This is a genomic window from Kitasatospora sp. NPDC098652, assembly GCF_044760155.1.
In the GTDB taxonomy this organism is placed as follows: domain Bacteria; phylum Actinomycetota; class Actinomycetes; order Streptomycetales; family Streptomycetaceae; genus Kitasatospora.
On sequence record NZ_JBIWAQ010000001.1, the window covers coordinates 115,344 to 171,219 of the forward strand.

At 73.2% G+C, this 55,876-nt stretch carries 52 protein-coding genes and 1 riboswitch (2 of these 53 only partly in view); of the genes, 24 read left to right on the forward strand and 28 right to left on the reverse strand.

The window, feature by feature from the left end; all coding sequences use genetic code 11:
- On the forward strand, positions 1-464 hold the 3' portion of the coding sequence (locus tag ACIQWA_RS00450; RefSeq protein WP_402476252.1) for a hypothetical protein. 673 nt of this gene lie to the left of the window's left edge; only the last 464 of its 1,137 coding nucleotides appear in the window; its start codon lies beyond the left edge, outside the window; the stop codon is at positions 462-464.
- A 72-nt stretch (positions 465-536) separates the two neighbouring features.
- On the opposite strand, the gene ACIQWA_RS00455 is transcribed toward ACIQWA_RS00450, so the two are convergent.
- Positions 537-1,580 (reverse strand): GlxA family transcriptional regulator, encoded by a 1,044-nt coding sequence (locus ACIQWA_RS00455; RefSeq protein WP_402476254.1) that lies wholly within the window; start codon positions 1,578-1,580, stop codon positions 537-539.
- A gap of 137 nt (positions 1,581-1,717) precedes the next feature.
- On the opposite strand from ACIQWA_RS00455, the gene ACIQWA_RS00460 reads away from it, so the two are divergent.
- Positions 1,718-2,641, forward strand: a complete 924-nt coding sequence (locus tag ACIQWA_RS00460; RefSeq protein WP_402476257.1) for an NADP-dependent oxidoreductase — start codon at positions 1,718-1,720, stop codon at positions 2,639-2,641.
- 74 nt (positions 2,642-2,715) lie between these two features.
- Here the strand turns inward: ACIQWA_RS00460 and ACIQWA_RS00465 are convergent, their stop codons facing one another.
- A complete protein-coding gene (locus ACIQWA_RS00465; RefSeq protein WP_360235931.1) occupies positions 2,716-3,075 on the reverse strand; it encodes a nuclear transport factor 2 family protein in 360 nt (119 codons plus the stop codon).
- A gap of 53 nt (positions 3,076-3,128) precedes the next feature.
- Entirely contained in the window at positions 3,129-3,749 is a 621-nt protein-coding gene (locus ACIQWA_RS00470; protein ID WP_402476260.1) for a TMEM175 family protein, read from the reverse strand.
- A gap of 162 nt (positions 3,750-3,911) precedes the next feature.
- Between ACIQWA_RS00470 and ACIQWA_RS00475 the strand changes: the two genes are divergently transcribed.
- Both ACIQWA_RS00475 and ACIQWA_RS00480 read left to right on the forward strand, forming a co-directional pair.
- Positions 3,912-4,115 carry a CsbD family protein gene (locus ACIQWA_RS00475; protein WP_402476263.1) on the forward strand — a complete coding sequence of 68 codons (204 nt, stop codon included), beginning with the start codon at positions 3,912-3,914 and terminating at the stop codon, positions 4,113-4,115.
- 69 nt (positions 4,116-4,184) lie between these two features.
- Positions 4,185-4,346: a hypothetical protein gene (locus tag ACIQWA_RS00480; protein ID WP_360235922.1), complete on the forward strand. Its 162-nt coding sequence runs from the start codon at positions 4,185-4,187 to the stop codon at positions 4,344-4,346.
- A 193-nt stretch (positions 4,347-4,539) separates the two neighbouring features.
- Here ACIQWA_RS00480 and metE read toward each other — a convergent pair whose 3' ends face one another.
- The gene (metE, locus tag ACIQWA_RS00485; RefSeq protein WP_402476267.1) at positions 4,540-6,855 is read right to left on the reverse strand and encodes a 5-methyltetrahydropteroyltriglutamate--homocysteine S-methyltransferase; all 2,316 of its coding nucleotides are present in this window, start codon (positions 6,853-6,855) and stop codon (positions 4,540-4,542) included.
- Positions 6,856-7,032: 177 nt separating this feature from the next.
- A riboswitch (cobalamin riboswitch) is annotated at positions 7,033-7,202 on the reverse strand.
- Between the two features lie 234 nt (positions 7,203-7,436).
- Here metE and ACIQWA_RS00490 point away from each other — a divergent pair.
- The gene (locus tag ACIQWA_RS00490; protein WP_402476269.1) at positions 7,437-8,969 is read left to right on the forward strand and encodes a threonine/serine exporter ThrE family protein; all 1,533 of its coding nucleotides are present in this window, start codon (positions 7,437-7,439) and stop codon (positions 8,967-8,969) included.
- A gap of 232 nt (positions 8,970-9,201) precedes the next feature.
- On the opposite strand, the gene ACIQWA_RS00495 is transcribed toward ACIQWA_RS00490, so the two are convergent.
- Together ACIQWA_RS00495 and ACIQWA_RS00500 are read right to left on the reverse strand one after the other, a co-directional pair.
- A complete protein-coding gene (locus tag ACIQWA_RS00495) occupies positions 9,202-9,711 on the reverse strand; it encodes a hypothetical protein (protein WP_402476272.1) in 510 nt (169 codons plus the stop codon).
- A gap of 192 nt (positions 9,712-9,903) precedes the next feature.
- Positions 9,904-10,104, reverse strand: a complete 201-nt coding sequence (locus ACIQWA_RS00500) for a hypothetical protein (RefSeq protein ID WP_402476274.1) — start codon at positions 10,102-10,104, stop codon at positions 9,904-9,906.
- A gap of 75 nt (positions 10,105-10,179) precedes the next feature.
- Here ACIQWA_RS00500 and ACIQWA_RS00505 point away from each other — a divergent pair, with 75 nt between their 5' ends.
- A complete protein-coding gene (locus tag ACIQWA_RS00505) occupies positions 10,180-11,229 on the forward strand; it encodes a hypothetical protein (RefSeq protein WP_402476276.1) in 1,050 nt (349 codons plus the stop codon).
- Positions 11,230-11,428: 199 nt separating this feature from the next.
- Here ACIQWA_RS00505 and ACIQWA_RS00510 read toward each other — a convergent pair whose 3' ends face one another.
- A complete protein-coding gene (locus ACIQWA_RS00510) occupies positions 11,429-11,842 on the reverse strand; it encodes a cupin domain-containing protein (RefSeq protein ID WP_402476279.1) in 414 nt (137 codons plus the stop codon).
- A complete protein-coding gene (locus tag ACIQWA_RS00515; protein ID WP_402476281.1) occupies positions 11,839-13,335 on the reverse strand; it encodes an MFS transporter in 1,497 nt (498 codons plus the stop codon). Before ACIQWA_RS00515 ends, ACIQWA_RS00510 begins: the two co-directional genes overlap by 4 nt.
- A gap of 106 nt (positions 13,336-13,441) precedes the next feature.
- Between ACIQWA_RS00515 and ACIQWA_RS00520 the strand changes: the two genes are divergently transcribed.
- The gene (locus ACIQWA_RS00520; RefSeq protein WP_402476284.1) at positions 13,442-14,113 is read left to right on the forward strand and encodes a TetR/AcrR family transcriptional regulator; all 672 of its coding nucleotides are present in this window, start codon (positions 13,442-13,444) and stop codon (positions 14,111-14,113) included.
- A 92-nt stretch (positions 14,114-14,205) separates the two neighbouring features.
- Here the strand turns inward: ACIQWA_RS00520 and ACIQWA_RS00525 are convergent, their stop codons facing one another.
- Entirely contained in the window at positions 14,206-14,739 is a 534-nt protein-coding gene (locus tag ACIQWA_RS00525; protein ID WP_402476286.1) for a carboxymuconolactone decarboxylase family protein, read from the reverse strand.
- Positions 14,740-15,212: 473 nt separating this feature from the next.
- Here ACIQWA_RS00525 and ACIQWA_RS00530 point away from each other — a divergent pair, with 473 nt between their 5' ends.
- Entirely contained in the window at positions 15,213-16,112 is a 900-nt protein-coding gene (locus ACIQWA_RS00530) for a universal stress protein (protein ID WP_402476289.1), read from the forward strand.
- 73 nt (positions 16,113-16,185) lie between these two features.
- Here ACIQWA_RS00530 and ACIQWA_RS00535 read toward each other — a convergent pair whose 3' ends face one another.
- From ACIQWA_RS00535 to ACIQWA_RS00555, 5 genes are all read right to left on the reverse strand, one after another.
- Positions 16,186-16,647 carry an NUDIX domain-containing protein gene (locus ACIQWA_RS00535; protein ID WP_402476291.1) on the reverse strand — a complete coding sequence of 154 codons (462 nt, stop codon included), beginning with the start codon at positions 16,645-16,647 and terminating at the stop codon, positions 16,186-16,188.
- Positions 16,640-17,281, reverse strand: coding sequence for a dTMP kinase (locus ACIQWA_RS00540; RefSeq protein ID WP_402476292.1), 642 nt, complete (start codon positions 17,279-17,281; stop codon positions 16,640-16,642). Before ACIQWA_RS00540 ends, ACIQWA_RS00535 begins: the two co-directional genes overlap by 8 nt.
- Positions 17,278-18,786, reverse strand: coding sequence for a B12-binding domain-containing radical SAM protein (locus ACIQWA_RS00545; RefSeq protein ID WP_402476294.1), 1,509 nt, complete (start codon positions 18,784-18,786; stop codon positions 17,278-17,280). Before ACIQWA_RS00545 ends, ACIQWA_RS00540 begins: the two co-directional genes overlap by 4 nt.
- On the reverse strand, positions 18,740-19,597 hold the full coding sequence (locus tag ACIQWA_RS00550; protein ID WP_402476297.1) for a hypothetical protein: 858 nt from the start codon (positions 19,595-19,597) through the stop codon (positions 18,740-18,742). Before ACIQWA_RS00550 ends, ACIQWA_RS00545 begins: the two co-directional genes overlap by 47 nt.
- A gap of 650 nt (positions 19,598-20,247) precedes the next feature.
- A complete protein-coding gene (locus ACIQWA_RS00555) occupies positions 20,248-20,820 on the reverse strand; it encodes an ATP-binding protein (RefSeq protein WP_402476298.1) in 573 nt (190 codons plus the stop codon).
- 183 nt (positions 20,821-21,003) lie between these two features.
- Here ACIQWA_RS00555 and ACIQWA_RS00560 point away from each other — a divergent pair, with 183 nt between their 5' ends.
- Together ACIQWA_RS00560 and ACIQWA_RS00565 are read left to right on the forward strand one after the other, a co-directional pair.
- Positions 21,004-22,380 carry a Tat pathway signal protein gene (locus ACIQWA_RS00560; protein WP_402476300.1) on the forward strand — a complete coding sequence of 459 codons (1,377 nt, stop codon included), beginning with the start codon at positions 21,004-21,006 and terminating at the stop codon, positions 22,378-22,380.
- 42 nt (positions 22,381-22,422) lie between these two features.
- Positions 22,423-22,911, forward strand: coding sequence for a TrmO family methyltransferase (locus ACIQWA_RS00565; protein WP_402476302.1), 489 nt, complete (start codon positions 22,423-22,425; stop codon positions 22,909-22,911).
- Positions 22,912-23,059: 148 nt separating this feature from the next.
- Here the strand turns inward: ACIQWA_RS00565 and ACIQWA_RS00570 are convergent, their stop codons facing one another.
- The 4 genes from ACIQWA_RS00570 to ACIQWA_RS00585 form a co-directional block, all read right to left on the reverse strand.
- Positions 23,060-23,170: an SIP domain-containing protein gene (locus ACIQWA_RS00570; protein ID WP_402476305.1), complete on the reverse strand. Its 111-nt coding sequence runs from the start codon at positions 23,168-23,170 to the stop codon at positions 23,060-23,062.
- An 18-nt stretch (positions 23,171-23,188) separates the two neighbouring features.
- A complete protein-coding gene (locus ACIQWA_RS00575; RefSeq protein ID WP_402476307.1) occupies positions 23,189-24,361 on the reverse strand; it encodes a copper resistance D family protein in 1,173 nt (390 codons plus the stop codon).
- A 79-nt stretch (positions 24,362-24,440) separates the two neighbouring features.
- Positions 24,441-24,893, reverse strand: coding sequence for a MarR family transcriptional regulator (locus ACIQWA_RS00580; protein WP_360235853.1), 453 nt, complete (start codon positions 24,891-24,893; stop codon positions 24,441-24,443).
- Positions 24,893-26,368, reverse strand: coding sequence for an MFS transporter (locus tag ACIQWA_RS00585; protein ID WP_402476310.1), 1,476 nt, complete (start codon positions 26,366-26,368; stop codon positions 24,893-24,895). The genes ACIQWA_RS00580 and ACIQWA_RS00585 overlap by 1 nt, the downstream gene beginning before the upstream one ends.
- A 186-nt stretch (positions 26,369-26,554) precedes the next feature.
- Between ACIQWA_RS00585 and ACIQWA_RS00590 the strand changes: the two genes are divergently transcribed.
- Positions 26,555-26,782, forward strand: a complete 228-nt coding sequence (locus ACIQWA_RS00590; protein WP_402476313.1) for a hypothetical protein — start codon at positions 26,555-26,557, stop codon at positions 26,780-26,782.
- 235 nt (positions 26,783-27,017) lie between these two features.
- Here the strand turns inward: ACIQWA_RS00590 and ACIQWA_RS00595 are convergent, their stop codons facing one another.
- The gene (locus ACIQWA_RS00595) at positions 27,018-27,587 is read right to left on the reverse strand and encodes a WHG domain-containing protein (RefSeq protein WP_360235826.1); all 570 of its coding nucleotides are present in this window, start codon (positions 27,585-27,587) and stop codon (positions 27,018-27,020) included.
- Positions 27,588-27,658: 71 nt separating this feature from the next.
- Here ACIQWA_RS00595 and ACIQWA_RS00600 point away from each other — a divergent pair, with 71 nt between their 5' ends.
- The 3 genes from ACIQWA_RS00600 to ACIQWA_RS00610 are packed head-to-tail and all read left to right on the forward strand — an operon-like array spanning position 27,659 to position 30,612.
- On the forward strand, positions 27,659-28,144 hold the full coding sequence (locus ACIQWA_RS00600) for an FBP domain-containing protein (RefSeq protein WP_402476315.1): 486 nt from the start codon (positions 27,659-27,661) through the stop codon (positions 28,142-28,144).
- Positions 28,141-28,578 (forward strand): hypothetical protein, encoded by a 438-nt coding sequence (locus ACIQWA_RS00605; RefSeq protein ID WP_402476317.1) that lies wholly within the window; start codon positions 28,141-28,143, stop codon positions 28,576-28,578. Before ACIQWA_RS00600 ends, ACIQWA_RS00605 begins: the two co-directional genes overlap by 4 nt.
- 27 nt (positions 28,579-28,605) lie before the next feature.
- Positions 28,606-30,612 (forward strand): SMI1/KNR4 family protein, encoded by a 2,007-nt coding sequence (locus ACIQWA_RS00610; RefSeq protein WP_402476320.1) that lies wholly within the window; start codon positions 28,606-28,608, stop codon positions 30,610-30,612.
- Positions 30,613-30,627: 15 nt separating this feature from the next.
- On the opposite strand, the gene ACIQWA_RS00615 is transcribed toward ACIQWA_RS00610, so the two are convergent.
- Complete coding sequence (locus ACIQWA_RS00615) at positions 30,628-31,548, reverse strand: alpha/beta hydrolase (RefSeq protein WP_402476321.1); 921 nt, start codon at positions 31,546-31,548, stop codon at positions 30,628-30,630.
- A gap of 351 nt (positions 31,549-31,899) precedes the next feature.
- Here ACIQWA_RS00615 and ACIQWA_RS00620 point away from each other — a divergent pair, with 351 nt between their 5' ends.
- Positions 31,900-33,426 (forward strand): FMN-binding glutamate synthase family protein, encoded by a 1,527-nt coding sequence (locus ACIQWA_RS00620; protein ID WP_402476322.1) that lies wholly within the window; start codon positions 31,900-31,902, stop codon positions 33,424-33,426.
- 141 nt (positions 33,427-33,567) lie between these two features.
- On the opposite strand, the gene galT is transcribed toward ACIQWA_RS00620, so the two are convergent.
- A complete protein-coding gene (galT, locus tag ACIQWA_RS00625; protein ID WP_402476324.1) occupies positions 33,568-34,671 on the reverse strand; it encodes a galactose-1-phosphate uridylyltransferase in 1,104 nt (367 codons plus the stop codon).
- Positions 34,672-34,925: 254 nt separating this feature from the next.
- Here galT and galK point away from each other — a divergent pair, with 254 nt between their 5' ends.
- Positions 34,926-36,068, forward strand: a complete 1,143-nt coding sequence (gene galK / locus ACIQWA_RS00630) for a galactokinase (RefSeq protein WP_402476325.1) — start codon at positions 34,926-34,928, stop codon at positions 36,066-36,068.
- Between the two features lie 49 nt (positions 36,069-36,117).
- Here galK and ACIQWA_RS00635 read toward each other — a convergent pair whose 3' ends face one another.
- The 4 genes from ACIQWA_RS00635 to ACIQWA_RS00650 all read right to left on the reverse strand — a co-directional run bounded on the left by ACIQWA_RS00635 (position 36,118) and on the right by ACIQWA_RS00650 (position 41,287).
- The gene (locus ACIQWA_RS00635; protein ID WP_402476328.1) at positions 36,118-36,924 is read right to left on the reverse strand and encodes a DeoR/GlpR family DNA-binding transcription regulator; all 807 of its coding nucleotides are present in this window, start codon (positions 36,922-36,924) and stop codon (positions 36,118-36,120) included.
- A gap of 463 nt (positions 36,925-37,387) precedes the next feature.
- On the reverse strand, positions 37,388-38,428 hold the full coding sequence (locus ACIQWA_RS00640) for an ABC transporter permease (RefSeq protein ID WP_360235799.1): 1,041 nt from the start codon (positions 38,426-38,428) through the stop codon (positions 37,388-37,390).
- Entirely contained in the window at positions 38,425-40,221 is a 1,797-nt protein-coding gene (locus ACIQWA_RS00645) for a sugar ABC transporter ATP-binding protein (RefSeq protein ID WP_402476331.1), read from the reverse strand. The genes ACIQWA_RS00640 and ACIQWA_RS00645 overlap by 4 nt, the downstream gene beginning before the upstream one ends.
- A 16-nt stretch (positions 40,222-40,237) precedes the next feature.
- A complete protein-coding gene (locus ACIQWA_RS00650; protein ID WP_402476334.1) occupies positions 40,238-41,287 on the reverse strand; it encodes a substrate-binding domain-containing protein in 1,050 nt (349 codons plus the stop codon).
- A 607-nt stretch (positions 41,288-41,894) separates the two neighbouring features.
- On the opposite strand from ACIQWA_RS00650, the gene ACIQWA_RS00655 reads away from it, so the two are divergent.
- Both ACIQWA_RS00655 and ACIQWA_RS00660 read left to right on the forward strand, forming a co-directional pair.
- Entirely contained in the window at positions 41,895-44,342 is a 2,448-nt protein-coding gene (locus tag ACIQWA_RS00655) for a ricin-type beta-trefoil lectin domain protein (protein ID WP_402476335.1), read from the forward strand.
- A gap of 319 nt (positions 44,343-44,661) precedes the next feature.
- The gene (locus ACIQWA_RS00660; protein WP_402476337.1) at positions 44,662-46,836 is read left to right on the forward strand and encodes an NEW3 domain-containing protein; all 2,175 of its coding nucleotides are present in this window, start codon (positions 44,662-44,664) and stop codon (positions 46,834-46,836) included.
- Between the two features lie 141 nt (positions 46,837-46,977).
- On the opposite strand, the gene ACIQWA_RS00665 is transcribed toward ACIQWA_RS00660, so the two are convergent.
- The gene (locus tag ACIQWA_RS00665) at positions 46,978-47,643 is read right to left on the reverse strand and encodes a TetR-like C-terminal domain-containing protein (protein ID WP_402476339.1); all 666 of its coding nucleotides are present in this window, start codon (positions 47,641-47,643) and stop codon (positions 46,978-46,980) included.
- Positions 47,644-47,755: 112 nt separating this feature from the next.
- Here ACIQWA_RS00665 and ACIQWA_RS00670 point away from each other — a divergent pair, with 112 nt between their 5' ends.
- A complete protein-coding gene (locus ACIQWA_RS00670; protein WP_402476342.1) occupies positions 47,756-48,982 on the forward strand; it encodes an alpha/beta hydrolase family protein in 1,227 nt (408 codons plus the stop codon).
- 11 nt (positions 48,983-48,993) lie between these two features.
- Positions 48,994-50,235, forward strand: a complete 1,242-nt coding sequence (locus ACIQWA_RS00675; RefSeq protein WP_402476345.1) for an erythromycin esterase family protein — start codon at positions 48,994-48,996, stop codon at positions 50,233-50,235.
- Positions 50,236-50,293: 58 nt separating this feature from the next.
- On the opposite strand, the gene ACIQWA_RS00680 is transcribed toward ACIQWA_RS00675, so the two are convergent.
- On the reverse strand, positions 50,294-51,055 hold the full coding sequence (locus tag ACIQWA_RS00680; protein ID WP_402476346.1) for a hypothetical protein: 762 nt from the start codon (positions 51,053-51,055) through the stop codon (positions 50,294-50,296).
- Positions 51,056-51,118: 63 nt separating this feature from the next.
- Positions 51,119-51,802 carry a suppressor of fused domain protein gene (locus tag ACIQWA_RS00685; protein WP_402476348.1) on the reverse strand — a complete coding sequence of 228 codons (684 nt, stop codon included), beginning with the start codon at positions 51,800-51,802 and terminating at the stop codon, positions 51,119-51,121.
- Between the two features lie 174 nt (positions 51,803-51,976).
- Between ACIQWA_RS00685 and ACIQWA_RS00690 the strand changes: the two genes are divergently transcribed.
- The 4 genes from ACIQWA_RS00690 to ACIQWA_RS00705 form a co-directional block, all read left to right on the forward strand.
- Entirely contained in the window at positions 51,977-53,218 is a 1,242-nt protein-coding gene (locus tag ACIQWA_RS00690) for a helix-turn-helix domain-containing protein (RefSeq protein ID WP_402476351.1), read from the forward strand.
- A 208-nt stretch (positions 53,219-53,426) separates the two neighbouring features.
- A complete protein-coding gene (locus ACIQWA_RS00695) occupies positions 53,427-53,789 on the forward strand; it encodes a hypothetical protein (RefSeq protein ID WP_402476353.1) in 363 nt (120 codons plus the stop codon).
- Positions 53,720-54,058, forward strand: coding sequence for an FtsX-like permease family protein (locus ACIQWA_RS00700; RefSeq protein ID WP_402476356.1), 339 nt, complete (start codon positions 53,720-53,722; stop codon positions 54,056-54,058). Before ACIQWA_RS00695 ends, ACIQWA_RS00700 begins: the two co-directional genes overlap by 70 nt.
- A gap of 444 nt (positions 54,059-54,502) precedes the next feature.
- Positions 54,503-55,876, forward strand: the 5' portion of a protein-coding gene (locus ACIQWA_RS00705) for a phenylacetate--CoA ligase family protein (RefSeq protein WP_402476359.1). It continues 96 nt past the right edge of the window; 1,374 of the gene's 1,470 nt are visible here — the first part of the coding sequence; it begins with the start codon at positions 54,503-54,505; its stop codon lies off the right edge, out of view.

Consider the following 55,876-nt stretch of genomic DNA (forward strand, 5'->3'; position numbering starts at 1 on the left):
GACAGTCCGCCCTCCCCAGCGGCTGGGTGATCACCGCCATCCAGACCAACTCCGCGGCCTGCGGCACCTACGGGACGTACACCATCGTCCAGTTGTCGAACCAGAGCAGCATCCAGGCCTGTGGGAACTCGCCCGTTCCCACCGGGTGGGTGATCACCGCGATGCAGAACGGCGCCGGGTGCGGCAACTACCCGCTGTACTCCCTGTTGAAGGTCACCACCCAGACCACCCTCCAGGACTGCGCGCAGTCAGCCGTCCCGGCGGGCTGGGTGATCACCGCGATCCAGAGCAACTCCTCGCTCTGCGGCAGCTACGGGACGTACACCATCGTCAAGGTCACCGACCAGACCAGCATGCAGGTCTGCGGGCCGTCCACCATCCCGGCCGGCTGGGTCGTCAGCAGGCAGGGCTCCGGCGCCCAGTGCGGCGTCTACGTCGTCTACACCATCACCAAGTCGGCCTGATCCTGGCGCAGTTCGGCCTCCCGGCTGCCCCGACCGCCCCCGCCCCCGGCCGGACGGGGCCGGCCCGGGCGGTCACCTGAGCGCGGCCACCCGGTCGTCCGTGCCGAAGGTGCGGCGGTAGGAGGCGGGTGAGATGCCGAAGGCCGCCCGCATGTGGGCGCGCAGGGAGTTCGCGGTGCCGAAGCCCGCCCGGTGGGCGACCAGGTCGATGGACAGGTCCGTGGTCTCCAGGAGCTGTTTGGCCAGTTCGAGCCGCTGGGCGGTGAGCCACTGGACCGGGGTCATGCCGACCTCGTCGCGGAAGCGCCGGGTGAAGGAGCGCAGGCTCATCCGGGCGTGCTCGGCGAGCCTGGTGAGGGGCAGCGGTTCGTGGAGGTGGGCGAGCGCCCAGGCCCGGGTGGCGGTGGTGCCCGCGATGGTGGGGTCGGGGACGGGACGGTCGATGTACTGGGCCTGCCCGCCGTCCCGCCAGGGCGGCACGACGCACATCCGGGCGACCCGGTTGGCGGTGGCCGCGCCGTGGTCGCGGCGGATCAGGTGCAGGCAGAGGTCGACGCCCGCGGCCACCCCGGCGGAGGTGAGCACATCGCCGTCGTCGACGAAGAGCACCTCCTCGTCGACCTTGACCGCGGGGTAGGCCCGGCGGAACTCGGGGGCGAGGTTCCAGTGGGTGGTGGCCGGCCGGCCGTCGAGCAGTCCGGCCGCGGCGAGCACGTAGGAGCCCGAGCAGATCGACACCAGCCGGGTGCCGGGGCGGATGCGGGCGACGGCCGCGGTGACCTCGGGCGGCAGCGGGCCGCCGCCGGCCAGCTCGGGCATCGCATGGGTGGGCGGGATGACCACGGTGTCCGCCGCGGCCAGGGCCTCGGGGCCGGCGGCCGGCTGCACGGTGAAACCCGCGTCGCTGAGGACGGCGGCCCCGTCGGCGGTGCAGACCGTGACCTCGTAGAGTCGGCGACCCTCGGCGTCCTCCGCGCTGCCGAACACCCGGGACGGGATGCCCAGCTCGAACGGCGGGACCCCGGGCAGGGCCAGCACCGCGACCCGGTGCGGATCGGGCGCCATCGGCGCCGGGTTCGAGCAGTTCCGCGGTGCCTCCGGCCGGATCCTTGCCATGGCCAGATCCTGTCACATAGTGGCCGGACGGCCAACCCCGCGCCGGCTCCGGACACGGGATGGTTGACCTCGTTGCGCCGGGCAGACCCGGCGGTGGAACGGATCGACCGGATCCGACGAGAGCAAGGCGTACGGACATGCGTGCAGTCGTGGTGGAGCAGTGGGGCGGCCCGGAGCAGCTGGTGGAGCGGGAGCTGGCGCGGCCCGAGCCCGGGATGAACGAGGTCCTGGTGAAGGTGCACGCGGCCGGGGTGAACCCGGTGGACTGGAAGACCAGGGCCAGCGGGGCGCTCATCGAGTGGGGCGAGGTGCCGGTGGTCGGCTGGGACGTCTCCGGCACGGTGGAGGCCGTCGGCCCCGGGGTGAGCAACCACCGCCCCGGCGACGAGGTCTACGGGATGCCGCTGTTCCCGCGCCAGGCGGGCGGGTACGCCGAGTACGTCGTCGCCCCGGCCCGGCACCTCGTTCCGAAGCCGGCCGGACTGACGCACGTGGAGGCGGCGGCGCTGCCGCTGGCCGGGCTGACCGCCTGGCAGGCCCTGGTCGACGCCGCCGACGTGCGTCCCGGCGAGCGGGTGCTGGTGCACGCGGCGGCCGGTGGCGTCGGCCACCTGGCGGTCCAGATCGCGAAGGCGCGCGGCGCGTACGTCATCGGCACGGCCAGCGCGGGCAAGCACGACCTGCTGCGCGAACTGGGTGCGGACGAGGTGGTCGACTACCGTGCGGTCCGCTTCGAGGAGGCCGTGTCCGAGGTGGACGTGGTGCTCGACGGGCTCGGCGGCGAGACCGCCGAGCGTTCCCTGCAGGTGCTGCGTCCCGGCGGCCGGCTGATCACCCTGCCCGGCCCGGGCGACGTCCCGGCGGCGCGGGACGGCGTCAGCGCGAGCTGGGTCCTGGTCGAGCCCGACCACCTGGGCCTGCGCGAGCTCACCGCCCTGGCCGAGCGGGGCGCGCTGCGGCCCGTGGTCGAGGCCGTCCTCCCGCTCGACCAGGCGGCGAAGGCCCATGAGCTCGGCGAGCAGGGCCGCACCACCGGCAAGATCGTCCTGACCGTCGTCTGACGGCCCTCGGCCTCGGCGGCTTCGTGGCGGACGGCCTCCAGGCCGGTCTCGGCGCCAGGCAGGCCGGTCGAGCGCTACGCCTCCGGCCCGTACGCGCCGAGGCCCTGGCAGACCAGGCCGTCGCGGAAGGTGAGCACCTCCGCGACGGCCCGGCCGCGCTCGTTGCGGTAGTTGATGACGAGGGTGTCCACGGAGGCCCGGACGTCCTCGACGGTGAAGTGCAGGTCGGGCAGGTGCTGGAGGCCCTTCGACCAGTAGACGCGCAGGGCCTCCTTGCCGCGCACCTCGCCGGACGGGTCGCCGATCAGCTCGACGATCCGGGGCGAGGCGAAGACGACGTCCTCGGTGAAGTGGGCGAGGATGCGCTCCAGGTCGTGGGAGTTCCAGGCGGCGGCCCAGTCCTGGGCGAAGCGGGTGGCGAAGTCGTGGTCCATGGCCCGGAGGCTACGACAACCGGCCCTCCCCCGCCCGCCGTTCCGCGATTCGGTCACGCCCCCTGGGCCAGCAGCGGCACCCGTACCTGGTTGAACCCGTAGTAGACGGCCAGCAGTCCGTGGACGGCGAGGGCCGCCGGGGCGGAGAGAAAGGCCAGCGCGACGGTGAGCGGGTAGACCACCAGCCCCAGTTCGAACCGCCACCGGGCCGCCCGGGCGGCCGGCACGTCCACCCGCTCGTCGAAGCACCGGCCGGTGCGCGTGACGTGGTTCCAGAAGGCGGAGAACAGCGCCGACTGGCCGACCATCACCGCGCCGTACACGGCCGCCGCGACGTTCGCCGCCGAGCCGTTGCGCAGGTTCTGCGCGACCACGGCGGTCGGGAACGGCAGCACCGAGATCAGCATGAGCAGCAGCAGGTTGAGGAACATCAGGGTGCGGTCGACCCGCGCGAGGTGGACGAACAGGGTGTGGTGGTTCACCCAGACCACGCCGATCACCAGGAAACTCACCACGTACGCGAAGTACGACGGCCACTGCGCCCCGAGCGCCCGCCACAGCTCCGCCGCCCCGTGCGCCTGAGGGATCTTGATCTCCAGCACCAGCAGGGTGATCGCGATCGCGAACACCCCGTCGCTGAACGCCTCGATCCGGCCCGTGTCCCTGGTCTCCACCGGCAGAGCATCTCAGCCGGGCGGCCGCACCGCGCCGCGCAACGCGCCAGGACACCGATCCGCCCCGGTGCATGGAAGGGCGATTACGGGGCAAACGCAGACGAACAGGCGGTGGCACCACGCCACCGACGGACGACGGACCACGGACCACGGGAGGACCGCATGGGCAGCCTGTCGAACAAGGCGCAGGAACTGGCCGGGAAGGCCAAGGAGAAGGCCGGGGACGCGATCGGCGACCAGAAGCTCAAGGGCGAGGGCCAGGCCGATCAGGTCGAGTCGAAGGTCAAGCAGGCCGCGGACGACGTCAAGGACGCCGCGCGCGGCGCCGCCGACCGGGTCGAGGGCGCCCTCGGGCGCGACCGCTGACGGCGGCACCCGACGGCGGACACGAGCCTGACAGGCGGACACGAAGAGACGAAGGGGAAGGGGAACGACATGGCACTGCTCCTGTTCATCCTGCTCATCGCGGTGGTGTTCGGCTTCGTGGGTGTCCTGGTGAAGGGGCTGCTGTGGCTGCTCCTGATCGGGATCGTCCTCTTCGTGGGCGGCCTGGTGTTCGGCGGCCTGCGACTCGGCAGCCGCCGGGCCGGGAGGTAGCACGGGCCGACCGGGGCGAGGCCGGGACCGGGGCCGGGACCGGGGCCGGGGCCAGGGTCGACCGGTCGGCCCCGGCCCGCCGCCGCCGCCGGAAGTCCTGACCCTGAATCACCGACCCCAGGCGCGACACCGCCCCCGCGCGGGGGCGGGCCCGGCAGTCGTGCGCCGGGCCCGCCCCCCCGAACTCTCGTGGTCAGCCCGTGAGTTCGGCCCGCAGGCGGCGGGCGGCGCCGACCAGGCTCTCCAGCGAGGCGCGGGTCTCGGGCCAGCCGCGGGTCTTGAGGCCGCAGTCGGGGTTGACCCAGAGCCGCTCGGCCGGGATCGCCGCGAGACCGGCCCGGAGCAGCTCGACGGCCTCCTCGGTGCTCGGCACGCGCGGGGAGTGGATGTCCCAGACGCCCGGGCCGACCTCGCGCGGGTACCCGGCGGCGGCCAGCTCCCCGGCGACCTCCATGTGCGAGCGGGCGGCCTCCAGGGAGATGACGTCGGCGTCGAGGTCGTCGATCGCGGTCATGATCGCGCCGAACTCGGCGTAGCACATGTGGGTGTGCACCTGGGTGTCGGCGCGCACGCCCGAGGTGGCCAGCCGGAAGGCCTCGGTGGCCCAGTCCAGGTAGGCCGGGCGGCCGGCGGCGCGCAGCGGCAGGGTCTCGCGCAGGGCCGGTTCGTCGACCTGGACGACGGCGGCGCCGGCCGCCTCCAGGTCGGTGACCTCGTCGCGCAGGGCGAGGGCGACCTGCCGGGCGGTCTCGGCGAGCGGCTGGTCGTCGCGGACGAAGGACCAGGCGAGCATGGTGACCGGGCCGGTCAGCATGCCCTTGACCGGACGGTCGGTCAGGTCCTGGGCGTAGCGGAACCAGTCGACCGTCATCGGGTGCGGGCGGGAGATGTCCCCGGCCAGCACCGGCGGCCGGACGTAGCGGGTGCCGTAGGACTGCACCCAGCCGTGCCGGGTGGCCAGGTAGCCGGTGAGCTGCTCGGCGAAGTACTGGACCATGTCGTTGCGCTCGGGCTCGCCGTGCACCAGGACGTCCAGCCCGGCCTTCTCCTGGTAGGCGATGACCTCGCGGACCTCCGCCGCCATCCGCTCCCGGTACGCGGCGGCGTCGATCCGCCCGGCGGTCAGGTCGGCGCGGGCGACGCGCAGTTCGGTGGTCTGCGGGAAGGAGCCGATGGTGGTGGTCGGCAGCAGCGGCAGTGCGAGCCGGGCCCGCTGGGCCTCGGCCCGTACGGGGTAGGGCTGGGCGCGCCGGGCGTCGCCCGGGGTGACGGCCGCGGTGCGGGCGCGGACGGCCGGGTCCCGGGTGATCGGCGAGGTGGCGCGGGAGGCCAGGTCGGCGCGGTTGGCGGCGAGTTCGGCGGTGATCGCGCCGGTGCCCTCGCGCAGGGCGCGGGCCAGCAGGGCGGCCTCGGTGGCCTTCTGCTTGGCGAAGGCCAGCCAGCGGGCGATCTGCGGGTCGATGTCGCGTTCGAGGGTGGCGTCGATCGGCACGTGCAGCAGCGAGCAGGACGGCGCGACGTCGACCCGGTCGGCGAGCCCGAGCAGGGTGGCCAGGGTGGCCAGCGAAGCGCCCAGGTCGTTGATCCAGATGTTGCGCCCGTCGATCACCCCGGCGACCAGGCGCTTGCCGGGCAGCCCGCCGACGGCGGCGAGGTCCTCCAGGTTGGCGGCGGCCGGCCCGGTGAAGTCCAGCGCCAGGCCCTCCACCGGGGCCTTGGCCAGCACCGCCAGGGCGTCGCCGAGGCGGTCGAAGTAGCTCGCCACCAGCAGCTTCGGCCGGTCGGTCCGCGCGCCCAGCTCACGGTAGGCCCGGGCGGCCGCGTTCAGCTCGGCCGGGGTCCGGTCCTGGACGAGCGCGGGCTCGTCCAACTGCACCCACTGCGCGCCCGCGGCCCGGAGTGCCGTGAGCAGCTCCTCGTAGACGGGCAGCAGCCGGTCCAGCAGGGTGATCGGCTGGAAGTCGGGGGCCACCCCGGGCGCCGGCTTGGCGAGCAGCAGGTAAGTGACCGGCCCGACCAGCACCGGACGGGCGTCATGGCCGAGCGCGAGGGCCTCCTCGAACTCGGCCACGGCCTTGGCCGGGTTCGCGGCGAAGGCGGTGTCCGGTCCCAACTCCGGGACGAGGTAGTGGTAGTTGGTGTCGAACCATTTGGTCATCTCCAGCGGAGCGACGTCCTGGTTGCCGCGCGCCATGGCGAAGTAGCCGTCCAGCGGGTCGGCGTCGACCGCCTCCCGGTGCCGCGGCGGGATCGCGCCGACCGCCACGGTGGTGTCCAGCACGTGGTCGTAGAGCGAGAAGTCGCCGGTCGGGACCTCCTCGATGCCGGAGTCGGCGAGCTGCTGCCAGTTCCCCCGGCGCAGGTCGGCGGCGGTGGCCAGCAGTGCCTCGGCGGTGACGGCGCCCTTCCAGTAGCCCTCGATCGCCTTCTTCAACTCCCGGCCCCGGCCCTGCCGGGGGTAGCCGTGGGCGGTGGCGAGGGTCGCCGCGGCTGCGGACTTCGTGGTCAAGGGACTCTCCTTCGCGAGTCTGATTCCTCAAGTGCCCGGCGACGGGGGCGAGGACGCGAAGGGACGACAGACCGGGCGACCGCCCGCACACGGGTACGGCTCCGCCTGGTGTGGTCGCCGACCCGCCCTCGAGGTCACCGGATGGCCGGGCGCGAACGGTCGCGCCCGGGCAGTGGCAGGTCTTCGGACTCGCGGGCCCGCCCGTCCTCGTCGAGGACCGGCACCTACTGGCCGTCGCTTCCCAGACCCGACCCGGGCCCAGTGCGTATGACGGCGGTCGTTCCCACTCACCGCTGCGGGGCAGTCCCGGACTGGCCTGTTGAAAGGCGTCACCGGGTTCCCTCTTACGACGCCCCGCCTGGCGGACGGGGCGAACCAGCTGCACCTGTCACCCTACGTCCGGCCCGCCGGTTTCCGGCCGGAGAACCGCGCAATCGTCCGCATGATGAGACGGCGCCGGCCGCCGAGCGGGGCGCGCGGATCATTCCGCACTCCGGGTGCGACGTTCACGAAGTGGTGACGATGGGTAGTCGAAGGAGTGCCGAGAGCAGCCGAGTTGGGGGGTGGTCCAGGGAGCGACGATGCGGGAACACGAGGAGAGCGGTGCGCGGGCCGGGACGGCCGGGCCGGACGGTTCGCGGGTGCCGTCGCAGGGCGGACCGGGCGCGGCCGAGGAGGCCGATCCCGGCTCCGGAAGACCGCCCCGGGCGGTGGGTGGCGCGGTCCGCTGGCCGGAGCAGATGCTGCCGCTGCTGCGTTCCCCGAACTCCGCCCACCCGGCGGCCGGGCACGGCGAGGAGGAGGACGAGGGTGCGGCCGAGCCGGGGCCCGCCGCGGTCGCCGCCGTGCTCGGACTGGCGCTGCTGGTGGGCGAGTTGATGCTGATCTGTGGCGAGGGCGCCGAGGACGTCGAGGCGGCGATGCTCGCCGTGGCGCGCACCTACCGGGTCCGCCCCTGCGACCCCCAGGTCGCCTTCACCCGGGTCGCGATCTCCTACCGGCCCGGCCACGGCGACCCGCCGGTGACGGCCGAACGCTTCGTCCGCCGCCCCACCGGGGACTACTCCGGGCTGGCCGCGCTGTTCCGGCTGGTCACCGAGATCACCGCGGGCGGTCTCGCCGTGGACGACGCCCACCGGCGGCTGCGCGCCGTGCGCCGGCACTGCCGCCACTACCCGGCCTGGGTCCTGGTCCTCTCCTCCGGCCTGCTGGCCGGCGCCGCCACCCTGCTGGTCGGCGGCCGGGCCGACGCCCGGGCCTGGCTGGTGTTCGTGAGCGCCGTGGTCACCACGGTGGTGGGCGGCGTGCTGGCCGACCGGGTCGAACGGCACGACCTGCCGGAGTTCTACCGGATCGCGGCGGCCGCGACCCCGGCCGCGGTGGTCGGCATCCTGATGTCCTTCAACCAGCTGCAGCTGCGCGGCTCGGTGGTGATCACCGGCGGACTGTACGCGCTGCTGCCCGGCTGGCCGATGGTCGCGGCCGTGCAGGACGGCCTCGCGGGCTTCTACCTCACCGCCGCCGCACGGCTGTTGGAGGTGCTGTACCTACTGGCGGGCGTGGTCGTCGGGGTGATGACCGTGCTCTACATCGGGGTCAACAACGGCGCGGACCTGGCGGCCGAGAGCGGCCCGGCCGCCACCTCCAACCCGCCGCTGCAACTCGCGGCCGCCGTCCTGCTCGCGCTGACCTTCGCGGTGCTGCTCAACACCGAGCCGACCACCCTGCCGGCCGTCCTGGTCAACAGCGCGGCGGGCTGGACCACGTACTCCGTGCTGGCCGACGCCGGCACGGAGCCGATCGTGGCCACCGGCCTGGCCGCCGTCCTGGTCGGCCTGTCCGGCCAGCTGATGGCCCGTTACCGGGGCGGCTCGGTGCTGCCGTACGTCACCGCGGCCCTGGGGTCGCTGCTGCCCGGGTCGCTGCTGTACTTCGGGCTGCTCGCCTTCGTCCGCGGCGAACCGGAGGCCGGCCTCGGCCGCCTCGGGCACGCCACCGCCACGGCGTTGTCCCTGGCCATCGGCGTCAACCTGGGCCGGGAGGCGGCCCGGCTGTTCCTCCCGGCGCGGCCGTCCGCCCCGGCCGTCCGGCACCGGGGCCGCCACCGGCGCTGAGGCACCTCGCCGGGCCGGCGCCAGCCGCTTCGCGGGCCGCCGTGCAGGCCGCACAGAGTGAGTTGATCATTCACCGGTACCTGGACACCCTTGGCTGATCACGGAGGGACCGGACCTGTCGGCGGCCGGGTGCGGGCCGGCAGGCAGCCGGCCCGGGCAGCCGGCCCGTGCCGCTGCGGCCGCAGCCGACCACCCTGGTCGGCCGGAGTTCACCGCCGCCACCGGGGCACCGTCAACGGCGCGCGCCGGGACCGGCGCCGAGGCGGCCGAGCATCGCCATCACCATGATCCGCATCTGCTTGTCGTTCGTCACCGCGCAGTGGGCGTCGACACCCCGCTCGTCCGGTTCCTCGTTCGGGTCGACCAGGCCCAGCCGGATCAGGTCGACGGCGTACTCCCGGCACTGGGCGTAGCTCTCGGTGGCACTCACCGCCTCGACGTGGTCGATCCGGGTCGGATCCCCGGCGCGCAGCAGCGCCGGGGTCGGTACCGGCCCCAGCACCTCCTCGAGCCACTCCGAGACCGTCTCCCGGGAACTGCCCCGCTCCAGCTCCGAAGCGGACGCGGCGGTGAGTGCCAGGTGGACGAGGAGCAACCCGAACCATCTGGCGACCTCGGCCGGAGGAGTGTCCCCACCATCCGGCGGCATCACGGCCCGGTACAGCCCGGCCAGATCATCGGTACTCGCGGCGGCGATGACGGCCTTCACGGCGCTGCCGAGCGCAGCCTCGTCGGTGCTCACGTCAGTGGTCCTCCCCACAATCGGCAGCCGCCAACTTACCGCCTCCACCGGGGAATCGGCACGACTCGACGATCGTTCACCCCCGGGCCGGACACACGTGCGAGGAGGGGCGGAAGCGAGGCCGGGAGCCGCAGTCACATCCCCGACGTCCTGGCGCTGACCCGGTCGGGTTGATGGCTGATGGCTGGTCACCTACTGCAGCCACTCGGTGTACCACGTGCGAAAGCAGGGGCTCACTGGGACGAAGCCGCCCCAGTCCGGGTCGATCTGCCAGACCTCGCCCTCTCGTGGGCCGTTCAAGACCAGCCTGAGGTAGCTGCCGCAGCCCTCTTCGGCCAGCATGAGCGTGCCCCCGGTCAGCTCACCGGTCGATGCGCCGATCCGGCCGCGCACACGGCTCCGCACCCGAACTGTACGATCTTCACCGAACGCACACCTGTGCGAAGAAGTTCGTGGAGAAGCAGGTTCATGTCCCACCCCTTCGTCATCGTCCCCCTCCTCATCCTCCTCATCAGACTGGGCCTCTGGCTGAACAAGCGCCGCAAGGCCGCCAGGGGGCTCGACGCGGCCGCAGCGGGTCTGGTGCCGCGCGCGGAGCTGGTCGAAGTGGGCGACGCACCCGCTGACCCTGCCGCGCGAGCGGCGCTGGACGCGGCCAAGGCCGGGGACTGGCGTCCGGCCGACGCCTACCTCTCGGACGGCGATGTCGACTGGAGCACCCGCTACTCCCGGATGAACCCGTTCGGCGCCCTCGCGGCCACCGACGACGGCTGGCTCCGGAAGTGGCGCGAAGAGCAGCCGGACAGCCCCCAGGCCGCCCAGGTGCACACCGATGCGCTGGTCAAGCGGGCGTGGCAGATCCGCACCGCGAAGTACGCCTCGCAGGTGACCCGCGAGCAGGCCATGGGCTTCCACCAGGTGCTGCAGGAGGCCGAGGAGGTGTCGTACGAGGCGGTCCGGCTCGCCCAGCCCGGGGACCCGAACGCCTGGGTGGTGCAGCAGCCGATCGCGATGGGCCAGGGCTGGTCGCACGAGCGCTACCGCGCACTGTGGGCGGAGATCGTGGCCCGCGAGCCCCACCACCTCGGCGCGCACGTCTCCGCACTGCAGTACTGGTGCGAGAAGTGGCTGGGCAGCAACGAGTTGATGCACGAGTTCGCCGACAAGGCGATCGCCGGCGCGCCGGCCGGCAGCCTGCTGACGGCGCTCAAGCTGCGGGCGTACTGGGAGCAGATCCTGCGCGACAAGTCCGCCTCCTCGCTCTACCGTTCCCCCGCCTACACGGCCGCCGTGGACGCGGCCCTGCTCGACCTGGCGGCCGCCGATCCCGCCCACCCCGGCATCGTCGCGGCACGCGGCTGGACCGCCCACGCCCTGATCGAGAACGGCCGCCCGGCGCAGGCCCTGGACCTCTTCCGCGGGATGGGCCGGGAGATCGCCGGCCCGTGGCTGTACTACGGGAACCCGGCCGCCGTCTTCGACTCCGCCCGCACCAAGGCCGCCCGCGCTGCGGCCTGACCCCTCCTGACCTGACCCGACCCGATCCGACCTGACATGACCTGACCTGACCTGACCTGACCTGACCGCCGCAGGCTTCCACGCGACGGCCCTCCGCCCGACAGGCGGAGGGCCGTCGCCGCCTTCCGGCAACTTCTCCCGGATCGGGCCGGGCGGCCACCCGCTCGGCCCACCCGGCCCGGCCGCCTCGGCCCGGCGGTCAGTCCTCGGCACCCCGCCGCTCCAGCCGGGTCCCGGCCCGCAGGGTGATCGACATCAGGTCGCTGGGACCGTCGAGTTCGAGCCGGTGCCAGCGGCCGCGCGGGACGATCACGGCGCTCCCGGCCGCCAGCCGCACCGACTCCTCTGCCGCACCGGGCTCGACCGGACGGAAGAAGACCCGGGCGCCGCCGGCCAGGCAGCACACCGCCTCCTCCGCCTCCGGGTGCATCTCCCAGTGGTCGGCGTGCACATCGGCGTCGGTCTCCACATGGAAGGCCGCGGCCTGCCAGGCGCCCTCGGCACCGGCACCGCCGCCGGTCATCCGCCGTTCGGCGGCCCGCAGTTCGCCGTCGGGGCGGAAGTGCAGCGCCGAGGCGAACAGGTCGACGACGGCGATCGGAGTGGTGGTCATGAGGAGGTTCCTTCCAGTTGGAGGTCTTCTTGGCGTTCTCCGGCGGCGAGCGGACGCCCCTCGGGCGTGCCGGGCCGCCGCCGGGGCAGGACGGTGACGGCGACGACCGCCGCCAGCGCGAACAGCACGGCACCGGCGGCCAGCCCGAGCGCGTACCCGGCGTCCAAGGCGGCCGGCCCGGCGCCCGGCCCGGTGGTCGCCCCGGTACTCGATCCGGTGACCGAGCCGGTGCGGTGGGCGGCGAGGGTGGCCAGGGCCGCCAGCCCGACGCAGCCGCCGAGTTGGCGCGAGCTGTTGAGCAGCCCGGAGGCGGCCCCGGCCTCGCGGGGTGCGACACCGGTGGTCGCGGCGGCGGCGACGGGGGCCAGCACCAGCCCGGTACCGACGCTGGTGACCAGGGACGGGCCCAGGACGTCGCCGAGGAACCCACCGTCCGGACTGATCAGCGCGAACCAGCCCAGCCCGACGGCGGCCAGTACGGCCCCGGGCACCAGGGCCACCCGCGGGCCGCGGTGCGCGGTGATCCGGGTCGCGACCAGCGAGCCCACCACCAGCCCCGCCGAGAACGGCAGGAACGCGGCCCCGGTGGCGGCAGCGCCCAGCCCGAGCACCTGCTGGAGGTGGAGCGAGACGAAGTAGAAGGCCGCGAACTGCCCGGCGGCAGCCAGGAACACCAGCACGTTCGCCCCGGCGACCCACCGGCTGCGCAGCAACCCGATCCGCAACAGCGGCGCCGGAGAACGGAGTTCGGCCGCCACGAAGGCGACCAGCAGCGCAGCCGCAGCGCCCAGCGTCGCCAGGGTGGCCGGGGAGCCCCACCCTCGGCTCTCGGTCCGGACGACGCCGAACACCAGCAACCCGACGCCCCCGGTGGACAGCACCGCGCCGAGCACGTCCAGCCGTTCCCGCCGTACGGGCTGCGCCCCGGCCCCGATCCCCTCGGGGAGCAGCGCGAGCGCCGTCGCCACGATCGGCAGGTTGACCAGCATGACCCAGCGCCAGCCGGCGTACTCGGTCAGCACCCCGCCGGCCAGCACGCCCAGCGCGCCCCCGGCGGCGTTGGCGGCGCTCCACACCCCGAGGGCGCGCACTCGCCGGGGGCCCTCGGGGAAGGCGGTGGTGAGCATCGCCAGCGCGGCCGGGGCGGCCGCCGCGGCGCCCACGCCCTGCCCGGCACGGGCGGCGACCAGCTGCCAGGGATGCTGGGCCAGCCCGCCCGCGAGCGAGCAGAGCCCGAAGACGGCCAGGCCCAGCATCAGCAACCGCCGCCGCCCGTACAGGTCGCAGGCGCGGCCGCCGAGCAGCAGCAGCCCGCCGAAGGTGAGCGCGTAGACGTGGATGACCCAGGAGAGGTCGAGCGGGGCGAAGCCCAGGGCGTCGCGGATCGCGGGCAGCGCGACGTTGACCACCGACAGGTCGAGGGCGAGGACGAACTGGGCGACGGTGACCGCCGCGAGCACCAGGCCGGGGCGGCCTCGCGAGTTTTTATACATGTAAGGAAAGTACCCTCGGAAGCTCAGCGCTGTCGAGCCGCCCAGGACCGGCGAGGCACGACGGGCCCCCCGGACGAGGCATGACGAGACGAGGCATGATGAGGGGATGCAGCAGCCCTCCCCCACCCCCCGCAAGGCCACCGGCCGCCCTCCCCGCATCTCCCAGGAGGAGGTCGTCGAGGCGGCCCGCCGGATCGTGGCCGAGGAGGGCGTCGAGCGACTGACCATGCGCCGGCTGGCCACCGACATCGGCAGCACCCCGATGGCGCTCTACCACCACGTGCGCAACAAGGAGGAGTTGCTCGTCCTGCTGCTCGACGACTACGCCGCCCGCACCCTCCACCCGGTCGAGCTCCCGGCGGACCCGCGCGAACGCGTCCTCACCGCGGCCGCCGCGATCCACGATGCGCTCGCCGCCTGCCCCTGGATCGTCGAAGTCCTGGCCGCCGACGACCTGTTCTCCACTCACGCCCTCTGGTTCGTCGAGCAGATCGTCGACGGACTGGTCGACTGCGGCCTGCCCCCGGAACGCGCCGTCCAGGGTTACCGCGCGATCTGGTACTACACCGCCGGGGAGATCGTGGTCCGTACCACCGCTGCCAGGCGCCGCACCGACGACGACCGCCCCACCTACCGGGAGCAGGTCTTCGCCGGCCTCGACCCGGCCGTCCACCCCCGACTGGCCCAGGTCGCCGACCGCTGGGAGACCCTCACCGCCCAGGACAGCTACCGCGACGGACTGCGCTCCCTGGTCTCCGGCCTCCTCGCCACAGGCTGAATCCTCGCCACCCGCTGAGACCTTGCCACCCGCTGAAACGCGGGACCGGCCCGCCGGGCGAAACGCCCGAGGGGCCGGTCCCGGGCCGGAGTTCAGGACCAGGGGTCGGTGAACGCCCTCCCGGGGACGGGCTTGGCGATCAGCGCGATCGCCGTGAAGAAGTTCACCTGTCCGATCGCCAGCATCAGCGTGACCAGCGCCTTCTCGTCGTAGTGCGCGGCGACCTCGGCGTACAGCTCGTCCGACACCCGCTCGCCGTCCGGGTTGGGCTGCAGCACGGCGTCCACCAGCGCGAGGGCCGCCCGCTCGGCCGCGGTCAGGTACGGCGAGTCCTGCCAGGTGGACACCGAGGTGATCCGCTCCTCCGACTCACCGGCCTTGCGCAGGAAGCCGGTGTGCAGGACGGTCAGGTAGGTGCTGCCGGCGAGCTGCCCGGCCCGCAGCTGGACCAGGCTGACGGTGCCGCGCGGGAGCGAGCGGTTGCCGACCGCCCGGAACAACGCGGCCGAGACGTCGGCGAGTTCGGGGACGAGCTCGTTCGGGTCGGTGGCCAGCCGGGGGCGGAGCGGGATCTCGGCGGTGATCGAGCGGGCGGTGCTGGATCCCGCGGTGCGGTCGGTGCTCATTCTCGTGTTCCTCTCGGGCGTTCGATGTGCTCTCACCGACCCGACGGATCCCGGCGCCCGAGTGTGACAGCGCCGGGAAAAATTCGTTCAACCGCGCTCCGCCCCGCGCCCGCCGTCGTGCCCCGCCCGCATGCTCAGCACCGCGCCGACCAGGATCAGCACGTTGGCCACCGCCACCGCGGCTGCCACCAACGCCGTCCCCGTGGGTGTCGGTGTCGGTGTCGGTGTGGTCGCGCTGACCGTTGCGGCGGTCGGAGACGGCATGGGCGGGTACCCTCCGCATCGCGGAAGTCAGGCTTGCCTAAGCGTCTCGGATCCCGACCCGCAGAAGGCCTGAGCCCCACCCCGCCGGAGGCCCGAGCGCCCCGAGAGGTGCCGTCCCCGCCCACCGCCGATACTGGGGTCGCAGTCCCGAGGCGGCCCCGGCGGGCCGGGTACGGCCCTCCCCGCGCCGCGGAACCCGAGGAGTTCCCGTGTCCGAACCCGCGTCGACCGGCCCCGTCGGCCCCGCCGCTGCCGGCCCCGTCGGCGGCCCGGTCGTCGTCGGCTTCGACGGCTCCCCCGAGAGCCTCACCGCCACCGAGTGGGCCACCCACGAGGCGCAGCGCCGCGCCGTCCCGCTGGAGGTCCTGGAGGCCTGGCCCTGGCCCAAGCGGGACGTGGTCGGCAGCGACCAGACCTACCACCGTGCCCTGGCCCACCTCGCCGAGCGCGAGTCCGCGCTGACCGCCCTGGCGCCCGGCCTCTCCGTCGTCTCGTCCGCCGTGTCCGCCGACCCGGTCGAGGCGCTGGAGGACGCCTCACACCGCGCCGCCCTCCTCGTGCTCGGCTCCCGCGGGCTCGGCACCCTGCGCGGCTTCCTGGTCGGTTCGGTCAGCCAGGAGGTGCTGCGGCGCTCCGCCTGCCCGGTCGTCCTGGTCCGCGCCGACCACGACGAACCGGACGGCCCGGTCACCGTCGGCCTCGACCTGACCCACCCCGCCGAGGAGGTGCTGGAGTTCGCCTTCCGGGCCGCCGCCCTGCGCTCCGTCCCGCTGCGGGTGGTCCACGTCTGGTCCCCGCCGGCCGGCAGCGAGTACATGTCCTTCGACGCCATCGGCGGGCTGGAGCCCGAGGTCTCCGCCGTCGAACGGGACGGCCTCACCGCGGCCCTGGCCCCGCTCCGGACCCGCCACCCCGACGTCGAGGTCACCGCCGACCTGGTCCGCGGCAAGCCCGCCGTCGAACTCGTCGACGCGGCCGCCACCGCCCGCCTGCTCGTCCTCGGCCGCCGCCTGCACCACGCCCCCCTCCGCCACCACCACCTCGGCCCCGTCGCACACGCCGCGATCCACCACGTCCACTGCCCGGTCGCCGTCATCCCCTACGGCTGACCACCCACAGCCCGGTGCCACGTCACATCGGAGTTCTCCGGGGGAGGTCGGGCGCGCCCGACCGCCCCCGTGCTCACGCGGTCGGCCAGTTGTGGTGCGCCAGGCCGCCGGGATCGGTGAGGGCGCCGTGGATGCCTGCGGCCGGGTAGGGGATCAGGTCCTCCGGCAGGGCGCCATCGGCGAAGAAGCGCAGGTCGAGGCACTTCTCGGGCTCGCGGTTGACGGGCTCGCCCTCCCACTCGGTGGCGACGAAGAACAGGCCGAGGCGCAGCGTGGCGGGGTCCTGGCGGTGCAGGACGGTGTAGGCGAGGCGGAGGTGGTCCGGATCGACCAGGAGGCCGGTCTCCTCCTCGAGCTCGCGGGCGGCGCCCTCGGCCGGCTTCTCGCCGGGGTCGAGTTTGCCGCTGGGGGCATGCCACTGGCCGTAGCCGTAGGGGCCGCCGCGCTGGGACAGCAGGATCTTGCCGTCGGGGGTGCGGGCGATCACGTGGACGTCGACCACCGGCGGCGGGGTCGTGGTTGTGCTGCTACTCATGCTCTCTCCAACTTCCCTGTGGGGTTTTGGTGTTGATCGCTCGGGCCGGGACCGCTTCCAGGATGGCCTGTGCGGTCTGCTCGGAGGTGAGGTGGGTGGTGTCGATGGTGTGGAGCCGGTAGCCGAGTCGGTCCAGGATCGGGAGGGCCTCGGTGTAGAGCCGGAGTTCCCGGGCGGTGGCGGCGGCGTCGAGTTCGAAGCGGTGCCGGGTGCCGCGGGCGGCCAGGCGTCGCTGCACGGTGTCCGGGTCGGCGGTGAGGATGACCGCGAGGTCGGGGACGTCGGCGCCCTGGTTGATGGCGAGGAGGAAATCGACGTCGACTCCGTCGGCACGCTGGAGGACGAGGGTGGAGGGCATCCAGCGGTCCATCAGCACGGTGGTGCCGGCCGCGCGGTGGGGGCGGATGTCGTTGTCGAGTTGGTGGAGGCGGTCGGCGGCGACGGCCAGGGCGAGGGCGGGGCCGCGCATCGTCGCGGCGGCCCGGCGCACCGCGGTGCCGTAGGGGGTGGCCGAGGGGCCGGTGGCGGTGTGGACGGTGTGTCCTGACGCGGAGAGAGCGCGGGCGGTGGCGGCGACGGCGGTGGACTTGCCCAGCCCGCTGGGCCCGTCGACGCTGATCAGCAGGCCGCTCACGTCCCGACCTGCTGACGGAGCGTGGAGTTGCGGTGGTGCTGTTCGCGGGAGATGTCGGCGAGCCAGCCGTGGAGCCGGGTGAGGGGGACGTCACCGAACTGCTGGCCGGTACCGAAGTTGAACTCGTCGCGGCCGCGCATCGCCTCGTCGGCGCCGTGGTCGGTGAGGTCGATGTCCTGGTAGGTCTGCATGGCCTCGGGGTCGTGGCCCTGTTGGACGAGGCGGTGGAAGACGGGGCTGCCGGGGTAGGGGCGGAAGGTGAAGGCGGAGGCCCGGAAGGTGCCCTCCAAGCGGTCGGAGAGGGCCCAGAGATCGCGGATGTGGGCGAGGGTGGCGAGCGCGTCGTCCCGGGTCTCGCCGGGGTAGCCGAGGATGAAGTACCCCTTCACGCCGATTCCGCGTTCCAGGAGCCGGCGAGTGACGTCGAGGGTCATCCCGGGGGTGATCCGTTTGTCCATCGCACGCAGGATCCGCGGGGAGCCGGACTCGATGCCGAGCGCGACCTCGCGCAGTCCGTTGGCTCGCAGCTGTTCCAGGACGGTGTCGTCCTCGCGGGCGAGGACGTTGATCCGCCCCGTGGCGTCCCAGACGTACTTCTCACCGATGCGTTCGGCGGCGAAGGCCTCCAGGGCCGGGTGGATGACGCGGCGCGCGCCGAGGAACAGGTCGTCGACGGCCCTGAACGCGGTACATCCGTACCGGTCGTGGAGCTGGTGCAGCTCGGCGATGATGTTCTCGGGGGTTCGGGTGCGGATGCTGACCTCGGGGTTCATGGAGGCGGCGGCGCCGCAGAACCCGCACTCGTAGGGGCAGCCGCGCGAGCAGACGAGGTTGGCCTCCCATCGGCCGTCGTCGGCCTGGAACGGGTCCTGCGCGAGGTAGCGGCGGTCGAGGGTGAGCGAGTTGATGTCGGGGGCGAGCCAGGGGGCGGTGTCGCCGGGGCGCGGGATACCGGTGGCGGTGGTGCCGAGGAGGCGGTCGCGCCACATCACCTTCGGCAGCTCCCGACGGCGGTGGACGTCGCCGAGGAGGGCGGTGACCCGGGTCTCGCCCTCGCCGATCACCAGGGCGTCCAGCCGCGCGAACCGCGGGTCGGCGAGCACGCGTTGCGGGTCGGCCTTGGCGTGGTGGCCGCCGGCCATCAGGGAGATCACCGGGTCGAGCCTGGCCGCGATCCTCGCCGTGAGGTCGTAGGTCGGGGCGAGGAGGTTGAAGCCCACCCAGCGCGGCCGCAGCTCGTTGATGATGTCGGCGGTGTCCTGGACGCCGAGTCCGTGGGCCTCGGCGTCCAGGATGCCGACGTTGAAGCCGTGCTGGGCGGCGTGGGTGGCGAGGTAGCCCATGCCGAGGACCGGAAGGGTGTAGTCGTTGACACGCGGGCGCAGGTCGTAGTCGCGCAGCGGGGCGTTGACGAACAGGCAGTCGAGGATCCGGTTCGGATCGGCTCCGGCGACCGGGTCACGGGTGGTGCGGGTCGGATCCTCCGAGCTGATCGGTGCGGGCATGGGCCCCCCAGGTGAGTGTCGACAGGGTCAGGGTGTGCAGGTGGCGCGGGTCGTGGCCGGCCAGATGGTGCCAGTGCGCGCCGAACAGGGCCTCGGTCTTCTTCGGCTTGTCGGCGGCGGGCCAGGGGTGGTCGGGGTCGATGCGGGCGGCCCAGGTGCGGACCGCGAGATCGGCGTGCGGGTAGACCGAGAAGTCGCCGGTGAAGTCCGCGGCGGCCGCGGCCGCCGTCCAGGGGCCGATCCTCGGCACGTTCACGAGTTCGGTCGCCAGGGCGGCAGCATCCGACTGCTCCCAGCGGGCACGGCGTTCCAGGTAGGCGGTGGCGGCCGCGCGCAGCGCCGTACGGTGGAAAGTCGTGCCGACGGCGGCGAACTGCTCGTCGGTGAGGGCCAGCACCGCGTCGGGCTCGGGTGCCGTGTGGTGGGCGTGGCCGTGGGCGGGCAACTCGGTGCCGTGGACGGCGCACCAGGTGCGGTAGAGCTTGCGGGCCTGGTCGGCGCGGACGACCTGGCGCAGGATCGCGGTGGTGATCGCGTCCCACAGCCAGGGGTTGGCCACGCGCACGCTCGGCCCGAGGGCGTTCAGCCCGGTGCGCAGGGCGGTCGGCACGGCGTCGGGCAGGTCGCCCGGGTCGGTGGTCACGACGGCGGGCCTGTGGTCGTCCGTACCGTCCGTGCAGGCCAGGTCGAGGCCTGTCGGGCTGAGCGTGGCCAGCCACCGGCCGCCGGCGGTGCGCAGGGGGCGCTGCCAGTGGCCGGTGGTGGTGTTGCGCTGCCAGGCTGGGTGATCGGTCGTCAGGACGGTGTGCACGGGGCACTCCTTGCCTCGGGTGGCGTTCGTGGTGCCCCAGCTTGCCAAGCCGGGAGGGGCGCCGTCCGGCGCGGCTGCTGCTCACCGGCTGCCTCGTGGCAGGGGTTCGATGAGGACGCGGGCGCCGAAGGGGTAGCCGCGGGTGTGCGGGAGGCGCTGGTTGGCGGGTCGGGGGTTGGTGTTGAGGCGGATCTCGAAGCCGCGCCAGGTGTCCAGGACCAGGACAATGCGGTCCAGGAGCAGGGCGGTACGGCTGGCCTCGAAGCGCTCGCATCCGGGACGCGGATGCTGCCCGGGGCCTGGTGGAGCAGGTCGGCGGCGGGCGGCAGGAGGAGGTCGGCCCGGGTGCCGTTCGGCAGGGTGAAGATCATGATCGTTTCTCCCGTTCGGTGTCGGCCGGCCGGCAGAGCCGCACGGGCCGAGGGGGCGGAGACGGGTCGGCCGGCCATCGCTTCCCCCAGGTCCAGGGAGGCCGGTGGGCGCCGCGCAGGCACGCCACCTGATGGGCGGCCTGCCTGCGGAGGTGGGCGTCGAGGTGGTCGAGCCGGACGGTGTCCATCACGGCGGTGAGCACGACGACGTCCCGTACGGTCTGATAGTCCGGCCAGGCTCGCGGAGTCCGCTGGTCCGAAGTCGATGGGCGGATGGGGTTACGCCGCCGGTATCCGGTCGAGCTCCGGCTGCTGACCGAGCCGCATACCGACGGCCGACCTGGGCCGGCCAACCCGTACGGGGGTGCCGCTGCACAGCACCACGACCTGCGGCTCGACCTGCCGGCCGAAGACCGTTGCCGGGGAGGGCCGGACCGCCCCGGGCAGGTCGAGTTCGGCCCACACCACCTTGTGGTCCGGCCCTTCGTCGACACCGAACCGGTCGACCAGCCCAGCCACGAGCATCAGACCTCGACCGCTGGTGGCCCCCTCCCCCGGCTTCCGGGGTTCGGGCCTGCCGGGCCCGGGGTCGGTGACGGACATCCGCAGCACCCCGGTCGGGGTGAGACACAGCGCAGCAGTCAGCTCTTCGTCCGGCCGGCCGCCGTCGCAGCCGTGCACAACGGCGTTGGCCGCGATCTCGGACATCACCAGCTGGACGTCCTCCACCCGTGGAGCGTTCAGGTGCAGACCGAGCTCCGGCAGCTGCGCCTTGGCCCAGCGGCGAACGGCGCCGATCCGTGCCAGTTCGGCGGGGAACCTCATCGTGACGGTGCGTGGTCTCGGCTCCATCGGGGCGCCTCACTCGGGTCGAATGCCAGGACGTGCCGTACTGCCGCCCTCAGGACGGCCGGACGCGTCGTGCGGCCTGAAACCGCCTTGCAGAAACAGGAAACCGCCCATGGTCGCTAGGAGTAAGGTGTTGGCGACCGTCCGCTGTTTAACGTGTTTAGCGGCACCGCCAGGGAGACCCCCATGGGGCGTACTCGTCAGCCCAACGAGCGGTTGGGCCAGCTCATCCGTGAATCCGGTCGACCCAACGAAGCCCTCGCCCGGGCCCTGTGCGCGGTCGCGGCCGCCCACGACGACCCGGCGCGACCGAGTCGATCATCCGTCACCCAGTGGGTCCGCTACGGCTGGACCCCCTCCGGCAACCTCCCGCAGTACCTCGCGGAAGTCCTCACCAGGTGGCTCGACCGGGACATCACCCTGGCCGCGATGGGACTCGGCGAGGAGGAACCGGATCTTCGGGACTGGGACTTGGATACGCTGAAAGCCCTGGCGGCTCTTGGACGGATCGACGTTGACGTGGAACGCAGACAGCTCCTCCGCACCCTCACGTACTCGCTCGGGGCGTTGAGCATCCCGCCAAGCAGCTGGTGGGATCACAAAGCCCGTGCCGACAGCCGCAACAGCACCCGGCACCGCGCCGGTCGGGCTGATGTGGAGGCCGTGCGGGAGATGACCGGGCTGTTCTCCCAGCTCGACCAGCGCCGCGGCGGCGGGCACGGCCGCACGGCGGTCGCCCAGTACCTCCTCACGGACGTCCACGACTTCCTCCGCGGCACCTTCGCCTCCGACCAGGTGCGACGCGACATGTTCTCCGCGGCCTCCGAACTCGCCTACCTGGCCGGGTGGACGGCCTTCGACAACGGCGAACACCCCACCGCCCAGCACTACTACACCGTCGCCGTGAAACTGGCGGCCGAAGCCGACGATCCCGCCATGGCCGCCCACGTCCTGCGTGCCATGGCCCACCAGGCGGTCGACCTCGGAAAGCCGGGCCACGCCGTCAGGGTCTCGGAGGCCTCCATGTCCGGCGCCCGGTACGCGCTGGCGAGCCCGCGCGAGCGCTCCCTCCTCGGCGTCGTCCACGCCCGCGCACTCGCCGCAGCCGGACGCGCCCCCGAAGCGAACGCCGCACTGCTCCAGGCCGAACGCGACCTGTCCGCAGCCTCCCCCGTCGACGAGGAACCGGCCCGGGTCTTCTTCTTCGGCGAGGCCTCCCTGGCACATGAGACGGCGTCGGCCCTGCGGGACATCGGCGACCTGGACGGCGCGGCCCGGGAGTTCGAGCGCAGCGTCGCGACGCGTAAGGCCTCCGCGTTCACCCGCACCCACGCCGTCACCCTCGGCCACCTCGGGCTCGTGAAGGCCGAACAGCACTCCGTCGAGGAGGCCTGCGCGATCTGGGCGCGATCGCTGGACGCGATGCAGAGCGTACGCTCAGCCCGTACCCGTGACGTCGCCCTGCAGATCCGCGGAGCGCTGTCCGCCTACCGTGGCCGCAAGGTCCCGGTCATCAACGCCGTCGACCGGCGCGCCGCCGAGTACCTGGCGGCCACCGCCTGACCCGCCGACCTGGCGCGGTCTGTTCACAGGAGGGGAAGCACAGTGACCGAAGTGTTCACCGTGGAGGCACTCGGGTACGTGGTGGGGGGCCGCACCGAGCCCACCGACGACTACTGGGGAGGCACCCGCGCCGTCATCCGGCTCGACGGCGACCGCTTCCCACCGGAGGCCACCAAGGGGCTGGAGGCGTTCTCCCATCTCGACGTGATCTTCCGGTTCCACCTGACCGACCCGACCGACCTGAACTTCGGCGCCCGCCGCCCCCGCGACAACCCGCAGTGGCCCGAGGTCGGCGTCTTCGGCCACCGGAACATGCGGCGCGTCAACTGGCTCGGCTCCTCCCGCTGCCGCCTCCTCAAGGTCGACGGCCTGGACCTGCACGTCGAGGACCTGGACGCCGTGAACGGCACCCCGATCCTCGAGGTGAAGCCCTGGTTCGAGGAGTTCGGCCCCCGCGGCGACACCCACCAGCCCGCGTGGACCACCGAGATGCTCCACGACTACTTCGCCCCGGACCCCACCACGCCCTGATCGGGTCACCGCGAACGGTGGGTTTCCGACGACCGGACCCAGCGAGTTGGTGGTCGTTGTGACATCAACCGTTCAGCAGTGTGAGCAGACAGATGGCAGACGTGCGGCCCGGCCGGGGGACCGCGCCCCGGCCGGGCCGTACGGGCTTTCAGGGGCGCCAGTACCCGAGGGCGTGGGTGCGCGGCCTGGGGACGTCGAGGTCGCGGCGGACGAAGCGGGCCAGGTCGCGGGTGGTGGCGGTGGCGCAGGCGATCCACACGTAGGACGGACGGGCGGATCAGGCAGTTGAGGCCACGGCGGACCGCCGCGCCAGGGCCTCCGACATCCGCACCGTCGCGTACAGGGAGGCGACCAGCGCGAGGGCGAGCGCCGCTCCCCCGGCGAAGAGGGTGCCGGAGGAGACGGCCTTCGGGCTGCCGGCCTCGGCGCGGGCCGAGCCGGAGATGAACGGCACCACGGCGAGCACCGCGACGCCGAGGGCGACCTCGCCCCAGACGACCTTGGGGAAGTGCCGGAGCGTCAGGTGCAGCAGCGAGCCGGTGTCGTCGGTGCTGCGCGCCCGTACGATCCGGGGCATCAGCCAGAGCTGGTTGAAGGCGCCGGCCGCGACCAGACCGGCGACCAGGAGGATCTTGACGAGCAGCGCGACTCCGTAACCGGTGGTCCAGAGCTGCGAGATGCCGCCGACGTGCCTCCAGCTCAGCCACAGTCCGGAGACGGTGACGGTACCGACGCAGACCATCGCGACGAGGCCGAAGCGCCGCCACACGTCCGCCCAGAGCAGCCCGGCACCGTCGCCGAGGCGCCTGCGGGTGCCGGCGAGGGCCGCGAGCAGGGCCAGGCCGCCGAGCCAGACGACGCCGGACACGATGTGGGCCTGGTCGAACACCAGGTTCAGCCACGCGTCCAGGTCGGCGGGAGCGGTGGTCGGCACGGCGCCGACCAGGGTGACGGCGAGGGCCAGCGGCAGCGCGGCGAGGGCGATCCGGTCCACGTGGCGGCGGGCGGCCGGCACGGCGAGGGCGATCAGGACGGCGGCGGCCACGACCAGGACGGCGTTCTGGAGCAGGTACACGGTGCCCTGGGCGATCCAGGCCGCCTTGGCCGCGGGCGCCCGCAGGAAGTCCAGGATCCGGTCCGGGGCGAGCGCGTCGCCGAAGGGCATCCCCTTCCCGGCCCGGGCCACCCGGGCGGCGAGCTGGAAATAACCCGCGACCAGCAGGACGGCGCCGGCCCCAGCCAGGTAGCCCGCTGCCCTTCTTCGCAGCACCTCGGCGTCCCGGGCGCCCGTTTCCGGGGCCCGCAGGGCCGGGCGTACGGCGGTCGCATAGGTGACGGTGGCTCCGATGGCCCCGCTGAGGCCGAGGAAGTAGCCAGCCTTGGTGAGGATCCGCCAGAGCTGGGGCATGGCGTATCCGGCCGTGGTCGCGGCCAGGGAGGCAGTGTGCATTAGGTGAGGCTAACCTAATTTCACCTCAAGGTCACAACGCGCTCCCCCCTGGGCCAACTCCCGGAACCCGCCGGCGCGCTCAGCCCAGAAGCTTCGTCACCACCCGGTCGAGCGCGCGGAGGTCCTCCGGCGGCAGGGCGAGCAGGGCGTCCGGCGGGGTGGTGAGGATGCCGGTGGCGAGCGCGGCCTTCGCCTCGCCCTCCTCGGTGAGGTGGACCAGCTTGGAGCGCCGGTCGGCAGGGTTGGTGATGCGCTCGGCGAGGCCGCGCCGCACCAGGTCGTCGACGATCACGGTGGTGTACGGCGGATCGGCGGTCAGCCGTTCGGCCAGCTCCCGCAGGGTGATCGGGCCGCCGGCGAGGCGGCGCAGCGCCCGGACCCGGCCGAAGCTCATCCCGAGGGCCTCGGCAACGGCCTTGCGCCGGTTGTAGCGTTCCAGCACGAGCGCGTTCATCCCCTGCCAGACCCGGCCCGCCGTCCCGGGGTCGACCTCACCCGCCTGCGGGTGCCCGCCGGTGTCACTGCGCCCCATCAGGCGTCCACCCTCTCCTTCGCCGTCCTGCTGTCCCCGCCGGGCTCCCCGTCTGCCTCCTCGGCGGCGAGCCGCTCCGCCGTGCGCTCGGCCGTCGCCCGGGCCCAGCGGCCGGAAGTGAGCGTACCGGCGACCAGCACGACGGCACCGCAGCCGGCGATGATCCACCACGCCGTCCGCGCCGTCCCGGTGAAGGCTGCCGGGTCGGCGTGCGCCGCGCCCGCCATCAGGGCGCCGATCACGGCCACCCCCAGCGACTGGCCGACCTGTCGGCTGGTGGAGGCGACAGCCGCCGCCACCCCGGCCTGGGCGCGGGGCATCCCGGACACGGCAGTGTTGGTGATGGGCGCGTTGACCAGGCCGAACCCGATGCCGAACAGCAGGAAGGCGAGCACCAGCAGACCGGTCGACAGGTGCTCGGAGTAGCTGACCGCCTGGATCACGGCGCTCGCGCTCAGCGCCGTACCGGCCAGCAGCAGCGGCGTACGCGGGCCTCGTGCGGCCACCATCCGGCCGGACAGCGGGCCGGTCACCAGCGCCATGACGGCCATCGGCAGCATGTACAGCCCGGCGTGCAGCGGTTCGAGCCCGCGGACGTCCTGGAGGTAGAGGGAGCTGACGAACAGGAAGCCGCCGAGACCGGCGAAGGCGGCGACCGCGATCACGGTGGCGCCCGCGAACGGCGCGGAGCGGAAGAACCGCAGGTCGATCAGGGGGTCCGTACGCCGGGGCTCGTACCGGAGCAGGCCCAGCAGTGCGGCCAGGGCCGCCGCCGCGCAGCCGAGCACCACGGGCGAGGTCCAGCCGCGCTGCGGCGACTCGATGATCGCGTACGTGAGTCCGGCGAGCAGTACGACGACCAGTGTCTGGCCGACCGGGTCCACCCGGCGGGCCCGTGCGGCCCGCGACTCCGGGACGTACCGGCCCGTCAGGAAGAGGGCGGCGAGGGCGATCGGGACGTTGATCCAGAAGATCGCCCGCCAGCCGGCCGACTCCACCAGCGCCCCGCCGAGGATCGGCCCGGCGGCCATGCTGATGCCCACGACACCGCCCCACACGCCTATCGCCCGGGCGCGCCGGCGGGAGTCGGTGAAGGTGTTGCTGATGATCGACATCGCGACGGGGTTGAGCATCGAGCCGCCGACCGCCTGGAGCATCCGCGCCGCGATCAGCCAGCCGAGCCCGGGGGCCAGGCTGCACAGCAGGGAGGCCGCGCCGAACACCACCAGCCCGATCCGAAAGACCCGGCGCCGCCCGATCCGGTCGGCGGTCGACCCGGAGAGCATCAGCAGGCTCGCCAGGACCAGGGTGTACGCGTCGACCGTCCACTGCAGCCCGGACACCGAGGTGTGCAGGTCGCTCCGGATGGCGGGCAGGGCCACGTTCAGGATGGTGACGTCGAGACTGACCATCAGCAGGCTCATGCAGCAGATGGCCAGCACGAGCCAGGGCCGTGGAGGGGCGGCTTCGGGCATGGGGAACACTCCCAGAGTTAATTGTGTTGGTGTAATCATTGTGGTCACACAACTAACCTGGAGGCAACTCCCACCCGACACCAGCACAAAGGGCCCAACTCCCGGGCGAGCACGTCCGGATGCGGTCTCCTCCTGCGCCCCGGCTCCCGCTATAACAGGGACGCAGGGGACCGAGGAGGGTGCAGCATGCAGGCGAGGAAGCAGCAGGATCAGGCCGGGCACGCCCAGCACGACCCGAGCACGACCCGCCGGGCCGGAACCCGGGCAAGCGGTCTCCACGGTGTTCTTGTCCAGCATCCGCTGCACCACCGGCCGGCCGCCGGGCCGACCGTCCGCTGCGCGGACGAACTCCGGAAGATCGTGTGGGAGGACCACCTGGCCGCCATCTCGGAGATCCGCAAGCGGCACAAGTAACCGTCCGACTCCGAACTCGGATCGGTGCTGCGCACGGCCGGCGGCGGCCTGCTGGTCGCCGTCACCCTCGTGTGGGGCGCCTACCTGGCGAAGACCCTCCGCCGCGGCCGGTAGCCCCGGGCGGCCAACGGAGCCGGGCCCCACCTGGACAACCAGGCGGGGCCCGGCTCCCGCGCTTTCCGCGCGAGCCCCGGGCCAGGCCGCCGCGCCAGGTCAGGCCTGCGCCAAGCGTGCGTCAGGCCTTGGGCCAGTTGCGCAGGAGGGCGTCGAGGGCGTCCAGGATGCGGGACCAGGTGTCCTCGGTGGTGCGCGGGGTGTGCTGGAAGCTCCCGGCCCGCTCCAGGGCGACGTAGCCGTGGAAGGTGCTGCCGAGCAGGCGGACGGCGTCGGTCTCGTCGGGCTCCGCGAGGTCGTAGCCGCGCAGGATCGCACGGGTCATCTGCGAGTGCCGGACGGCGGCGCTGCCGAGCGCCGTCTCGTAGTCGAGTTCGAGCTGCGCGGCGGCCCAGCGGCCGGGGTGTTCGCGGGCGTAGTCGCGGTAGGCGTTGGCGAAGGCGGCCAGGGCGTCCTTGCCGGCGCGCCCGGCCAGGGCCGCGGCGACCCGGTCGGCGAGTTCTTCCAGGGCGAGCAGGGCGATCCTGGTCTTGAGGTCCTGGGAGTTCTTGACGTGCGAGTACAGGCTCGCGTCCTTGACGCCGAAGCGTCGCGCGAGCGCCGAGACCGTGACCTTGTCGAAGCCGACTTCGTCGGCCAGTTCCGCCCCCGCCCGGGTGAGTCGTTCCGCGTTCAGTCCTACGCGTGCCATCTGCTGTCCTTCCATCGCCTGGGGCCATTATACGTTTGCCTAATCCTCCTAGGTAATTTACGTTGGCCCCTATGAAGCCACTGACCGAAGAAGAGATCCGTTCCGCCTTCGTGAACTGCAGCAAGGGCGAGGCGAAGCGTCTGCACATTCCCCGAGCCCTGACCGAACTGGCCTGGGACGACCTGGACTTCCTCGGCTGGCGCGATCCGCAGGCACCCGACCGCGCCTACCTCGCGGCCGAGCTGGACGGCAGGACGGTGGCGGTCGCGCTGCGCTCCTCCGGCGCCGCCTCCTGGCAGGCCCGGCGCAGCATCTGCTCGCTCTGCGTGACCACCCACACCGGGGGCGTCTCGCTGCTGGTCGCACCGCTGGCCGGAAAGGCCGGCAAACAGGGCAACTCCGTCGGCGCGTACATGTGCACCGACCTCGCCTGCTCGCTCTACGTGCGCGGCAAACGGGACGTCGGGGCCCGGCTCCACGAGTCGCTCACCGTGGAGGAGAAGATCCGGCGCACCGTGGCCAACCTCGCCGCGTTCGTCGCCAAGGTCACCGCGTGACCGGGGGCGGGGGCCCGGTACAGGGGCGGCTGGCGGACGTCTACCGAGGGGACGTCGACCAGGCGTGGGCGCTCACCCAGCTGCCCCCGTCCGCGGGCGGCTCCGCCCCGCAGCAGGACCAGAAGGCGGCGTTCGCGCGGGTGGTGAACTCCCTGCACAAGAACTTCGTCCAGGCCGTTCACACCCCGGACTTCCGGGTCACCCACGAGGCCCCGAACGCCGACGGCCAGAGCGTGGTCACCGACGCGGACGTGACCGTGGACGGGCACACCCTGCGGCAGGCGATCCTGAGCACCGCGCAGGGCTCGGGCCAGGTGCAACTCGCCCTCACGTTCACCCTCGGCCAGGTCAAGGGCGAATGGCGGCTGGTGAACCTCGGCATGGACGTCGACGCGTCCGTCTCGGCCACCGGCACGGCCGCGGCCGGCGGCTGATCGTCGGCAGCGGCTAGGGTGTGCCGGGTGCAGCCGACGTTCGTTGACTTCGAGGTGACTCCGCCCCACGACCACGGCGTGCGGGCCGAGTTGACCGGTACCGAGTTCGGTGGGGACCACCATCTGGTGCGGCCGGGCGACCGGGTCGACCTCATCGGGTTCGCCGCGACCGCACGGCCCGGCACCGATCTGACGGTGACCGTACGCGGGTGTGCCGAGCCGACCGCCCGGAAGGTGCCGGTGCTGGTCAGCGTCAACGGCGAGCAGGTCACCGTGCTGCACGCGGCGCCCGGGCCCGACGGACCGGTCGAGTCGCGCATCACGGTGCCGTCGGCGCTGTTCTCCCGCGGTGCGGAGGACGGGTTGTCGCTGCGCGTGGCACCGGACGCGGACGGGGCGTTCCGGCTCTGGCACGTCCTGGTCGATCCGGTGGACGAGGAAGGGCGGTCCGCGCGGACCCGGCGCGAGATCGCCGAGGGGGGAAGCCTGTGGCCCTACCTCACCCGCACCGGTGCCCCGGGTGCCGAGGACGGCGAAGGCACTCTCTGGCTCCAACTGGGGGGCACCGGCCGGGCCGCGCTGGCCGCGCTCGGCTGGCGGATGCGGGACGGAGAGCGCGCGAGCGTGGCCTTCGACGCCGCGCAGCGGTCGTTCGTGGGACGGCGGATCTCCGGACGGGACGAGCTGCCCGCGTCCTATCGCGGTGAGGTCGTGGGCATCCGCCGAATGCCGCGTCAGCTGCCGCGGCCGCACCGCACGGTCGTGTTCGACACCCAGCTCCGCCGCGACGGCGAGTGGCGGGATGCCGTACCGCTCACCGTCCACCTGGACATGGACGACGGCCACGTGCCGCTGGCCGAACTGGAGTGGACCGACCGGAGCGGGGCACGCACGGGGATCGCCCTCATCCCGGACGGCCGCGGGTTCTTCGGCCACCACCAGCCGGCGGGGCGCGAACCCGTGGCGTACCGGGGCCGGATACGCGGCTCCGCCGACCTGCCGTTCCCCTTCGAGACGGTGCCGGCTCCGCCCGCGCAGCCGCCCGGGCCGGAGGTCGAATGTTTCAGGGATTTCACGGACCGCGGCATCTTCCTGTCGCACGTGGTACGGCCCCTGTCCGAGGCGGATCCCGCGGTGCTGCCCGCGCTGGTGGACAGCGCGTTGCGCGCGTTGGCCGCCGACCCCGGCAACTTGCTGCACCTGGCCGTCCGGGGTGACGACGGACCGGTGTCGGACGTCGTCTCCGAAGTGCTCGCCTGCGGAGCGGCGTACCGGGACCGGGTCACCGGGATCCTGTGGGAGCTGGTGCGATCCGTCGACTTCACCGCGGACGTGCGCTGGCGTGCGGCCCATCGGCTCGGACTGATCGCCTCCTCGGAACGCGAAGACGCCGTACGGGCGCTGGAGGAGGACGGTGTCCGCGATCCCGAAGCGCCACGGCCGCAGCGGCCGCCCGGCACCGAGGAGGAGTTGGCCGCCGCGTTCGAGGCCGCCACGGCGGTGTGGCAGCGGATCGAGCGCGAGCTGGCACGGCGGTTCCCGAGCTTTCCCGTGACCTTGGGTGCTCCGGCGACCCGCGCGGAGATCAAGGCGTGCGAGCAGGCGCTCGGCTGCCCGTTGCCGGTCGAATTCGCGGCCTCCTGCCTGGTCCATCGCAGCATCGCCTTCGGCGATCTCGTGACGGGAATGCCGAACCAGCAGGACGTGGCCCAACTGGCCGACTATCGCGAGTACCTGGGACGCGAGTGGAGCAACGACAGGCCCGACGCCGCGGACGCCCTGTTCCACGGCGAATACGGCTGGCGGGACGGCTGGGTCCCCCTCGAATCCGACGAACCGCACAACGGTGCAGCCCTGGACCTCGATCCGGCACCGGCCGGGCGGTACGGACAGATCCTCTCGATGGACCACGGCATGCCGCAGGACGTGTCCGCCGCCGGCTGGTTCGACCTGCTGGAACGCTTCGCGGCCAACCTCGAGCAGGATCGGTACCTCCTCCACAAGGACGGGTACCTCGACCTCGGGCACGGCTGAGCACGCGCCGAGCAGTCAGCCGAGGCCGGCCCTGAGCGCGGCGAGGGAGTCGTCCAGCGCCCTCGCCGCGGCGGGCACGTGCGGGGCGAGGGTGCAGAAGGCGTGGACCAGGTCCTCGTGGTTGCGGTGTTCGACCGGGACGCCGGCTGCGCGGAGCAGCTGGGCGTAGCGGATGCCTTCGTCGCGGATGACGTCGCCCTGGACGGTGGCGATGTAGGCGGGCGGCAGGCCGGCGTGGCTCCGGGCGTAGGCGGGTGCGGCACCGCAGGTCCTGGGGTCGCGCCCGCCCAGGTACCAGCCGGCGGCCAGTTCGACGGCGCGACGGGGCAGGACGGGGGCGTCGGCGTTCTCCGCCCCCGAGGGCAGGCTGGGGTCGATGTGGGTGCACGGGTACCACAACAGCTGGAAGCGCAGCGGTGGCCCGCCGGCGTCGCGGGCCCGCAGGGCGACCACCGCCGCCAGGTTGCCGCCGGCCGACTCGCCGGCCACGGCGATGCGCTCCGGGTCCGCTCCGAGTTCGCGGGCGTGGGCGGCGGTCCAGCGCAGCGCGGTGAACGCGTCCTCCACCGCCGCCGGGTACGGGTCTTCGGGGGCGAGGCGGTAGTCGACGGAGACCACGACCGCGCCGGTTCGGTGGGCGATGGTGCGGGCGACGCTGTCGTGGGTGTCGAGGTCGCCCATGACGAACCCGCCCCCGTGGTAGTACACGACCACCGGCAGACCGGCCGCGTCGGCCCGGGGCCAGTAGACGCGCACGCCCACCCCGTCGACTCGGCGGTCCTCGATGCGCGGCAGTTCGACGACGCACGGCTGCGCGGCGGCGCTCGCGATCTTGGCGCGGCGCAGCTCCTCCAGCGGGACCGTGTCGAAGTCGGTCACCGGCATTCCGTCGAGCAGCTTCCGCAGAGTCAGGTCCAGTGGCACGGCGTCGCTCACTCCTCTCACCTCGGCCGGCGGCTTCCCGCGCACTGCCGGGAACGACGCTCCGGCCGGGCGCCGGGCCGCTCGCCGATCACCCTAGAAGGCAGCAGGGGCGAAACCGGTGGACCGGCATCGGCGGGGCGCGGCTCCCTGACGCGAGGGCGCGGGTGCGCGCCGGCCCCGGCGCAAACGCGCCCCCTGCCCGCAGGGCGCTCGGGGAAACCTCCTACGATCACATCGGATCCCCCGGCGGACGCCCATGCCTCCCGGCTGCGCGCCCGCCGCCCCATGCCCGCCGCCCCATGCCCGGCACCACAGGACGGCTCCACCGACGGCGATGGAGTCGTGCACCGAGGAGGAACCTCCATGCAAGCCCGGAAGATCGGCGCGGCCGCCGCGACAGCGGTGGCGCTTCTGGCTGCCCGCGACCTCATCCAGAAGAAGCACGCGCTGCTCCGGAACTTCCCCGTGCTCGGGCACGCCCGGTACCTGCTGGAGACGATCGGTCCCGAGCTGCGGCAGTACATCGTGACCTCCAACGAGGAGGAGCGTCCGTTCAGCCGCGACCAGCGCACCTGGATCTACGCCTCGGCGAAGGAGCAGAACAACTACTTCGGCTTCGGCACCGAGGTCGACGTCGAGCACGTCCAGGGCCACGCCTACGTCAAGCAGCGCACCTTCGCCGGCGCCCTGCCGGACACCCACGACCCGCAGTCCCCGCTGCCCTCGGCCAAGGTGCTCGGCGGGCCGCGCGGCCGCGCCAAGGCCTTCCGCCCAGCGAGCGTGGTGAACATCTCGGCGATGAGCTTCGGCTCGCTCTCCGGCGCCGCCATCAGCGCCCTCAACAAGGGCGCGGCGGAGGCCGGCACCATGCACAACACCGGTGAGGGCGGCCTCTCGCCGTACCACCGCCAGGGCGGCGACCTCGTCCTCCAGCTCGGCACCGCCTACTTCGGCTGCCGCGACGAGGACGGCACCTTCAACCTCGACAAGCTCAAGGACGTCGTCGCCGGCGCCCCGGTCAAGGCGATAGAGATCAAGCTCTCCCAGGGCGCCAAGCCCGGGCTGGGCGGCATGCTGCCGGGCGCCAAGGTCACCCCGGAGATCGCCGCGATCCGCGGCATCCCGGTCGGCCAGGACTGCGCCTCGCCGTCCCGGCACACCGCGTTCGGCGACGTCGACTCGATGCTGGACTTCGTCGAGCTGATCGCCGCCGAGACCGGCCTGCCGGTCGGCGTCAAGAGCGCGGTCGGCGACCTGGGCTTCTGGCAGGAGCTCGCCGCGCTGATGGAGCGCGGCGACCGCGGGGTCGACTTCGTGACCGTCGACGGCGGCGAGGGCGGCACCGGCGCCGCGCCCCGGATGTTCGCCGACTCGGTGTCCCTCCCGTTCCGGATGGGCTTCTCCCGGGTCTACGGCACCTTCGCCGAACTCGGCCTGACCGACGACCTCACCTTCATCGGCTCCGGCAAGCTCGGCCTGCCCGAGAACGCCGCGGTGGCCTTCGCCCTCGGCGCCGACATGATCAACGTGGCCCGCGAGGCCATGCTGTCGATCGGCTGCATCCAGGCCCAGAAGTGCCACACCGACAAGTGCCCCACCGGCATCGCCACCCAGAACCCCTGGCTGGCGCGCGGCCTGGACCCGGCCTCCAAGTCCACCCGCGCCGCCGTCTACCTGCGCACCCTGCGCAAGGAACTGCTCAAGGTCTCCTCCGCCGTCGGCGTCGCCCACCCGGGACTGATCACCGCGAACGACATCGAGATCATGAACGGCGACTACGAGGCCCGCACCCTCGGCGGCGTCTACGGCTACAAGGACGGCTGGGGCGAGCTCGGACCCGAGCTGGCGGCCGAGATCACCGCCCTGGTCACCGCGAGGCCGGTCGGCTGACCGGCGGGCCTCCCCGCGCGCGGCGGCCTCCCACCCCCACCGGGGCGGGAGGCCGCCGTCGTCTCCGAGGCCCGGTGGGGCCCGGCGCGGCAGCCCGGTTCAGGCGCGCGCGGCGGCCCGAGGCGCGCGCGGCGGCCCGGGTCAGGCAGGCGCGGCGGCCCGCAGCCGCTCGGCGGCGCTCTCCGGGCTGACGTCGGTGACGAAGGCGTCCAGCCCGGACTCCACCCCGGCCAGGAACTTGAGCTTGCCGGGCGCCCGCCGGACGGTGAACAGCTCCAGGTGGAGGGCGAGTTCGGCGCCACCGTCGACGGGAGCCTGGTGCCAGGCCGCGATGTACGGGGTGCGATTGCGGGCCGCGCCGGGCCCGGCGGGGAACAGGGCGTCGAAGCGGCGCAGCAGGTCGAGGTAGAGCCCGGGGAACTCGGCGCGCTCGGCCTCGTCGAGCGCGGTCAGGTCGGGGACCCTCCGGTTCGGGTAGAGGTGGACCTCGTACGGCCAGCGGGCGGCGAACGGGACGAAGGCCGTCCAGTGCTCGCCCCGGAGGACCAGCCGCTCGGGGGATTCGCGTTCGACGGCGAGCAGGTCCTCGAAGAGGTTGCGGCCGGTGCGGGCCCGGTGCGCCTCGGCCCGGGCGATCATCCGGGCGGTGCGGGAGGGGACGAACGGGAAGGCGTAGATCTGCCCGTGCGGGTGGGCGAGGGTGACCCCGATCTCCTCGCCGCGGTTCTCGAAGCAGTACACCTGCCGTACGCCGGGCAGGGCGGACAGCTCCGCCGTCCGGTCGGTCCAGGCGTCCAGCACGAGGCGGGCCCGGGGTTCGTCGAGGTCGGCGAAGGAGGCGTCGTGGTCGGAGGTGAAGCAGACCACCTCGCAGCGGCCGTCGCCGGGCCGGAGGGTGTGCAGGGGTTCGTCCCGGGGGGCGACGTGGTCGGCGGCGCCGGTGGCGAGCGAGGGGAAGCGGTTCTCGAACACCGCGACCTCGTAGTCCGGCGCCGGGATCTCGCTGAGCCGTCCGTCGCGCGAGGGGCAGAGCGGGCACTCGCCGGCCGGCGGGTGGTAGGTGCGCTGCTGGCGGTGCGCGGCCACCGTCACCCACTCGCCGAGCACCGGGTCGAGCCGGGTCTCGGAGAGGCTCGCGGCCGGTTCGAGCGGCCGCTCGTCCGGGACCTCGCGGAGCGCGCCCGGCCCCTGGTCGAAGTAGACCAGTTCGCGGCCGTCGGCCAGCTTGGTGGCGGTTCTGTGCACCGCTGTACTCCTTACGCGTGGGGCGTCGGCCCGGCACTTGCGAGCTTCAACAGATTCAAACAGAGACGATCGCTTGTCAACAAGCATCGACGCTGGTGGCGGCTGCTTCCAGCCGTCGGCCCGACCCGAATGAACACGGTCATCGCAGATGTTGACCGCGGGGGCAGTCATGTTTGATTATGTCGGAATTCGCTCCCGCGTGCCGGTGCAGGCCGACGGCGGGACCACCGCGCACGCCAGGCATGGAGCTGCAGATGATCGACGAGGCCACCGAGTTCGAGGCCGTCCACGGCGTCCGCCCGAGCGGCGTCTGGGCCGCACCCGGCCGGGTGAACCTGATCGGTGAGCACACCGACTACAACCACGGCTTCGTCCTGCCCATCGCCCTCCCCCACACCACCCGGGTGAGCGCCCGCCGCCGCGAGGACGGCCGACTGCGGCTGTTCAGCTCCCAGGGCGGCGGCACGATCACCGAACTCGCCCTGGACGGCCTGGCACCCGGCGTGGTCACCAGCTGGGCCGGCTACCCGGCCGGTGTGTTCTGGGCGCTCGCCGAGGCCGGGCACACCGTCGGCGGGGCCGACCTGTTCGTCGACAGCGACGTGCCGAGCGGAGCCGGCCTCTCCTCCTCCGCCGCCCTGGAGTGCGCGACGGCCGCCGCCCTGAACGACCTGTACGACCTCGGGCTGAGCGCCCCGGAGCTCGCCGTGCTCGCCCAGCGGGCCGAGAACGCCTTCGTCGGCGTGCCCTGCGGCGTGATGGACCAGATGGCCTCCTCCTGCTGCACGGCCGGCACCGCGCTGTTCCTGGACGCCCGGACGCTGGAGCAGCGGCACGTCCCGTTCGACCTGGCGGCGGCCGACCTGCGGCTGCTGGTGATCGACACCCGGGTCAAGCACGACCTCGGCGACGGCGCCTACGCGGCCCTGCGGGCAGGCTGCGAGCGCGCCGCCGAGTTGCTCGGCCTGCCCGCGCTGCGCGACCTCGCGGCCGCCGACCTCGGCCCGGCCCTGGACCGGCTGCCCGGTGAACTCCGGCCGCTGGTACGGCACGTGGTGACGGAGAACGGGCGCGTGCTGGAGGCCGTCGACCACCTGGTCCGCGGCGACCTCGCGGCGCTCGGACCGGTCCTGACGGCCGGACACGCCTCGCTGCGCGACGACTTCCGGGTCTCCTGCGCCGAGACGGACCTCGCGGTCGAGGCCGCCGTCGCCGCCGGGGCGCTGGGCGCCCGGATGACCGGCGGCGGGTTCGGCGGCTCCGTCATCGCCCTGGTCGGCGCCGAGCAGGTGGCCGAGGTCTCGACCGCCGTGACGGCGGCCTTCCGCGCCGCGGGCTTCGCCGCCCCGGTCGCCTTCACCGCCGTTCCCTCGGCGGGCGCCCGCAAGGTGGGCTGAGCACCCGGTGGGCCCACCGGAAGGCGGGCCCCACCGGAAGGAACCGGGATCAGCCGGTGGTCGGCACGACCAGCAACTCGCCGACCGCCTCGGCGAGCACCCCGCGGGCCGCCGCGGGCAGGGCGTCGTCGGTGATGAAGCAGTCGACCTCCGCCAGGGTCGCGAAGCTGCTCAGGCCGACGACGCCCCATTTGGTGTGGTCGGCGACCACGACGGTGCGGCGGGCGGAGGCGATCAGGGCCCGGTTGGTCTGCGCCTCGGCCAGGTTGGGCGTGGTGAGGCCGGCCTGCTCGCTCACCCCGTGCACGCCCAGGATCAGCAGGTCCACGTGCAGCGACCGGACGGTCTGGTCGGCCAGCGCCCCGACCAGGGCCGCCGAGCGGGTCGGCGACCCGCCGGTCAGCAGCAGGGTCGGGACGTTCTCCCGGCCCTCGCTCCCCGCGGCCCACAGCAGGTCAGCGATCCGCAGCGAGTTGGTCACCACGGTCAGCTCCGGGACCTCCAGCAGCCGGGCGGCGACCGCGTACGTCGTGGTGCCGGCCGACAGGGCCACCACGCTGCCGGGCTCCACCAACCGCACCGCGGCGTCCGCGAGCGCGGCCTTGGTGCCCTCCTCCAGGGCGGACTTGGCGTCGAAGCCGGGCTCGAAGGTGCTGGCCGTCCCGGCCGCCACCGCGCCGCCGTGGACCTTCTCCACCGTGCCCTGGCGCACCAGCGCGTCGAGGTCCCGGCGGATCGTCATGTCGGACACGCCGAACTGCTCGACCAGCTCGGCGACCCGGATCGCACCGGTCCGGCGGATCGCCTCCAGGATCAGCGCCTGGCGCTGGGCGGCGAGCAACGTCTGGTCAGCCACGGAGGACCTTTCGATCGAACGAGCGCGTACGGCCGGGGCGTCCCCGTCGGCGACCGGCGACGCGGCCGGAGCCTGCGTGATCCATTATCCCCGGCCCCGACGGGCCCCGGGCCCCGGTACCGGACAGCAGGGCGGCGGCGCGGCGGCGGTGACGGCTGCGGCGCGGGAGCGCACCCGCGTGGGGGCCGGGTGCGCTCCCGCGCCTGTCCCGGGGACGGACGGACCGTCCGCCCCCGGGAATGCGAGGGCTAGGGCGTGTCTGACAATTCGCGTCGGATCAGCGCGCGGCGTTGGGGTGCGTGCATCGCAAGGCGGAGGAGGGAGTCCATGCGGAGCATCGGCGACTGACGACAACGCGGCGAGGTGCGCTTGTGCCCTGGGGGTACCTCCCGGCCGAAGGCTGGGGGAGCGTCGCGCGCCCGGCGGGAATTGTCAGACACGCCCTAGGGACGCGGGCGGGACGTCAGGCCGGCAGCCCGACCGCACGCTCCCGGTTGCGACGCTGCTGGATCACCACCGCGGCCACCAGCAGGGCGCCCTGGGCGACGTTCTGCCAGAAGGCGTTGATGCCCTGCACGGTGAGCCCGTTCTGGAGCGCGCCGAGCAGCGCGACCGCCAGCAGGGTCCCGCCGATGCTGCCCTTGCCGCCCTTGAGGGCGCAGCCGCCGAGCGCGGCCGCGGTGATCGACTGGAGCTCCAGCCCCTCGCTGCCGGAGACGGGCTGGCCGCTGCCGGTGCGCGCGGTGAGCAGCACGCCGGCCAGGGCGGCGACCGTACCGGAGAGGGCGTAGGCGGCGATCAGGTACTTGTTGAGGTTGATGCCGGCCAGCCGGGCTGCGGTGTCGTTGCCGCCGATGGCGTAGATGTTGCGGCCGATGTCGGTGTACGTCAGCAGGGCGTGCACGGCGACGGCGGTGAGGATCAGCAGCCAGACCATGGTGGGCAGTCCGGCGATCTTGCCCCGGCTGAGGAAGACGAAGACCGGGTCGTTGAGCACGTAGCCCTGGGCGCGGCCGTCCGAGACGAGTTGGGCGACGCCCTTGTAGGCGGCGAGGCCGGCGAGGGTGGCGATGGTCGGGTTGACCCGGCCGTAGATGATGACGACGCCGTTGAACAGGCCGATGCCGGCGCCGATGGCGAGCGAGGCGCCGATGCCCAGGTAGGGGTTGGCGCCGGTGGAGGTGAAGACCATGGCGCTGGTGACGGAGGCCAGGCCGGCCTGGGAGCCGACCGAGATGTCGAGGCCGCCGCAGATGATCACGACGGTCTGGACGACCGCGAGCAGGCCGGAGATGGTCGCGGCCTCGGCGATAACCTGGATGTTGTCCCAGCCGACGAAGTTGGAATTGAGGCTGCCGAACAGGGCGACGACGGCGATCAGGGCGCCGATCAGGCTGAGGTTCTGACCGCCGATCGCGGCGAGCAGGGCGCGCGGGCCGCCGGACCGCGCGGGCAGGGCTCCGGTGTCCGGCGCCGGGGCGGTCGGGGGCGTGGCGGTGGTCATCGGGTCTCTCCGGTCTGGGCGGGGGTGGCGGCGGCGCGGTCGTCGGACGCGGCAGGTCGGTCGGTGGCGGCACCGAGGTCGGCGGCACGGTGGTCGGCGGCGGTGCCCAGGCCGGCGGCACGGTGGTCGGCGGCGGGGCCCAGGTCGTCGGCCATGGCGAGGGCGAGGACGGCCTCCTCGGTCGCCTGGTCGCGGCCGAGCTCGCCGGTGGTGCGGCCGTTCTGCATCACCACGATCCGGTCGGCTAGGCCGAGCACCTCGGGCAGTTCGGAGGAGATGACCAGCACGGCGGTGCCCTCGCGGGCGAGGTCCGCGATGATCTGGTAGATCTCCGCCTTGGCGCCGATGTCGACGCCCCGGGTGGGCTCGTCGAGGATCAGCAGGTCGGGCCGGCGGGCGAGCCAGCGGGCCAGCACGACCTTCTGCTGGTTGCCGCCCGACAGGGTGCGCACCTCCGCCTCGACCGAGGGGGCGCGGACCCGCAGCCGGTCGGCGTACTCCTGGGCGAGGGCCTTCTCCTGCCGCTGCTTGACGAACCGCCACCGGCTGAGTCGGCGCAGGCTGACCAGCGAGGTGTTGTCACGGATCGTGCGGTGCAGGAACAGGGCCTGGGCCTTTCGCTCCTCGGGCGCCAGTCCGATCCCGGCCGCGATGGCGTCGCGCGGGCTGCGCAGCCGCAGCACCTCGCCGTTGAGGGCCACCGTGCCGGAGCGGATCGGGGCGTCCCCGGCCAGCGCCAGGGCGAGTTCGGAGCGTCCGGCGCCGATCAGCCCGGCCAGGGCGACGACCTCGCCGGCCCGGACCTGGAGGCTGACGTCGCGTACGTCGTCGGTGGTGAGGCCGTCGACGTCCAGCACGACGCGGTCGGTGGCGACCTGCTGGCGGACGAACAGCGAGGACAGGTCGCGGCCCACCATGAGCCGGACGAGCTCGCCCTCGTCGGTGGCGGCGGCCTGGACCACCCCGGCGACCCGGCCGTCGCGCAGCACGGCGATCCGGTCGGCTAGTTGGAAGATCTCCTTCATCCGGTGGGAGACGTAGACGACCGCGATGCCCTCGTCGCGCAGCCTCCCGATCAGCGCGAACAGCGCCTCGACCTCGTGCTCGGAGAGCGAGGAGGTGGGCTCGTCGAAGGCGATCGCCCGCGGTGCGACCGCGCCGGTCAGGGCGCGCATGATCTCGACCAACTGGCGCTGTGCCGCAGTGAGTTCGGAGCCGAGCAGGTCCGGGTCGAGCACCTTGTCGAAGCCCAGGCGGGCCAGGTCGGCGGTGATCCGGCGGCGCAGCTCGGCCCGGTCCAGGCGGCGCAGGGCGGTGCGCGGCAGCGAGCCGGCGTAGACGTTCTCGGCGACCGGGACGTGCGGGATGATCTCGGGTTCCTGCGGGATGATCCGGATCCCGGCCCGGCGGGCGTCCTGCGGGGAGTGCAGGTCCAGGGGCAGGCCGTCCAGCAGGACGCGGCCCTCGGTGGGTCGGTGATCGCCGGTCAGGATGCGCAGCAGGGTGGACTTTCCGGCACCGTTCTCGCCCATCAGCGCGGTGACCTGGCCGGGTGGGAAGGAGAGCGTGACGTCCGTGAGCGCCTGGACGGCGCCGAAGCGTTTGGACACCCCTTCGGCGCTCAGGCCGGCGGAGCCGCCCGGCGGTGGGAGGGGCGAGGGTTCGGGTGGGGTCATCGGGGCCTCGTTGGCGGTGCGGTACGGGCGGAGGTGCGGACGGGCCGTGGCGGCGGCGACGGTGCGGCGGAACCCGGCGGCTCCGCCGCACGACCGGCCCGCGGTGGGGTCGGGCACGGTGTCGGGCGCGGCGTCAGCTGCAGGACACGCCCGCGGACTGCCAGGTGGCAGCGTCGACCATCTTGGTCGGGGCGAAGGCCTCCTTGGGGAAGTCCTTGCCGTTCTTGAGCTTGTCGTACATGGTCTGCACGGACAGGGCGCCGACGTCCTTGCCGTTGATGAACAGGGCGGCCTTCATGCCGGAGGGCTTGCCGGCGGACCAGTCCTTGCAGGCGAGGTAGGCGCCCAGGCCGACGCCGTCGATGTCGTCCGGGCTGATCCCGGCGTTCTGCAGGGCGGTGACGGAGCCCTGGACGTTCTCGTCGTTGCAGCCCCAGGTCACCCAGTGCTTGACGCCCGGGTTGGCGGTGATGGTGGCGGCCACCTTGTCCTGGGCGCCGGTCGGGGTGTTGTCGGTGGCGACGTCGATGGCCTGCACACCGGGCACGGCCTGGTCGAAGGCGGTCTTGGCGGCCTTGACCCGGTCGCCGCAGACGGTGACGTCCTGCTTCCAGGCGGAGATGATCCGGGTGTCGGCGGCGTTCCAGCCGGCCTTCTTGAACTCCTCGGCCGCGCGCTGGCCGACCTGCTGACCCATCTGCTGGCCGGAGAAGCCGATCCGGGGTACCAGGTCCCCGGCGGCGCACTGGGACGGGGCGGGGCCGCTCGCGCAGACCTGGTCGTCCGAGGTGAGCAGCGCGGCCTTGGCATCCCGGGCCGTCTGGACCACCTGCGGGCCGACCGCCGGGTCCGGCACCACGATGATCAGACCGTTGCTCTTCTGGGCGATCGCGGCCTGCACCTCGCTGACCGTCTTGTTGGCGTCGTTGCCGAGGTTCACCACCTTGAGGTCGGCGCCCAGTTCGGCGGCCTTGGCCTTGGCCCCGGCCGCCTCGTCCACGAAGTACTGCTGGTCACCCTGCTTCTGCAGGTAGGTGATCGAGACCTTGCCGGACACCGGGGCCACCGGCGCGTCGGCCCCGGCGGAAGAGGTCTGTCCGGTGGAACAGGCCGTCAGACCGAGCGAGGTGACCAGGCTCAGCGCGGCGAGCGAGGCCAGGCGGCCACGGAGGGTGAGGTGCATGGTGGGGGCTCCTGAGGGTGTGAGACCGATCGACCATAAGCAACAGAGTCAATCAGAAAACATCGCAATCAAACGCGACGAGGCAACAGGAAACGCCCAGTTCACACGGGAGTCAAGCGTCGATTACCTCCGGAGCACGATCGACACCGTCTCGTTATGCCACCCGTTTCCGTACGGCGCGAGAAGGGACGGGCCGACGGGCGGTTCCGCGCGTGCGAAGGCGCCCGCACGGCGGCCCGAGACCGTGCGAGTGCATCGGCAGGCTCGGTCAAGGCCAGCTGATCACGCTGGTCAGAGGCGTTCGACGGAGCACGCGCAGGCACTTACTGGTCGGTAGGTAGGTGCCCGGAACAGCTTCCGACATGGGCAAGGTCACGTCAAGAGGGCGACCGTGCGGCACCGTCGGCCCCGCAGCCCCGCCCCGGGGCGCCGGGCCCGCGGTCGATCGTGTGCGGCGGGCTGCGACCGGCGGTCTGCGACGTTGATTCTTTTCCCTTCTTGTTGATTAGTGTTGGAACTCGGGTCTACGCTCCGCACCGACCTGGCGTCCGGCATGCTCTCGCCAACGCCGGTCCTCCCCCGCACCTTTCCAGCACCGGAGACGCCCATGTCCCGTAGACGCCTACCCCCGAAGCTGCGCACCGCCCTCGGCGCCGCAGCCCTGCTGCTGGGCTCCCTCGGCGGCCTCGCCACGCCTCCCGCCGCCGAGGCGACCCCCGCGGCCCCCGCCGCAGCCCCCGCCGCAGCCCGAGCAGCCGTCCACACCGCCGTCACCGTCGACGGCACCCAGCCCGGCCTCGCCTTCGACGGGGTCGGCGCCATCTCCGGCGGCGGCGGCAACTCCCGTCTCCTGGTGGACTATCCGGAGCCGCAGCGCAGCCAACTGCTGGACTACCTGTTCAAGCCCGGCTACGGCGCCTCGCTCCAGGTGCTGAAACTGGAGATCGGCGGCGACACCAACTCCACCGACGGCGCCGAGCCCAGCATCGAACACACCAAGGGCACCGTCGACTGCGGCCAGGGCTACGAGTGGTGGCTCGCCGAGCAGGCGAAGGCCCGCAACCCGAACATCGTGTTCTACGGCCTGTCCTGGGGCGCCCCCGGCTGGATCGGCAACACCGGCAGCGGCGGCAGCTTCTGGTCCCAGGACACCGTCGACTACCTGATGTCCTGGATGGGCTGCGCCGCGCAGCACCACCTGAACGTCTCCTACCTCGGCGGCTGGAACGAGCGCGGCTTCGACGCCACCTGGTACGAGCACCTCAAGTCCGCGCTGGTCTCGCACGGCTACGGCTCGACCAAGGTCGTCGCCGCGGACGACACCTGGGCGGTGGCCGACGCCATGGCCACCGACCCGGCGTTCCGCAACGCCGTCGACGTCGTCGGCGTGCACTACCCGTGCGGCTACCTGGGCAGCTTCACCAGCTGTCCCAGCACCCCCACCGCACAGGGGCTCGGCAAGCCGCTGTGGGCCAGCGAGAACGGCTCCGAGGACGCCGACGGCGGCGCCGCCTCGGTCGCCCGCGGGATCAACCGCGACTACCTCGACGGCAGGATGACCTCCTTCGTCAACTGGCCGGTCATCGCCGCGCTCTACCCCAACCTGTACTTCTCCAGCGACGGCATGTCGATCGCGAACCAGCCGTGGTCCGGCCACTACACGATCGGCCGGACCACCTGGGTGACCGCGCACACCACCCAGTTCGCCCGCCCCGGCTGGCACTACATCGACTCCGCGAGCGGCTACCTCGGCGGCGCGCGCACCAACGGCAGCTACGTCACGCTCAAGTCCACCAACAACCGCGACTACAGCACGGTCATCGAGACCATGGACGCCACCGCGGCCCAGACCGCGAGCTTCACCGTCGCCGGCGGCCTGTCCACCGGCACCGTCCACGTCTGGTCCACCGACCTGGGCTCCGACAACCCCGCGGACTGGTTCGTCCACGCCCAGGACGTCACCCCGCAGGGCGGCTCGTACACCCTCACCCTCCAGCCCGGCCACGTCTACACCGTGACCACCACCACCGGCCAGGGCAGGGGCACCGCCACCGCACCGGCCGCCGCCCCGATGGGCCTGCCCTACGCGGACGACTTCGAGAAGGCGGCCACCACCACCTCGCCGAAGTACTTCACCGACATGAACGGCGCCTTCCAGACCGTCCCGTGCGGCGGCGGCCGCACCGGGACCTGCCTGCGCCAGATGGCCCCGACCTCGCCGATCCGCTGGACCGACGAGTCCTACAACGCGCCGTACACGATCATGGGCGACGGCAGCTGGTCCAACTACACCGTCACCGCCGACACCCTGTTCGAGCAGTCGGGCAGCGTCGAACTCCTCGGCCGGGTCAACCAGCAGGGCCGCAACAACAACGGTCTCAACGCCTACCACCTGCGGTTCAGCGACACCGGCGCCTGGTCCATCGACAAGAGCGACACCAGCTGGCACTTCACCACCCTCGCCCACGGCACCACCACCGCACCGGGCACCGGCAGCTGGCACACCGTCACGCTGTCGATGCAGGGCACCACCCTCACCGCCGGCATCGACGGCGTCACGGTGGGCAGCGCGACCGACGGCAGCTTCACCAACGGACAGGCCGGCCTCGGCGTGACGGGCTACCAGACCGACCAGTTCGATCGCTTCGGCCTGACGCCCGGCACCCCGACCAGCCACACCGGCCCGATCGCCTCCGCCCTGCCCGGCAAGTGCGTCGACGCCGCCGGCGACTCCGGCGCCAACGGCACCGCCGTCCAGCTCTGGGACTGCAACGGCCGCCCCTCCCAGGTGTGGAACTGGTCCAACGGCACCCTCACCCACGGCGGCAAGTGCCTCGACGTGACCGGCGCCGCCACCGCCAACGGCACCCCGGTCGAGCTCTGGGACTGCAACGCCGGCCCCAACCAGCAGTGGACGCCCCAGCCGGACGGCACCCTGCGGAGCACCCAGTCCGGCCGCTGCCTCGACGACCCGGCCCTCGCCACCACCAACGGCACCCGTCTGGAGATCTGGGACTGCAACGCCGGCGCCAACCAGCGCTGGAGCCTGCCCTAGGGCGTGTCTGACAATTCCCGCCCAGGAGGTGGCCGGGCCCCGTGCGACGGAACCGCACGGGGCCCGGCCATTTCCCCGTGCGCCTGCCCCTCACTCGGCACACCACATTCGGGCACACCGCACTTGGGCACACCGCCGAGTGCCTGCTCATCACCTGCTCATCGCTTTGCGCACCCTTGCTCCGAACCCCCGTCAGATCTGCTTGTTCCTGATTGGTCCTGCCGTGGTCTTGTCAGAAATGAGCAGAGCCCCGTACAACTGATCCCGCCGAGGCAACACGTCACCATGCCCTGACCCCGAGATTCCGTGAGGTCGAAGCGTGTCAACTCCCCTCCCGCGGTGGCTCCGTGCCGCCGTCGCCTGCTGTACGACGCTCGCCGCAGCGTCCACCGGAACGCTCCTGGCCCACCCCGCGGCCGCCGCCGCACCCGCCCCGCCGGGCAGCACCGCCCAGTACCCCGACTACGCCCCCACCCCGCCCATGGGCTGGAACGACTGGTCCTACTACCAGTGCGGGATCGACGAGAAGACGATCCTCGACAACGCCCACGCCCTGGTCACCACCGGGCTGGCGAAGAAGGGCTACGACACCGTCACCATCGACGACTGCTGGATGGCCCAACAGCGCGACGCCAAGGGCACCCTGGTCGCCAACCCCGACCTCTTCCCGCACGGAATGGCCTACGTAGGGCGCCAACTCCACCAGCTCGGCCTCAAGTTCGGCATCTACGAGGACGCCGGGACCAGCACCTGCGGCGGCTACCCCGGCTCCCTCGACCACTGGCAGCAGGACGCCGACCTGTTCGCGTCCTGGGAGGTCGACTACGTCAAACTCGACGGCTGCAACGTCCCCACCAAGTCGGGCGAGACCGAGGAACAGAGCTACCGCGACACCTACGCCGCGATGAGCAAGGCCCTGCTCAACACCCACCGCCCGATCGTCTTCTCGATCTCCGCCCCCGCCTACTTCCAGGGCGCGGCGAACTGGGACTCGGTGATCCGCTGGTCCGCCCAACTCGGCAACCTGTGGCGGGAGGGCGCCGACATCGCGCTGGGCCAGGCCCCCGGCCGCGAGAAGTGGGCCTCGATCAAGGGCAACTACGGCTACAACGTCGGACTGCCCGCGCTGCAACGACCGGGCCGCTGGAACGACCCCGACTTCCTGCTCGCCGGCGACTCCGGGCTCAGCCAGGACGAGATCCAGAGCCAGGCCTCGCTGTGGGCGATGATGGCCGCGCCGCTGATCTCCAGCACCGACCTCACCCACCTCTCCCCCGCCGCGCTGGCCGTGCTCGGCAACGAGGACGTCATCGCCGTCGACCAGGACCGGCTCGGTGTCCAGGGCCAGGTCGTCCAGCACGACACCGGCTACGACGTGCTCAGCAAGCCGCTGGCCGGCGGGGACCGCGCGGTCGCGCTCTTCAACTCCTCCGACACCGCGCAGACCATCACCACCACCACCGCCCGGGCCGGCCTGCCCTCCGCCACCGGCTACGCGCTCCACGACCTGGTGACCAAGCAGGTCACCGGCACGACCGGCGTGATCTCCGCGAACGTGCCCCCGCACGCCACCGTGCTCTACCGGGTCCACCCCGGCGCCACCCGCGGCGCGGCGCCCGCGACCGCCCTCACCTGGCAGGACGTCAGCACCGCACAGACCCCCGGGACGTACCGGATCACCTTGGCCGACCACGGCGCCGTCGCGCTGAACGACACCCAGCTACGGGTCACCGCCCCCGCCGGGTGGACCGTCACCCCGGCCAGCACCGCCTTGCCCCGCGTCGAACCCGGCGGAACGGCCTCGGCCACCGTGACGGTGCACGGCCCGCAGGGCACCCCCGGAACCACCGTCACGGCGATCACCGCCACCGCGAGCTACCGGGCCCGGCCGGCCGCCGTCGACACCGTCAGCGGCGACCGGACGATCGTGCAGACCGTGCCCTACCCCTCGCTGGCGGCCGCGTTCGACAACGTCGGCACCACCTCCGAGAGCGCCCCCGCACCCGGCAACTTCGACGGCAACGGCGACAGTTACTCGACCCAGGCGCTGGCCGCCGCCGGCGCCACCCCGGGCGCCACCGTCAGCGCCAACGGCCTCACCTTCACCTGGCCGTCCGCAGCCCCGGGCACCGCCGACAACGTGTCCGCCGCCGGCCAGCAGATCACCCTCACCGGCCAGGGCAAGACGCTGGGCTTCCTCGGCGCCGAAGCCGGGTTCACCGCCGGCACGGTCACCGTCACCTACACCGACGGCACCACCAGCACCGGCCAGCTCGGCTTCCCCAACTGGTGCTGCTCCCCCACCGACGCCTACGGCGCGAAGACCGCCTTCACCATGGACCACCGCAACACGCCCACTGGCCCGGCCAACTACGGCACCACCTACGGCGTCTTCACCAACACCGTCCCGCTGACGCCCGGCCGGACGATCCGCTCCGTCACCCTGCCCGACGCCCCCGCGATCCACGTGTTCGCCCTGACCGTCCAGGCCTGACCCGCCCCACCCTGACCGACCATCCCTGACCGTCCAAGCCTGACCGACCTACCCTGACCGACCTACCCTGACCCGCTGATCCCGGGCCCGCGCGTCCCCACGGGCCCGGGATCAGCAGCAGGCGGCCCGCACCGCGCCCCGTCAGGCGCGGAAGGCCGCGAGCAGTTTGTCGGTGAGGCGGTCGAGGTAGTCGGGGGCGGTCGGTGTGTGGACGACGGCGAGGCGCCAGTAGAGCGGGCCGGCCAGGAGGTCGAGGGCGATCTCGCGGTCCAGGTCGGCGGGGAGTTCGCCGCGTTCGACCGCCCGTTCCAGGAGCTGGGCGGCCCTGCTGCGGCGCGCGTCGCGGACGTTGGTGAGCAGGGCCTCGGCCAGCTCGGGGGTGCGGCCGGCCTCGGCGAGCAGGTCGGGGATGATCCGCGCGGGCAGCCGCTGGTTGAGCGCGTCGGCGACCTCGGTGACGAAGGCCAGGACGTCGCCGCGCAGGGTTCCGGTGTCGGCCGGTCCGGTGTCGGCCACGGCGAAGGCGGAGACCAGGTCGACGGTCATCTCCAGCTTGGAGGCCCAGCGGCGGTAGATGGCCGCCTTGCCCGCGCCGGCGCGCTTGGCCACCGCCTCCAGGGAGAGCCGGGCGTAGCCGACCGCGGCGAGCTCCTCGAAGAACGCCTCGGCGATGGCCTCGGTCACCGAGTCCTGGAGGACGGGTCCGCCGGGGAGCCGCCGTGCGGGGGCGCGCCCGGGGGCTGGGGCTGGGGCGCGACCGGAGGCGGGGGCGGGGGTCGACGGCTGGGGCGCGGAGGTGCTGGACATGCCCCGAACCTACATGAGGCGGAACGGTTGCGTCTCGACTGGGCGAGGTCTATCGTCGGCATCGAAGACGAGACGAAACCGTTCCGTCTCGACAATCGGTCTGGGGTGCACCATGCGTTTCCTGTACGAGGACGAGTCCTTCTCCTTCGAGGCCCTGCGCGCGGCCGGCTTCGCCAACGACGGCGGCGCCGACCTGGGCGAGATCCTGACCACCCTCCGCAAGGTCGGCGAGGGCGACGAGGAGGCCTGGCTGCGCGAGTGGAAGCGCACCGCTCAGCGCGTCCACGCCATCGGCACCGGCGCCCTCGCCGCCGGCCACCGGGTCAGCGCCCGCGAAGCCCTGCTGCGCGCCTCGAACTACTACCGCACCGCCGAGTTCTACCGCCGCGACGACCCCGCCCACGACCCCGAGGTCAAGGCCCTCTCCGCGCTCTCCCGCGAGACCTTCGCCACCGCCGCCGGACTGCTGGACCACCCCGTCGAGGCCGTACGCATCCCCTACCAGGACACCACCCTCCCCGGGTACCTCTTCCTGGTCGACGACTCCGGCCTCCCCCGCCCGACCGTCGTCTTCACCAGCGGCTTCGACTCCACCCTGGAGGAGGCCTACTTCGTCATCGGCGCGGCCGCGCTGCGCCGCGGCTACCACGTGCTGGCCTACGACGGCCCCGGCCAGGGCGCCGTACTGCGCGAGCAGGGACTCACCTTCCGGCCCGACTGGGAGGCCGTGGTCACCCCGGTGGTCGACTACGCCCTCACCCGCCCGGAGATCGCCCCCGACCGGATCGCCCTGTTCGGCTACAGCCTCGGCGGGTACCTCACCGCCCGCGCCGCCGCCCACGAGCACCGACTGGCCGCCCTCGTCCTGGACGACGGCCTGTACGACTACCACGACGCCCACACCCGGGCCATGCCGCCGTTCCTCCGGGACTGGGTCCAGACCGGGCGCGACGACCTCGCCGACCCGGTGCTGAGCCTGATGATGCAGGTGAGCACCCAGTTGCGCTGGGCCCTGCGCAACGGTGTGTGGACCTTCGGCGCCGCCTCCGCCTCGGACTACATCCGCCGGACCGCCGCCTACACCCTCGAAGGCGTCGCCCCGCTCATCGCCTGCCCCACGCTCGTCCTCGACGCCGAGGACGACCAGTTCTTCCGCGGCGAGGCCCAGCGGGTCGCGGCCGCCCTCACCTGCCCGCACACCCTGATCACCCTCCCCGAGTCCGAAGGCGCGGGTGAGCACTGCCACATGGGCGCCATGGCGCGCTTCCAGCAGATCACCTTCGACTGGCTCGACACCACCCTCGCCCGGCCCTTGACCTCAAGTCAGCTTGAGGGTTGAGACTGATCGACATGCCGAACGACACCGCAGCTCCCCGCCAGCACGCCGACACCCCGCCCCACGCGGACACCCTGCCCCTGCCGCTGCCGCTGCCCGCCACCGAACTCGACGCGCTCGCCGGGCGGCTGGCCGCCGGGGCGGCGGTGGTCGGCCTCGGCGAGTCCACCCGCTTCTCCCGGGAGACCTTCGGGGTGCGGGAGCAGCTCTTCCGCCGACTCGTCCGGGACCACGGCTTCCGCGCCCTGGCCGTCCAGGACAGCACGGGAGTCGGCCAGGCCCTCGACGCGTATGTGCGTGGCGGCGCCGGCTCGGCGGCGGACGCCCTGGCCGGGGCCTGGCGGCCGGGGCGCACCGAGGAGATGGCCGGCGCCCTGGAGTGGATCCAAAACTTCAACCGTGACCACCCGGCTGACCCGGTCCGGATCCTCGGCGTGAAGCCGGTCCAGGCCGGGGAGGCCGACTACGACGCCGTCCTGGCGTACGTGCGCACGGTAGCGCCGGAGCGGCTCGCGGAACTGGCGGCCCACCTGGAGCCGATCCGGACGGCCCACCGGATCGACGAGCACGTGCAGCGGGCGCGGGGCATCCACCCCGGCCGGCCGTTCGCCGAACACGCCCGCGACGCACGGGCGTTGGTCGAGTCCCTGGCCGGCTCCGGCACCGGTGCCGGTGCCGGTGTCGGTGTCGGTGCCGGTGACGGTGACGCCGTCGCCAGGGTGCGGCTGATCGTGGACTTCCACGAGCACAGCGTCGCCGGGCGCGGCAACTATGCCGGCGAGGCCGAACTGTGGGCGGGGACCATCGCCGGTTTCCAGCAGCGCACCGGCCTGCGCACCGTCTACTGGGACGGCATCGCGCACACCGCGGCAACCGAAGCAACGCTCGGCGTCGCAGCCGAGCGCGGCCCGCAGGCCACCGCCGGCAGCCTGCTCCGCAAGCGCTACGGCGCCGGGTACGTCTCCGTGGCGATCGGCTTCCACCACGGCGACCTCGGCGCCGTCGTCGCCCCCGCCCCGGCCGCGGACCTGGTCGACGCCAAGCTCGGCGAGCCCGGCCTGCCCGCCCGCTGGCTGGACCTGCGCCGGGAGGACGTCCGCCGCGAGTGGGACGGCCCGGCCAAGGCCCGGGTGATCAGCGGCATCTACACCCCCGAACGCGACGCCGTCGAGCACCTGGCCGTGGACTCGCTGGCCGAGGCGTTCGACGTGCTCGTGCACGTCCGCCGGACTTCCCCGGTGCACCGGCTGCCGTGAGCGGCCCGCGGGCGTGCCCCGCGCCGCCTGCCGCTCCCCATGCCGATCCCCGGGGCGTTCAGCCGAAATCCGGATCCACCGGCGGCCACGGGTAGCCCAGTTGCTCGGCGTGGTGCGAACCGCCCCAGACCTGGGCGGTGGCGCGCGGGTCGGCCGCGGTCAGCCGGGCCTCCAACTGCTCGGCCTGGGCCGACGGGTCGTCGGCGGAGACCGGGAGGGTGATGCCGAACTGGACCCAGGGCAGGTCCGTTTCGTACCGGTCACGGGGGTGCAGCAGGACGAGGTGGATCAGATCGGGATTCTCCCGGTGGGACCAGACGGCGTCCACCTCGCAGTCCCACCTGAGCAGCCAGTCCGCGCGGCCCCTGAGCCGCGCTTCGAGCAGCCGTGCGACCGCTCCGGTCACCGCCTCCCAGCCACTCTCCGCCTCGGCCCGCCGCACCTCGGTCTCGTACGGCCCCGCGTCGAAGCGCAGTTCCGGCAGGCCGAAGTCCGGGAAGGCCGGGTCGCGCCAGCCCGTCCAGACGATCTGGTCCCCGTCGCGCCGGACCGTCACGTACAGCGCGCCGCAGCAGCGTTCGTAGCCGCAGCCGCCCCAGGCGAGCCGGACCTCGTGGGGCACCGCCGTGGCGAGCAACGGCCCGTCCGGGCCCAGCAGTCGGCGGGGACCGACCCCCGCGTACCGGGGGCCGCCGACGACGTGGGGGGACACCTCCGCCAGGAGGTCCCGACCGTTGACGATCGGCCGGACCTCCAGCTGGCGGTCCTCGGGCGGTGGGTGGAGGAGCCTCAGGTCGAGGACGTCCGGTTCCTTGGGCATCGGCCAAGGATCGGGGAACCGGCCGCAGTTGTCATGCGAATTGTCCGGGCTCCGGTCAGGCCATCAGGCCACGGAGGCGCGCCCGGGATCGACCGGGTCGATGGCCTGCTCGTCGAAACGGACTTCGAGCGCCTCGAGTCCCCTCTCCCGCCGGAAGACCTTCTCCGCCTCGGTGATCGGCAACAGCCACAGGATGCGGGCGTGGGCTCCGCCTTCCCAGGTGCAGACCTCGAAGTCGGGACCGAAGGGGTACGGCAGGCTCACCAGGTAGTGGTCGCAGGCGGATTCGTCGAGCCACGGGCGGCCGATCGGGACGGTGTGTCCGACGTCGAGTCGCTGGTGCACCGGTCCGCAGTGGTAGTACGCGTTGACGGTGATGCTCTCCAGGTTGATCCATTCGTCGCGCGGCGCCGCGAGGAAGAACTCCGTGCCGTGGCCGTCGTGCTGGGTCGCCTCCCAGCACCCCGACGTCACGTACAGCCACCAGTCGCCCGGATACGCGGGATGGACCCGGAACACCCGGAATCCGGGCACGCGGTCCTCGATCGGCCCGTCCACACCCGGGACCTCGTCGATGACGCGACCGGGGAGTGTCCGGCGGAGGTGATCGAGAAGGGCGGTGCGTGCTGCGATGTTCGGCATCCGCTCATGGTGGCCGAGCCCGCCCGGAGCCGATCGACCGGGGTCGGTGCCGGGCCGACCGACTGGCTGGCCGACTGGCCGACCGACTGGCTGGCCGATCTCCACCGGATCCGATCCTCCTGGACATCGGATCACCGGCGCTCGCGCAACCGGTCGTGCCGACTGCCACCTCCATCAGCACGATGAGTAAGGTGGGATGCCGATACCGGCCCTGAACAGCGGTAACGCGCGAAGGGGCCGGGCCGGCGGGGGCGGGACGCGGGGAACGGGGGACGTCGGGTGTCGGACGGGACGTGGACTACGGAGGCGGAGGAGTTCGCGCGGCTGCTGAGCGAGCTCAAGACGCGCTCGGGGCTGAGCTACCGGACGCTGGCCAAGCGGCTGCACACCAGCACCTCCACGCTGCACCGCTACTGCAACGGGACGGCACTGCCGCACGAGTTCGCCTCGGTGGAGCGCTTCGCGCGGTCGTGCCGGGCGACCCCCGAGGAAGTCGTGGAGCTGCACCGGAGCTGGATCCTGGCCGACGCGGTCCGGGGGCGCCGGGCCGAGCAGCGGGCGCCGGAGGGCACTGCGGCCGACCAGCCCGCGGCGGCCGACCTGCCCACGGCGGAGGCGAACCTGCCCACGGCGGAGGCTGAGCCGGTGGTCTCGGTGGCGCCGGAGCCGCCCGCACCGACGCGTCGGCGCCGCAACCCGCTGATCGTGTCCGCCACGGCCGTCGCCCTGTTGGCCGCCGTACTGGTCGTCGCGCGACCCGTGAACTGGGGCGCCGGGGGCGAGGCGAAGGGCGACCAGCAGGCCGCCGGTGCAACGGCAGCAGCGACGGCGGCAACGACGGCGCCGACAGCAGCGACGACGGGGAGCACGGCCACGACCGGCGCGGCCGGCCCCACTCCGACCGGCACCCCGACCGACAGCGGCCCCGCGCCGCTCACCGTCGACACCCGCCCGTACGTCTACGCCGACCCGTGCAGCCAGCACTTCCTGGTGAACAGCGGGCCCGCCCAGGTCGGCCCGCCCGCCCCCGAGCGCGACGCGCCGCGCTGGGCCGCCGCCTACGGCGCGGTGTCCGCCGGCGAGCAGGAGGTCGCCCTCACCGTCCAGGGCACCGGTACGGACACGGTCGTCCTGCTGGGACTGCACGTGCGGGTCACCGCCAAGGGCGCGCCGCTGGCCTGGAACGACTACTCGATGGGCATCGGCTGCGGCGGCGGCGTCGACACCAAGTCCTTCGACATCGACCTCGACCGGGGCAGTCCCGTCGTCACCGTCAAGGGCGGACAGCGCGACTTCCCGTACAAGGTCAGCAAGTCCGACCCGGAGGTCTTCTACGTCACCGCCCATACCGAGGCGCACGACGTCCGCTGGGACCTCGCCCTGGACTGGTCCAGCGGCGACCGCCACGGCACCGTCCGCATCGACAACGGCGGCACGCCCTTCCGTACCAGCGCCGACGTCGACCGCCCGGGCTTCGACTACCCGTCGGACCGCGGCGAGTGGATCAAGCGCGGCGGGTGACCTCGTCGGCCGCCCTGCGCGGGCGGCCGTAGCCGTCGGTGCGCCAGGGCGACGGCCGTCCGGCGGGGCGACATGCCCGGCGGGGGGGAGCTGCCCTCGGTCCGGGTCGAGGGCGCGGCGGGGCAGTGAACCGGTCCGGCCCGGCACCGTCGTCCACACCGCCCACTTCCGCGGCTCGGGCGAGCCGGCCGCCTTCCCGCTGCCCGCCGTGACCGCCACCGTCCCGGCCGTCGAGGGCGCGGACCCCAACCGGCGGATCGGCGCCGGTCTGCTGCTCCTCACCCCGGCGGCCGTCCCCGCCGACGCGCTGCGCGGGCAGCCCGCGACCGTCCTGGTGCCGCTCGCGGACGGGCTGCCGGACGCCGAGGAGCGGCTGACCACCGCCGTGATGGCGATCGACCCGCAGGCCCGCGCCGAATTCCCGCTCGACCGGACGCTCGACCCCACCTACCTGGCGGTCAAACGGCTGCTGACGGCCGGCTCGACGATCACCCTGCTGTGGTGTCCCTCAGCCTGCTGGTCGGCCGGCTGGAGCGCTTCCGGGAGCAGCGCCGCGTCCTCGGCGTGCTGAACGCGGTCGGCACCCGCCGGCGCGTCCTGGGGCTGTCGGTGCTGTGGCAGACGCTGGTCCCGATGGCCCTGGGCCTGGTGCTGGCGGCCGCCGCGGGCCTGCTGACGGGGGCGGTGCTGCAGTACTCGGCGGGCGTCTCGGCGGCGGTGGACCGGGACGCGATGCTGACCATGTCCGGGATCGCGGCCGCCGCGGTGCTGCTCACCACCGTCCTCGGGCTGCCGCAGCTGCTGCGCCTGATGAGCCCCGGCGCCCTGCGGCACGAGTAGCGGCACGGTGACGACCGGCCGCGCCCTCCACCCGGGGGTGCGCGCCGTGGGACGCCTACGGCTTCCCGGACCTGGGCTTTCAGCCGAGTCGACTCGACTCCGGCGGAGCGCGGTTGAGCAACGGCGGGCGCCGCGCCGCCGGCGCCCGCCGACAACTGAGGTGAATCGACGGAGAATTACGCATGCACATGGGCTGTTCCGAAGCCCCGCCCCGTGCCTACACTGCCGCTGCCCGCCGACCACTTCTCGGCCGCGGGCGACACCGCAGCGCGCGACCTTTGCGGCCGCGCGCCCGCACGGAGGAGGAACCGACCATGGTCAAGCACTACCTCAAGTACGCCTACAGCACCCTCACCGCGGCGATGTTCCTGCACATGGCCTGATCCGGCCGACCCCGGCCAGGGCCGGGTGGTCCACCGTCCGACCCTGGCCCGGGGAGCCCGCTTGTTCGCGACCGCCATGAGCCAACTGCGTTACGGCGCAGCCATCCTGACGAACCGCCGGATCCGCCCCAACGACCTGGAGCGCCTCGCCCGCGACCTGGTCGACACCATCGCCGAGTTCGGCGAGCCCGGCGAGGACTCGGCGCTGCTGCCCGGCCGGGCCGGGCAGGTCGACCCCCAGCTGCGCCGCGAGGTGACCCGGCGCAGCCTGCGCGCCACCGCCCGCGCCGCCGTCGGGCACACCGCCTACTACCGCCGGCTGTTCGCCGAACTCGACCTCGATCCGGCCAAGTTGGAGCCGGAGGACTGGTCACGCGTGCCGGTCACCCCCAAGCAGGCGCTGAGAGCGCTGCCCGCTGCCTTCGTCTCCGCCGCCGCCACGCCCGCCCTGATGGCGCTCACCACCGGCACCAGCGGCACCCCGACCGCGGTGTGGTTCTCCCGGGCCGAGATCGAGAGCGCCATCGCGTTCAGCACCATCTCCGCCGTGCTCGGCCTCGGCCTGCGACCGCGCCACACCGTCGCCTACGCGGGCTGCTCGCGCGCCACCCTGCCGCTGGTCTACGCCGAGGAGTCGACCACCCGCGCCGGCGCCGGTTTCGTCCAGTTCGGCACCGTCGACCCGGCGTTGGCGCTGGACCGGCTGGCCGCCCCGCTCGGCCTGCCCGGCCGGGCCCCGCAGATCACCCACCTGACCACCTCCGCCTCCTACCTGGCCGCGCTGGTCCAGGAGGCCGAGCAACAGAAGTGGCAGCGCGGCGACTTCGGGCTGGAGTCGATCAGCGTCGGCGGCGAGGTGCTGTCCGCGCCGCTGCGCCGCCGGGCCGAGGCGGTGTTCGGCGCGGCCGTGGACTCGGCGTACCTGATGACCGAGATCCTGCCCTCGGGCGCGAGCCCCTGCACCGAGGGCCATCTGCACCACACCACCGAGTTCGGGCACCTGGAGGTGCTCGACCCGGTCAGCGGGGAGCCGACCGCCCCGGGCGGGATCGGCACCGTGGTGCACACCCCGTACGTGCCCTACCGCGAGTGCACCCTGCTGCTGCGGTACGCCACCGGGGACCTGGTCCGCCTCCCGGACGGGCCGCCGGACTGCGAACTCGCCCATCTGCCGGCCACCTCCGGGATCCTCGGCCGCTGGTCCGGACCGCTGAGCACGGCCGTCACCACCCGCGAGGTGCTCGACCTGGTGGAGGCCGAGCCCGAAGTCCCGCTGCCCGCCCGGTACGCGCTCACCGAGGGACCCGAAGGCCCGGCGGGCCCGGCGCGACTGCACCTGCTGGTCCCCCGGCTGCCCGCGACCGCCCTGGTCGGGCGGCTGGAGGAGCGGGCGGCGGCGGCCGGCCTGCGGCTGTCCGCCATCGTGCCGCACGAG

What these genes read in the sequence shown, in the direction of transcription:
- ACIQWA_RS00455 (WP_402476254.1), bottom strand. Translation starts at nt 1,580, where the DNA reads ATGGCAAGGATCCGGCCGGAGGCACCGCGGAACTGCTCGAACCCGGCG.
- ACIQWA_RS00460 (WP_402476257.1), top strand. Translation starts at nt 1,718, where the DNA reads ATGCGTGCAGTCGTGGTGGAGCAGTGGGGCGGCCCGGAGCAGCTGGTG.
- ACIQWA_RS00465 (WP_360235931.1), bottom strand. Translation starts at nt 3,075, where the DNA reads ATGGACCACGACTTCGCCACCCGCTTCGCCCAGGACTGGGCCGCCGCC.
- ACIQWA_RS00475 (WP_402476263.1), top strand. Translation starts at nt 3,912, where the DNA reads ATGGGCAGCCTGTCGAACAAGGCGCAGGAACTGGCCGGGAAGGCCAAG.
- ACIQWA_RS00480 (WP_360235922.1), top strand. Translation starts at nt 4,185, where the DNA reads ATGGCACTGCTCCTGTTCATCCTGCTCATCGCGGTGGTGTTCGGCTTC.
- ACIQWA_RS00490 (WP_402476269.1), top strand. Translation starts at nt 7,437, where the DNA reads ATGCGGGAACACGAGGAGAGCGGTGCGCGGGCCGGGACGGCCGGGCCG.
- ACIQWA_RS00505 (WP_402476276.1), top strand. Translation starts at nt 10,180, where the DNA reads ATGTCCCACCCCTTCGTCATCGTCCCCCTCCTCATCCTCCTCATCAGA.
- ACIQWA_RS00510 (WP_402476279.1), bottom strand. Translation starts at nt 11,842, where the DNA reads ATGACCACCACTCCGATCGCCGTCGTCGACCTGTTCGCCTCGGCGCTG.
- ACIQWA_RS00515 (WP_402476281.1), bottom strand. Translation starts at nt 13,335, where the DNA reads ATGTATAAAAACTCGCGAGGCCGCCCCGGCCTGGTGCTCGCGGCGGTC.
- ACIQWA_RS00520 (WP_402476284.1), top strand. Translation starts at nt 13,442, where the DNA reads ATGCAGCAGCCCTCCCCCACCCCCCGCAAGGCCACCGGCCGCCCTCCC.
- ACIQWA_RS00525 (WP_402476286.1), bottom strand. Translation starts at nt 14,739, where the DNA reads ATGAGCACCGACCGCACCGCGGGATCCAGCACCGCCCGCTCGATCACC.
- ACIQWA_RS00535 (WP_402476291.1), bottom strand. Translation starts at nt 16,647, where the DNA reads ATGAGTAGCAGCACAACCACGACCCCGCCGCCGGTGGTCGACGTCCAC.
- ACIQWA_RS00545 (WP_402476294.1), bottom strand. Translation starts at nt 18,786, where the DNA reads ATGCCCGCACCGATCAGCTCGGAGGATCCGACCCGCACCACCCGTGAC.
- ACIQWA_RS00555 (WP_402476298.1), bottom strand. Translation starts at nt 20,820, where the DNA reads ATGGAGCCGAGACCACGCACCGTCACGATGAGGTTCCCCGCCGAACTG.
- ACIQWA_RS00560 (WP_402476300.1), top strand. Translation starts at nt 21,004, where the DNA reads ATGGGGCGTACTCGTCAGCCCAACGAGCGGTTGGGCCAGCTCATCCGT.
- ACIQWA_RS00575 (WP_402476307.1), bottom strand. Translation starts at nt 24,361, where the DNA reads ATGCACACTGCCTCCCTGGCCGCGACCACGGCCGGATACGCCATGCCC.
- ACIQWA_RS00580 (WP_360235853.1), bottom strand. Translation starts at nt 24,893, where the DNA reads ATGGGGCGCAGTGACACCGGCGGGCACCCGCAGGCGGGTGAGGTCGAC.
- ACIQWA_RS00585 (WP_402476310.1), bottom strand. Translation starts at nt 26,368, where the DNA reads ATGCCCGAAGCCGCCCCTCCACGGCCCTGGCTCGTGCTGGCCATCTGC.
- ACIQWA_RS00590 (WP_402476313.1), top strand. Translation starts at nt 26,555, where the DNA reads ATGCAGGCGAGGAAGCAGCAGGATCAGGCCGGGCACGCCCAGCACGAC.
- ACIQWA_RS00595 (WP_360235826.1), bottom strand. Translation starts at nt 27,587, where the DNA reads ATGGCACGCGTAGGACTGAACGCGGAACGACTCACCCGGGCGGGGGCG.
- ACIQWA_RS00600 (WP_402476315.1), top strand. Translation starts at nt 27,659, where the DNA reads ATGAAGCCACTGACCGAAGAAGAGATCCGTTCCGCCTTCGTGAACTGC.
- ACIQWA_RS00620 (WP_402476322.1), top strand. Translation starts at nt 31,900, where the DNA reads ATGCAAGCCCGGAAGATCGGCGCGGCCGCCGCGACAGCGGTGGCGCTT.
- galK (WP_402476325.1), top strand. Translation starts at nt 34,926, where the DNA reads ATGATCGACGAGGCCACCGAGTTCGAGGCCGTCCACGGCGTCCGCCCG.
- ACIQWA_RS00640 (WP_360235799.1), bottom strand. Translation starts at nt 38,428, where the DNA reads ATGACCACCGCCACGCCCCCGACCGCCCCGGCGCCGGACACCGGAGCC.
- ACIQWA_RS00650 (WP_402476334.1), bottom strand. Translation starts at nt 41,287, where the DNA reads ATGCACCTCACCCTCCGTGGCCGCCTGGCCTCGCTCGCCGCGCTGAGC.
- ACIQWA_RS00655 (WP_402476335.1), top strand. Translation starts at nt 41,895, where the DNA reads ATGTCCCGTAGACGCCTACCCCCGAAGCTGCGCACCGCCCTCGGCGCC.
- ACIQWA_RS00665 (WP_402476339.1), bottom strand. Translation starts at nt 47,643, where the DNA reads ATGTCCAGCACCTCCGCGCCCCAGCCGTCGACCCCCGCCCCCGCCTCC.
- ACIQWA_RS00670 (WP_402476342.1), top strand. Translation starts at nt 47,756, where the DNA reads ATGCGTTTCCTGTACGAGGACGAGTCCTTCTCCTTCGAGGCCCTGCGC.
- ACIQWA_RS00675 (WP_402476345.1), top strand. Translation starts at nt 48,994, where the DNA reads ATGCCGAACGACACCGCAGCTCCCCGCCAGCACGCCGACACCCCGCCC.
- ACIQWA_RS00680 (WP_402476346.1), bottom strand. Translation starts at nt 51,055, where the DNA reads ATGCCCAAGGAACCGGACGTCCTCGACCTGAGGCTCCTCCACCCACCG.